This is a genomic window from Priestia megaterium (assembly GCF_023824195.1).
GTDB classification, from domain to species: Bacteria; Bacillota; Bacilli; order Bacillales; family Bacillaceae_H; genus Priestia; species Priestia megaterium_D.
The window spans coordinates 5,028,187-5,085,857 of sequence record NZ_CP085442.1; the positions used below are offsets into that span (position 1 = coordinate 5,028,187).

The following is a 57,671-nucleotide window of genomic DNA, read 5'->3' on the forward strand; positions in this document are numbered from 1 at the left end:
CGCTTTTACCGCTTCACCGTTTGAGAAATCTAAGAAGCATAAAGGAGGAAATAGTACACACCACCAGTTTGCTCCCTCTCCTTTGCCAAGAGTAATAAGCACGGCTTCATACTCACCTGCTGGATATAAAAACTGACCGTACAACTTAGTAGGAAACTCTACTTTTCCGAATTTAACATGAACAGATTCATTTACGCCTTCTTCTTTTAGCACTTCTTTCGCAATTGTTTCAAGCGCCGGCAAATTTTCTTTAATTGTTTTTCGAGCTACAGTTACAGATGTTAAATCTTTTACCCATTCTGTAATTTGTTCGTTCACGCGGTCACGAATCAGACGTTTTACGTACTGATCTTTTTCACCGTCGCTGTTCGCTAAAATGCGCAGTCGAATTGCCTCGTCTGGAATGACTGCAGGCTGATCTGCCTGCACTTGGTTATGTGTATATATAAGTTGAGCATTTGCTCCAATAATTAATAAAATAAAATAAATGATAGCATATTTCTTCATTTCGGCCACCGCCCTTTCATAGGAACAGTATGGCCGAAAGCAAGATATCTTAAACTAGTAATTTAGTAAAAAAATGCATGATTTTCAAAAATCAAAGGGAAAATCATTCCCTCTGATTTTTTTAGTTCTCGCGAAGTTGTGCAAAAACCATTCGATCTTTTCCATTAATATCATATACACATTCTACAAAAGCTGTCGGAAACGTTTTTTGCAGCATCTCAGCTACATCTTTTGTCTGTCCGGCCCCGACTTCAAATCCAATAATACTATTTGACTTCGTCACATATGGCAACTCTTCCATGAAACGTCGATAAAAATCCAGGCCATCTTTTCCACCAAAAAGAGCTCGGTTTGGCTCATGATCTTTTACCACTGTGGACAACTCATCATCTGCTGGAATATAAGGCGGATTAGACACAATTACATCAAATTTCTGATTCGATGATAGAAATGGTTGTAATAGATCTCCCTGTATAAACGTGACAGCAGCGTCCAGGTTTTGAGCATTTTCTTTGGCTACGCTTAAAGATTCTATAGCTATATCGGTTGCTGTAACTTCCACTCTGTCAAGCTCCAAAGCTAAAGTGATAGCAATCGCCCCACTTCCCGTTCCAATATCTACAAGCTCAATAGGCTGGTGTTGAAATTCTTTTTTTATTCGAGAAATCATTCCGTATACCAGCTCTTCTGTTTCGGGTCTTGGAATTAATACATGTTCGTTTACAATAAATGAACGCCCGTAAAATTCTTCTGTCCCGATTAGATATTGTACAGGCATACCTGCTTTATGAGCATGGACATCTTGTTCAAATCTTTTTAGAATTTCTTCTTCTAGTTCTTCCTGCAGAGCTCCTAGCAAATGAGTTCTCGTCATCTGTAAGTGGTGGCGAAGCAAGAGTTCTCCCGCGTTTTCATCTCGCTTTGCCTCTTTCAAAAAAGAAGAAGCCCACTTAAGGGCTTCAAATACTTTCATTAGTTCGAATCTTCCATTCGGCGCGCTTGGTCTTCCATTACTAATGCATCGATGATTTCATCAAGCTTGCCTTCTAAGATTTGATCTAGCTTTTGAATCGTTAGACCAATACGGTGGTCCGTTACGCGATTTTGCGGGAAGTTATACGTACGGATACGCTCAGAGCGATCTCCTGATCCAACTGCTTGTTTGCGCGTTGCATCGTACTCTGCTTGTGCTTCTCGCTGAAACTTATCGTACACGCGAGCACGCAATACTTTCATTGCTTTTTCTTTATTTTTAATCTGAGACTTTTCATCTTGACAGGATACCACTGTATTTGTTGGTAAATGTGTTAAACGAACGGCTGACATCGTCGTATTAACACTTTGGCCTCCAGGTCCACTTGAAGCAAATGTATCTACACGGATGTCTTTTTCATGAATGTCCACTTCAACTTCTTCCGCTTCAGGAAGACATGCTACCGTTGCTGTAGATGTATGAATACGACCTCCTGATTCTGTTTCAGGAACTCGTTGAACACGGTGTGCACCGTTTTCAAATTTCATCTTTGAGTACGCACCTTTACCGTTAATCATAAAGATAATTTCTTTATAACCGCCTACTCCAGTAGTCGTTGCTTCCATTACTTCTGTTTTCCAGCCTTGTGATTCAGCAAAGCGCGAATACATGCGGTACAAATTAGCTGCGAATAATGCTGCTTCATCTCCACCAGCCGCTCCACGAACCTCCATGATTACGTTTTTATCATCGTTTGGATCTTTTGGAATTAATAAAATACGTAGCTTTTCAACTAGCTCTTCTTGCTGCGTTTCTAACTCGGCAATTTCTTCTTTTACCATGTCACGCATATCTGCATCAAGCTTATCTTCAAGCATCGTTTTCGCTTCTGATAACTGCTCTTTTACATCTTTGTATTCCTGATAAGCGGCTACCGTTTGTTGTATATCTGATTGTTCCTTCGAATATTCTCTCAACTTAGAGGGGTTGTTTACGATCTCAGGGTCACTCAGAAGTTCGTTTAACTTCTCATAGCGCGCCTCTACCGCTTCTAAACGATCAAACACGTCATTCACCTCATTCTTTATCCATAACATTGTAATTATAGTATAGCTTTAAAATAGAGTCAAAACCTTGTTAATACACGTATATGAACAAAAAAACAGAACTGCGCGTTCTGTTTTTATCATCATAAAATTCTTGCTTTATTTTTCGACCATTTCGCTTGAGTCCACAGACACAGCTTGTCCTTTAGACTTTTGCACAACGTGGCAATGACGACATCTTGGTTCGTACGATTCAGACGCACCGACTAAAATAATAGGGTCGTCATAAGAAGCAGGCTCACCGTTAATCAAACGCTGCGTACGGCTCGCAGGAGAGCCACATGAAGCGCACACGGCCTGTAGCTTTGTTACCGATTCTGCAATAGCCATTAACTGCGGCATTTGTCCAAAAGGTTCACCTTTGAAGTCTTGGTCTAACCCTGCTACAATCACACGAAAGCCTTGATCTGCTAAAGATTGAACAATTTCTAAAATATCTGTGTCAAAAAACTGTACTTCGTCTATCGCTACTACGTCTGTCTCTTCATTTACTCGCTTTAAAATATCGCGCGATGCCGAGATTGAATAAGCCATAACAGATGTACCATTATGCGAAACGACAGCTTCTTCGCTATATCGATTATCAATTGCAGGCTTGAACACTTGTGCCTTTTGTTTAGCAAACTGCGTACGGCGCACACGTCGAATCAACTCTTCTGATTTCCCTGAAAACATACTGCCACAAATTACTTCTATCCAACCACTTTGTTTCATTACGTACACCACTGCGGGACTCTCCCTTCTTCTCGTTCCGTTTCTGAGCGAACCGCTACTAACTTAATCTACGTCTTCTATGTAGATCTTATTCCTATGATAAAGTACCCACTTTTTTATCAAGCAGACACTGTTTTTCTACTTTTATAAGCAAAAAAACAGGCAAGAAGTTAAGCTACTTGCCTGTTTGTTTCGACAATTTGATTATTTAAGACCGTATTTTTTGTTGAAGCGATCAACACGGCCACCAGCTTCAGCGAATTTTTGACGACCAGTGTAGAATGGGTGACATTCAGAACAAGTCTCAACGCGGATCTCTTCTTTTACAGAACCACTTTCAAATTCGTTTCCGCAAGTACATTTAACCATAACTGTTTTATAGTTTGGATGAATTCCTGTTTTCATTCGTTTCATCTCCTTCCGCCCTGAATCATTCTGAAACAGAGTTTATTGATAAAGATAGTGATGAAATAATAACTATTTCACTGTGTACTTTATCAACACACATGATGAAATTATAACAAGGGTTGTATGCTTTTGCAACCACATGTTTTATAACTTATCGTTTATTTGCTAGAAGTGTTTTTTTCTCTTCCGTTAACATCGAAAAGAACTCTTCATTTGTCTTTGTTTGACGTAAACGTTTTAAGAATTTTTCTGCAAAATCAGGAGCATCTGCCATTGATTTACGAATTGCCCATAAGTGGTCTAAATGCTCTTTTGGAATTAACAGCTCTTCTTTACGTGTGCCTGAGCGACGAATGTCAATCGCAGGGAAGATACGTTTTTCAGCTAGTGAACGATCTAGATGCAGTTCCATGTTACCTGTACCTTTAAATTCTTCATAAATAACATCATCCATACGAGAGCCTGTATCAATTAAGGCTGTTGCTAGAATGGTTAAGCTGCCTCCATCTTCAATGTTACGAGCAGCTCCAAAGAATCGTTTTGGACGGTGAAAAGCAGCCGGGTCAATACCCCCTGATAGTGTACGACCGCTCGGTGGAATAACTAAGTTATAAGCACGAGCAAGTCTTGTGATGCTATCCATCAAAATGACAACATCTTTTTTGTGTTCGACTAATCTCATCGCACGTTCAAGGACAAGTTCCGCTACTTTAATGTGGTTTTCTGGCACTTCGTCAAATGTAGAACTTACAACATCACCGTCAACCGAACGCTCAATGTCCGTCACTTCCTCAGGACGCTCATCAATAAGAAGGACAATCAATTCTGCATCAGGATGATTCGTTGTAATGCTATTGGCAATTTCTTTTAACAGCATCGTTTTACCTGCTTTTGGCGGCGCGACAATTAGTCCCCTTTGCCCAAACCCAATCGGTGAAATCAAGTCAATAATACGCGTAGAGAAACTTCTTGGCTGAGTTTCCAGCAGCATTTGCTCATTTGGATAAATCGGCGTTAGCGCTGGAAAATGCACGCGATCTTTTGACGTTTCTGGATCTTCTCCGTTTACTGCTTCTACATGTAATAATCCGTAGTAGCGCTCATTTTCTTTTGGAGGACGAACTTTCCCCGATACCTTGTCTCCATTACGCAGATCGAAGCGACGAATTTGTGAAGCTGAGATATAAATATCTTCTGAACTCGGTGAATAGTTAATTGGTCGTAAGAAACCGAATCCTTCTGACTGAATAATTTCAAGAACGCCTTCCATAAATAAAAGCCCATCTTGTTCAGCTTGAGCCTTTAAAATAGCAAAGACAAGTTCTTTTTTCGTTAATTTACTATAGTACGAAACTTTATACTCACGAGCATGTTCATATAGCTCTTTTAATTTCATATTTTCTAAACTGGATAATGTTAAGTTCATTAGGACACCACGCTTTATAATGAATAATTTTTAACCGTTCCTCCCATATTAAATTCAAATATAAAATTGAGAGATGATATGGATGGAATAAATCTGTGAAAATGGAGAATATAACCTTTGAAGTATAATAAGTAGAATCAATTGATTAACTATACACTTTTAGAAGAATAATTCCGACATAAAACCATTTATATTATCTTGATAAATTTAACGTAGCAATTTATATTCTAACCTTTTTCTATCTTTTTAATCAATCTTTTTTTACTTTAGAAGATGAATAAAAAAAAGGAAATTTAATAGCTTACGAGAAGCGAGGAAAACCTTTTCATAATTTCACATTAAAGGAAATAAACTGGACGTTAAAATAAGAAGTGAAATTTATCTTTTAGCTTCCCTTTTTATCTATTTACCCTATTCATAAATATATAAGCTACACAGACATAGAAGAACGCTCCTACGCCTGTGTAGCTTATTAAAAAGCTCATTTCTAAACTTTGCTTTCATGACTGTGGCACCGATTTGCCTCTATGAATTTTGAAATTGCTCAATTTCCTCTTGAGTCATCTCTTCACGCCAAATCATTGCCCCTAAATCCGATAGCTTGTCTACTAAATGACTGTAACCTCGGTCAATGTGCTCTAAACCCGTTACCTCTGTAATCCCTTTGGCCATTAAGCCAGCGGTTACGAGAGCTGCTCCTGCTCGTAAGTCCGACGCTTTCACACGTGCACCTTGTAAGTGAATGGGACCATTAATAATAGCAGAACGTCCTTCTACCTTAACAGATGCATTCATTCGTCTCAGCTCGTCAATATGCTTAAACCTTGCACCGTAAATTGTATCCGTCACAACGCTTGTACCAGACGCTCTTGTTAGAAGCGTCGTAAATGGCTGCTGTAAATCAGTGGGAAAACCTGGATATACTAGCGTCTTAATATCTACGGGCTTCAATAGTTGACGAGTCGCTACAAGAATCTGATCTGAGCTTGTTTCGATATGAATACCCATCTCACGCATTTTAGCCGTTAATGACTCCAAATGCTGGGGGATGACGTTGTCAACAATAACTTCTTTCCCCATACTCGCTCCCATGATCATATATGTGCCTGCTTCAATTCGGTCTGGAATGATGGAATGACGGCACCCTTTTAATTGATCTACTCCATCAATTCGAATAACATCCGTACCTGCACCTTTAATACGGGCACCCATACTTGTCAGTAACGTAGCTACATCAATAATTTCAGGCTCTTTAGCAGCATTCTCAATAACGGTACGCCCTTTTGCTCTTACAGCAGCGAGCATAATATTGATTGTTGCTCCTACGCTAACAACGTCTAAATAAATTCGAGCACCAATCAGTTCATCAGCTCGAAGGTAAATAGCTCCTTGCTCATTTGTTACTTTAGCGCCAAGAGCTTCAAAGCCTTTAATGTGCTGATCGATTGGTCTAGGACCAAGGTAACAGCCTCCTGGAAGCCCAACTACCGCTTTTTTAAAGCGTCCCAACATTGCCCCCATTAAATAATAAGAAGCGCGTAATTTTTTTACTTTTCCGTTCGGTAAAGGCATTGCAACCATTCCGGATGGATCTACTGTTAATTCGTCGTTATCAATGGTTACTTTCCCACCAATTTCTTCAACTAAATCCCCTAATAACTGCACGTCTGAAATATCGGGCAGACCTTCAATTGTAACAGGTGACTCGGCTAAAATTGTTGCTGGAATAAGCGCAACGGCACTATTTTTAGCACCACTGACGCGGACGGATCCACTTAAGGTAAAGCCACCTTGTATTTTTAACTTTTCCATTTATAGCTCCCTTCTAGTGAAAGAAAGTTTCTCACCTAGTAATTGAGGAAAATTTTGGTACAAAGAATACCTAAAAGAATGGTTATTTTTCCTATTACCTACTAGTGTACACGAAAATGAAAAAATCATGTATAGTTTCGACAAGATAAAAGAAAAATATGGCATTCACCTGTCAGGATGGTAAATGCCACACAAATTTATACATGTTTAGACATTTCGTTTTTCCCAATCTGCTAAAAATTGGTCAATTCCTGCATTTGTTAACGGATGTTTGAACAATTGCATTAAAACTTTGTAAGGAATTGTCGCAATATGTGCTCCATTTTTTGCAGCTTCTGTTACGTGCATCGGATGACGAATAGATGCTGCAATAATTTCTGATGGAATGTCATGAATCGCAAAAATATCTGCGATATCTGAGATTAAATCGAGGCCATTAAAACCAATATCGTCTAACCTTCCCAAGAAAGGCGATACGTAAGTAGCACCTGCTCTTGCTGCCATTAACGCTTGGTTAGCTGAGAAAATAAGCGTTACGTTTGTCTTAATACCTAAACTAGTAAATTCTTTTACTGCTTTTAAGCCATCTGGAGTCATCGGTACCTTGATTGTAATATTCGGCGCAATCGCAGCAAGCTCTTTTCCTTCGCGAATCATGCCTTCTGCATCAAGCGCAATCACTTCTGCACTTACAGATCCTTCAACGAACTCTGTAATTTCACGAAGACGATCTTCAAACGTGATGTTCTCTTTAGCTACTAAACTAGGATTTGTTGTAACCCCCGCTAACAAACCTAATGAATGCGCTTCCTTAATCTCGTCTAAATTAGCCGTATCAATAAAAAACTTCATGAATGCCATCCCCCTGTGTTATGTATTCAGAATGATAAGAAAATTATAGTAAAAATAAAACCGCCTTACAATAAAAATAAGACGGTTTTATTTTTCAGACTCAACTAACTGCAAACAGGTAATCCAAAGATTTCAAATTATGCTTTGTTAGAAGAACCGAATTCACGCATTTTACCTTGAACCGTTTCTTTGATTGCATCGCGAGCAGGTCCTAAGTATTTACGTGGATCATATTGTTCAGGTTGCGCAGCTAATACTTCACGAACAGTTTTAGCTGAAGCAATTTGGTTTTCAGTGTTTACGTTGATTTTAGCAGTACCTAAAGAAACTGCTTTTTGGATATCTTTTGTTGGGATACCAGTTCCACCGTGTAGAACTAATGGTAAACCTGTACGATCTCCGATTTCTTTCATTTCAGCAAAACCTAGGTTTGGTTCACCTTTGTATGGTCCGTGAACTGATCCTAATGCTGGAGCTAAGCAATCGATACCTGTGCGGTTAACAAGTTCTTCACACTCGTTAGCATCTGCATAGATAACGCCCTCAGCAATAACGTCGTCTTCTTGTCCACCAACAGTTCCTAGTTCTGCTTCTACAGATACTCCGTGGAAGTGAGCTAGTTCAACTACTTTAGAAGTAATTTCAATGTTTTCCTCAAATGGGTGGTGAGAAGCATCGATCATTACAGAAGTGAATCCAGCGTGGATTGCTTTTGCACATGATTCAAAGCTTGAACCGTGGTCTAAGTGAATTGCAACTGGTACTTGAACGTCGTAATCTTCGATTAGAGCTTCAACCATTGCTACAACAGTTTTGAAACCGCCCATGTAGCGCGCTGCACCTTCAGATACACCAAGAATAACTGGAGAGTTTTCTTCTTTTGCTGCTTGAAGAATAGCTTGAGTAAACTCTAAGTTATTTAAGTTAAATTGACCTACTGCATAGCCTTGTTCTTTTGCTGTAATAAGCATTTCTTTCATTGATACTAAAGGCATATTGAAATCCTCCTTAAAATCAACCTTAGATTAGATGCTAACCAAAAGGCACACTCAAATAGTATGCTCTTGAATAGAGTGTTTCATGTAGAAACAACGCGCATCTTTACATAATAGATTGTCGAATTATGAATACAGTAATTAGGATACCAACTAACAATGAAAACAGCAACATTTTTAGGCTGATATTCAAAATTTGTTAGGATGAAAACCCTACCAAAACCTTAATTCGACTTTACTGGTATATATTCCCTAACAACTTTTCGGATTTCATCAATATCAAACGGTCTTGCAAAGTGTGTTAATGCTCCTAAATCTTTTGCTTCTTGAATCATATCCAATTCACCATAAGCGGTCATAATGATGACTTTAATCGTTTCATCGTGCTGCTTTAACCTTTTTAAAATTTCGATTCCATCCATTCCTGGAATTTTCATATCTAATAAGACAAGATCCGGTGCTTGCTCTTTTGTAATATCAATCGCCTGGAAGCCGTTCGCCGCTTGAAATGTCGTATAGCCTTCTTTTTGCAGCACTTCCGTTAATAAAATACGTATACCATACTGATCATCAACAATTAAAATTTTCTCTGCCAATATAATCCCACCTTTTATATTCCTCTTCTACAGACAAAACTAACATATGTATTTCGCCTTTAAAACAAAAATCCCTGCTAATTAGAGAAATTGTTACAAAACATAGCTTTTTTTGTCGTCCATCCAACTTCATTGCACTTTACTTTCATTGTAGCTCATTTCAAGATAGAATACAGATAGCTTTTTTCGTTATAATGTGTAGATAGACGGCTTTAGCCGCTTAAATCGAAGGGAGATTCTATGCTTAAAATTTTCACAACTCAACTTTCAGGCTTTTTTAAACGAATTGAAGAACAAGAAGAATTCCAATTTGAAGATGCTGCGCGTATTTTAGCACAGGCCTCTGTCGGAGAAGGATTTATTTATATTTATGGTGTAGAAGAAATGCACGCCATTACGCTTGAAGCACTAAGCAGTGCAGAACCTTTAAGTCAGGCAAAAGCTTTGCCTTTACATGAATTAGATCAGCTGACTAGCGTTGATCGCGTACTGCTTGTCTCTCGATTTTCAACAGATAATAAAGCAGTGGAAATAGCTGAACGTTTAAAGAAACGGGATATTCCATTCGTTAGCATTGCTGCTGTTCCTAAAGAGATAGTCGAACCTTCTTTAACAGCACTCGCAGATGCTCATATTGATACAAAATTGTTAAAGCCGCTTATTCCTGGAGAAGACGGCTCAAGATTTGGTTTTCCAGCAATGATGGTCGCTTTATACGCGTACTACGGTTTAACTTTCACATTAAAAGAAATCGTAGAAGAATATGAATAAAAAACACGCTGTCTAAAGACAGCGTGTTTTTTATTTCACTTATTTGTTTTGGCTTGACTCCATTGATGCGCGAATAAATTCTCTGAACAATGGTTGCGGTCTTGTTGGACGAGAAGTAAACTCTGGGTGGAATTGTGAAGCCAAGAACCATGGGTGGTCTTTTAGCTCTACAATTTCAATTAAACGGCCGTCTGGGCTTGTACCAGAGAAGATAAAGCCTTTCTCTTCCATTTGTTGACGGTATTCGTTATTAAATTCATAACGGTGACGATGACGCTCATATACCACTTCATCTTGATATGCTTCATATGCAAGCGTATCTTCAGACAATTTACAAGGGTACAGCCCTAAACGTAGTGTACCGCCTAGGTCCTCTACGTCTTTTTGTTCTGGTAATAAGTCGATAATTGGATAATTTGTTTCAGGTGCAATTTCCGCAGAATGTGCGCCTTCTAAACCTAATACATTACGCGCAAACTCAACTGATGCCAGCTGCATACCTAAGCAAATACCTAAGAATGGAACCTTTTGCTCACGTGCATATTGTGTTGCTACAATTTTACCTTCAATTCCACGATCACCAAATCCACCTGGAACTAAGATACCATCTACATCACCAAGTAAATCTTGAACATTTTCTTTTGTTACAAATTCAGAATTTACCCACTTGATGTTTACATCTGCATCGAATGCATATCCAGCATGTTTCATTGCTTCTACTACAGAAATATAAGCATCTTGAAGCTCTACATACTTACCAACCAATGCGATTTTTGTTGTATTTGAAAGTCCTTTTACTTTCTCAACCAGTGCTTTCCACTCAGTCATTTCTGCTTCTTTGCAATCTAATTTTAAGTGATCGCATGTGATTTGATCTAGGTGCTGCTCCTGTAAAGATAGTGGAATTTCATATAATGTTTCAGCGTCTGCACACTCAATAACCGCTTTTGGATCAATGTCGCAGAATAAAGCTAGCTTGTCTTTCATATCTTCAGAAATTGGCATTTCTGTACGAACAACGATAACATTTGGCTGAATACCTAAGCTACGTAACTCTTTTACACTATGCTGTGTTGGTTTTGTTTTCATTTCACCAGCAGCTTTTAAATATGGCACAAGTGTACAGTGGATATACATAACATTGTCACGGCCAATATCACTTTTGATTTGACGAATAGCTTCTAGGAAAGGAAGTGATTCAATATCTCCTACCGTTCCGCCGATTTCAGTAATAACAACGTCCGCATTTGTTTCTTTACCTGCACGGAAAACGCGTTCTTTAATTTCATTTGTGATGTGCGGAATAACCTGAACTGTTCCGCCTAAATAATCACCGCGACGCTCTTTTTTCAATACTGTTGAATATACTTTACCTGTTGTTACGTTGCTGTAGCGATTTAAGTTGATATCGATAAAACGCTCATAGTGACCTAAGTCTAAGTCTGTTTCCGCGCCGTCATCCGTTACGAATACCTCACCGTGTTGGTATGGACTCATTGTTCCTGGGTCTACGTTAATGTATGGATCAAACTTTTGAATCGTTACGTTCAACCCACGGTTTTTTAATAAACGGCCTAAAGAAGCTGCTGTAATCCCTTTTCCTAGAGATGATACAACACCGCCTGTTACGAAAATATACTTTGTCATCTATACTTCCCCCTCTAAATAATTTGAACTGTACAATATTAAAAGTTTTCACATAAACAATCACAATTCATTCATTGTGCATGCGAAATTATAAGAAACCTTATGAATGTGAAACGTTCAAGAACCAAAAGAAAGTTTCTATCAAGGATTTATAAGAACATATCGGGGTGTAAAATATTGATAGATAAAATAAAAAAATTGCTCCCAATACCAAAACTGGATTGGGAGCAATAGTCTATTTTAAATAAAAACTTTTTAAATGCTTGTTTAAAGAGCCCAAAAAAGATTCTACCTACTTCGCTTGAAAAAGTCAAGAAGGATTATTTTTCTTTTTCGTCCTCATAATCTTCTTCTTCGTCTTCCTCATCGTCTAGATCATCTTCTAAATCGTCAAAATCGTCTTCTGCAAGATCATCTTCATCTTCTTCTAGCTCGTCAATGTCTTCAAAATCTTCTTCTTCATCTAGATCATCAACATCTTCATAATCCAAATCTTCTTCTAAATCATCAAAATCTTCAACTTCTTCAACAACAGCTTTTTTCGCTTTTTTCTTTTTAGGTTTTGCAACTGGAATAACTTCTTCTTCAGCTTGGTCAAAAGGATACCATCCACGAAGACCCCAGTGGTTGTCCCCTACTGTTAAAAAGCGACCATCAATATTAATATCTGTATAAAACTGAGCTAATCTCGTTTTTAATTCTTGATCTGACATTTCAGCTGCTGCTTTAATTTCAGCAATAATTTCTTGGAATGACATTGCTTGACGATCTGTTTTTTCTTCTAGAAGCGCATAAGCAATCTCAATCATCGACATTTCTTTTAAATCCGTTTTTGAGTACTGTGCTAAACTCAAATCTGGCACATCCTTTCTATGGCTATGTATATCGAAAATCTATTAAATCAATTCATCATATGTGTAAATGATGGAAACGAATAAATACATACCATTCATTATAAACAAATTCAATACATTTATGCTAGCCTCGTTTCTAAAATTCTCGAGAATTTCGCATAAAACAACGAAAAAATAGACATTTTATCACTATAATACATTCTACTTAATACGCCAACAGCATCCTTTGATCAAAAGGAATTCACCATCGGTTATTCTGACTCCGTTAGGGTTAGGTCTATAAAAGCCGAGGTGACCGTTTTTTGGTCATCTCGGCTTTTAATATATCACTATATACTAACGATACATTATTACATATTTCGTCGATATTGCCCACCGCATTCATATAAAGCTCGCGTAATTTCTCCTAAGCTGGCTACTTTAACGGTCTCCATTAACTCTTTGAAAATGTTTTCTCCTTCTGTTGCAGCTTTCTTTAACCTTCTCAGCGCATCTTCTCTTTTTTCTTCATGCTGCTGTTGAAACTTCTGAAGCTGATTAATTTGATGATTTTTTTCTTCTTTTGATGCGCGGGCTAACTGCATGTCATCAACTGAGGAACTTTCCTCTTCATTTGGATTAATATACGTATTTACTCCTATAATAGGTAAAGCTCCCGTATGTTTTTGCATCTCATATTCCATCGATTCATCTTGAATCTTACCTCGCTGATACTGCATTTCCATCGCACCCAAAACACCGCCTCGATCATTTAAGCGTTGAAATTCAGCCAATACCGCTTCTTCTACCAAGTCTGTTAGTTCATCAATAATAAAAGAGCCCTGTAATGGGTTTTCATTTTTAGTTAATCCATGCTCTTTTGTAATGATTAATTGAATGGCCATCGCTCTACGTACAGATTCTTCCGTCGGTGTTGTAATTGCTTCATCATACGCATTGGTATGAAGGGAGTTGCAGTTGTCATGAAGAGCCATTAAGGCTTGCAGCGTCGTACGTATATCATTAAAATTAATTTCCTGTGCATGAAGCGATCGGCCGGATGTTTGAATATGATACTTAAGCTTTTGACTGCGTTCATTTGCTCCGTATTTATCACGCATCACAATTGCCCAGATTCTTCTCGCTACACGTCCAATAACCGTGTATTCAGGGTCAAGTCCATTACTAAAGAAAAACGATAAATTAGGAGCAAAATCATCAATGTGCATGCCTCGACTCAAGTAATATTCCACGTACGTAAAACCGTTGGCTAATGTAAACGCGAGCTGAGAAATTGGATTCGCTCCTGCTTCAGCAATATGATAGCCTGAAATAGACACAGAATAATAGTTGCGCACTTTCTCGTCAATAAAGTACTGCTGAATATCTCCCATCATTTTTAATGCAAATTCTGTGGAAAAAATACACGTATTTTGGCCTTGATCTTCTTTTAAAATATCCGCTTGAACGGTTCCTCTCACTTGTTTCAACGTACCCGCTTTTACGTCCTCGTATTCCTGTTCCGTTAAAGGACGCTTTAATTCTTCTTCTTTCTTTTCTACCTGCTGGCTGATAGCTGTATTCATAAACATTGCTAGTAATATTGGAGCCGGCCCATTAATCGTCATCGAAACAGAAGTCGAAGGGTGGCAAAGATCAAATCCTTTATATAAGAGTTTCATATCATCAAGCGTACAGACATTTACCCCGCTTTCTCCAATCTTTCCGAAGATGTCTGGCCTTGGATCAGGATTTTCTCCATAAAGCGTTACAGAGTCAAACGCTGTACTTAAACGCTTAGCCTCATCATCCTTTGACAAATAATGAAAGCGGCGATTTGTTCGTTCCGGTGTTCCTTCGCCTGCGAATTGACGTTTAGGATCTTCTCCTTTTCGTTTGAACGGAAAAACACCTGCTGTGTATGGAAATGCACCTGGCACGTTTTCTTTATAAAGAAAACGAAGAACTTCTCCATATTCTTCAACCTTTGGAAGAGCCACGCGCGGAATGCGCAATCCTGACAGCGTATCAACTTGCAGAGAGGTTTTAATTTCTTTATCTCGTATTTTTGTAATAAGTTCTTCTTGCCCATACTGACTTTTTAATTTAGGCCAGTTTTTCAGCTTTTCAATCGAATCAGCCGTTAACTGTTTTTGATATTTTTCCTTTAGCTGAGTAAGCTCTTGCTTGGCTGCTTCTGTTTCCACTTCTTGCAGAGCGCCTTCTAACTGATAAAATTTACGCGCCGTTTTCACTTGAACTTCCGTATTACTGTGATACGAGCGAACGCTGTTTACAATCTCCTGCAAATATTGCTGTTGATCATTAGGGATGATGGTATATTTCTTTTCACTTACTCTTTCTGATGATTTTTCTACGCGCCAAGAGGTACGGAACGTTTGATGCAGGTGATTTATGAGGTCTTCAAATAAAATATTTGTTCCCCCGTCGTTGAACTGGCTCGCAATAGTTCCATAAATCGGCATTGTAGAGAGATTATTTTCAAACAGCTGATGATTGCGTTGATATTGACGCTGCACTTGTTTTTTTGCGTCTTCGGAGCCTTTTTTTTCAAATTTGTTGATTACAATAAAATCTGCGTAATCAATCATTTCAATCTTTTCTAGCTGCGAAGGCGCACCAAATTCGCTCGTCATTACATAAAGAGAGACGTTTGCAATGTCTTTAACTTGTGCATCAGCTTGCCCAATGCCGCTTGTTTCGACAATAATAATGTCGAAACCCGCTTTTTTCACGACAGCAATTCCATCTCGAATGGCCGCCGATAGCTCATGTCCCGATGAACGCGTGGCCAAGCTTCTCATATACACACGAGGAGACGATGCGATGTTCATGCGAATACGATCACCAAGAAGCGCTCCTCCAGTTTTTTGTTTAGTTGGATCGACAGATAAAACAGCTACATGAATATCTGGGATATGTTCAATAAACCTTCTTACTAATTCATCCGTAAGCGAGCTTTTCCCTGCCCCTCCTGTTCCTGTGATTCCAATGACCGGTATTTTTTGATCCGTCTCGCTTTCGATTACACTTTCCCGGATTTCTTCAAGAGCAGCTGCATGCTCTTTTGTATATTCATAGGCCTCATTTTCAGCGCATGTAATAAGCTGGGCAATTAAACGGTCATTAGTCGGCGTTAAGGTTCGATCCTTTGGCAGTGCAGGGGGATTTGTATAATAACAATCATCAATCATGAATTGAATCATGCCATCTAACCCCATTTTTCGTCCATCTTCCGGAGAAAAGATCTTAGAAATACCGTAATCATGAAGCTCTTGGATCTCATTCGGAATAATTACTCCTCCTCCTCCTCCGTAAATTTTAATATGAGAAGCCTGTTGTTCTTGAAGTAAATCGTACATATATTTAAAATATTCTACATGGCCGCCTTGATAAGAAGAAATGGCAATTCCTTGAACATCCTCCTGTATGGAAGCGTTAACAATTTCTTCAACAGATCGGTTATGTCCCAGGTGAATGACTTCTACTCCCTTGGATTGAAGAATTCGCCTCATAATATTAATGGACGCATCATGGCCGTCAAACAGGCTAGAAGCGGTTAAAAAACGAAGCGGTCTTTTGCTTGTATTCAAACTGTTTCCCCCTCACACAGTTGTTGAAATGAAAAATTTTTAAGTAAAAAATCTAACTGCATATTTGTATATTCTTCTAGTGAATAATGCTTTTGCAGCCACCACCTGCGAAATGCCCACATCTGACCTTGAACAAATAAATGATGAGCAAACAGCGAGATTTCTTTATCCGTGAGTGCAAATTGATTGTTTTCTACGCAGCCTTCGATAATAACCTTAAACATTTCAACCATATCTAACTCTTTTTTCAATACGTATGGAAGCGCATCTTTCGACAGCGATTTGGCTTCTTGGTACATGACTAATACTTCATCTTGAAGCTCATCTACAACTTTGAAATAGTGCTGAATCGCTTGTTGAAGCTCAGCTATTGTATAACGATCCACTACCATCTCTTCTAATCGTTCTCTCACTTCATCGTAAATATTGTCACATACAAGATATAAAACATCTTCTTTAGATTGAATATACTCGTAAAGTGTACCGATACTGAACCCGGCGGCTTTGGCAATTTCTCTTGTTGTTGTTCGGTGAAAACCTTTTTCCTTAAATAGCGTGACGGCCCCTTTAATCATTTGATTACGACGCTCTACAATCAGCTTTTCATCTTTAATGGATGTGAGAACTTCTCTCTTTTTCATTTTTTCACCTCTCCTACAACAAGTGTTTTATTTAGCAAGATACCTAGAAATGACGAGACGCTGAATTTCTTGTGTGCCCTCATAAATTTGCGTAATTTTTGCATCTCTCATAAAACGCTCTACCGGATAATCTTTTGTATAACCATATCCCCCAAATACTTGAACAGCTTCTGTCGTTACTTTCATTGCTGTATCACCGGCGTATAATTTTGACATAGCTGACTCTTTTCCGTATGGCAAACCTTGTGACTCCAGCCAAGCAGCTTGATAGGTTAACAGTCTTGCAGCTTCTATACTCGTGGCCATGTCGGCTAACTTAAAAGCAATTCCTTGCTGAGAAATAATTGGTTTACCAAATTGCTGACGTTCCTTGGCATAAGCTACGGCCGCATCTAACGCCCCTTGAGCAATTCCTACAGCCTGTGCTGCAATACCATTTCGGCCGCCATCTAGTGTCATCATCGCAACTTTAAATCCTTCTCCTTCATTTCCCAGCAAATTTTCTTTTGGAACGCGGCAGTCTTCAAAAATAATTTCTGTTGTAGGTGAAGAGCGAATGCCCAGCTTCTTTTCTTTTTTACCAACTGAAAATCCCGGCATGTCTTTTTCAATAATAAAAGCGCTCGTGCGTTTTTCATTGGGGTTGATGCGAGCAAATACGACGTAAATATCCGCTTCTCCGCCGTTTGTAATAAAAATTTTAGAGCCATTTAAAATATAATCTTCTCCGTCCTTTACAGCGAGCGTTCTCATTCCTCCCGCGTCAGAACCAGCACTCGGTTCGGTTAACCCATAAGCGCCTATTTTTTCTCCTGTTGCCATAGGCTTCAAATATTTTTGTTTCTGCTCTTCCGTTCCGAATGTATAAATTGGCCAGCCGGCAAGAGAAGTATGAGCCGACAAAGTAACGCCTGTTGACGCACATACTCTAGACAGTTCTTCAACGGCAATGCAATAAGCTAGATAGTCGCTGCCAATTCCTCCGTATTGCTCCGGCCATGGAATGCCTGTTAATCCCAGATCAGCCATTTGAGTAAAAATCCCTCTGTCAAAACGCTCTTCTTCATCTCGTTCGGCGGCTGTCGGAGCCACTTCGTTTTTGGCAAAGTCTCGCACCATTTTTCGAATCATTTCGTGTTCTTCTGAAAGTTTAAAAAACATGATTATTCCCCCTATAATTGACTGCTAATGACGATACGTTGAATTTCGCTTGTGCCTTCGTAGATTTCGCACACTTTGGCGTCACGAAAATACCTCTCTACTGGATAATCTTTCATATAACCGTATCCCCCCAAAACTTGAATTGCGTCCGTCGCTACATTCATGGCCGTCTGGGAAGCAAATAATTTCGCCATGGATGCTTCTTTTTTACAAGGAAGTTTTTGATCATATAAAAAAGCGGCTCGGTACATTAAAAGCTTCGCTGATTCAACAGAGGTTTCCATATCAGCAAGCTTAAAAGCAATTCCCTGCTGAGATAAAATCGATTTTCCGAATTGATATCGTCCATTTGCATAGTTTTTAGCTGCCGTTAACGCACCTTCAGCAATTCCTACCGCCTGAGCAGCAATACCAATTCTTCCGGCATTTAAATTAGCCATAGCAATTCGAAATCCTTCACCTTCTTCTCCGAGACGATTTTCTACAGGCACCTGCATATTTTCAAAGTGCAGTTGAACCGTTCGAGAACCGTGAAGACCCATCTTATGTTCATCTTTTCCTACTGAAAATCCCTCCATCGTCTTTTCAACGATAAAAGCGCTCATCCCTCTCGACCCGCGTTCGGGATTCGTTTTAGCAAATACAATATATGTATCCGCTTCTCCGCCGTTTGTAATGAAAAGCTTTGATCCATTTAAAAGATAGTGGTCTCCTTTTCGTTCTGCCTTTGTTTTTAAGCTTGCAGCATCAGATCCTGCACTAGGTTCTGTTAAACAAAAAGCACCTAAATATTCACCTGTCGCCAGTTTTTTTACATACTTTTGTTTTTGATCTTCCGTTCCAAATACGACAATAGGATTCGTACCTACAGAAGTATGAACAGACAAAATGACGCCGAGGGCTGGACTTACTTTTGATATTTCGTGGATGGCAATCATGTACGACACAAAGTCCAGTCCGCCCCCTCCGTATGCTTGAGGAACGGGAATGCCCATCAGGCCAAGATCAGCCATCTGCTTTAATAAACCTCGAGGAAATTCACCCTTTTCCATGTTTGGCACAGCCGCAGCGACTTCTTTTTCACTAAAATCAGCTACCATCTTTTTAATCATGTGTTGTTCAGACGTAAAAAAGATCATTTCGCCACTCCTTTATATTTCGTACGTAAAAAATCCTTTTCCTGTTTTTCGACCAAGCCACCCTGCCTTTACATATTTCCTAAGCAATGGACAAGGACGATATTTGTCATCACCAAACCCTTTATGAAGCGTTTCCATAATAAACAAACATGTATCGAGGCCGATGAAATCTGCTAATGTCAAAGGTCCCATTGGATGGTTCATTCCTAGTTTCATCACTTGATCAATATCCTCTTCGTTTGCTACACCTTCATAGAGCGTAAACACAGCTTCGTTAATCATTGGCATTAATATTCGATTTGAAACAAACCCTGGAAAGTCATGAACTTCCACCGGGGTTTTATTTAATTTTTTCGTTGTTTCATGAACTGCTTGATACACTTCATCGGTAGTAGCCAGTCCTCTAATAATTTCAACGAGCTTCATAACTGGAACAGGATTCATAAAGTGCATGCCAATTACTTTTTCAGGTCGAGTGGTCACAGCTGCAATTTCAGTAATAGGAAGCGAAGACGTGTTGGTTGCTAAAATAGTATGACTCGGGGCTAACGAATCCAACTCCGCAAAAATGGCTTGTTTGACTTCCATCTTTTCCACAACCGCTTCGACGATTAAATCTGCTTTTTGTGCTGCTGTTATTTCATTTGCCAGGTGAAGGCGCTCCATAATTTCTTCATATTCCTTAGCTGAGAGAGAACCTTTTCCCACCTGTTTTTTCAGACGTTTATCAATACCTTCTATTCCTTTTTGTGTATTTTTTTGATCAACGTCATACAAAGAAACTTGATATCCGCTCGCAGCAAATACTTGCGCAATGCCTGCTCCCATCTGACCTGCTCCAATAACCATAACTGTTTCAATATTCAAGTTGGTATCCCCCTTTTACACTTCTACCATGATGGCATCACCTTGGCCGCCGCCGCTGCAAATAGAAGCAATGCCTCGTCCGCCGCCTCGTCGTCTTAATTCATGAATGAGCGTTACAACAATACGAGCGCCGCTTGCTCCAATCGGATGTCCAAGTGCTACTGCCCCGCCGTTCACATTTACTTTTTCAGCCGGAAGCCCTGCAATCTCCATACTCATCAACGCTACTGCTGAAAAAGCTTCATTGATTTCAAAAAGCGCAATATCGTCTACTGTCTTATTTGTTTTTTGCAGTAGCTTGTTAATAGCAAACCCAGGCGTTTTCGGAAATTCCCTTGGCTCCATCGCAAGAGAAGTATGGTTTACAATCGTAGCCAACGGCTCATAGCCATTTGCTTTTGCCACATCTTCATCCATTAGCATGAGCGCAGCTGCTCCGTCATTCACGCTAGGTGCATTTCCTGCTGTAATGGTTCCGCTGTGACCAAATACAGGCCGAAGAGACGAGAGTTTTTCTAACGACGTATCTTTTCTTGGTCCTTCATCTTTTTGAACCGTTATCGTTCCTTTTTTAGACGGAATATCAACTGAAATTCTTTCTGCATTCCATCTCCCTTTCTCTTCTGACTCTACCGCCAATTGATGACTGCGAAGGGCCCATTCATCCTGCTTTTCTCGGGAAATATTCATTTCAGAAGCTATTTCATTTCCATACGTACCCATTTGAACCCCTGTAAAGCTGCATGTCAAACCGTCATGAACCATCAAATCCGTCACAACACTATCTCCCATACGGAATCCCCACCTTGCTTTTGGAAGAAGATACGGTGCGTTACTCATCGATTCCATTCCACCTGCAATGATTGTTTTTGCTTCTCCTAATCGAATCAGCTGATCAGCAGTTGTAATGCTGCGCATGCCCGATGCACAAACTTTATTAATGGTTTCCGTCTCTACTTGCCACGGTAAACCTGCATAATGCATGGCTTGCCTAGAAGGCAGCTGTCCTTGGCCCCCTTGCAGCACGCACCCCATAATAACGGAATCAATTTCTGTACGTCCCTTTGATGCTGCTTGAATCGCTTTCCCGCCTAGTTCTGCCGCTTTTAGTCCACTTACACTGCCACCTAATTTTCCAAAAGGTGTTCGAACTGCACTCACAATAACTGTTTTCCCCACTATTGTTTCCTCCTCTTTTTCCTAATCTTTGTCCTTGCTGATTGAACGCTTGCTCAATTTCCTTTCTGTAAAAAGTAGAGATGAATACCATCTCTACTTCTCCTTTATGAAACCTGTTCTTGCACGTCACCATAAATTGACTTTTCAAGCAGTTCTGCTACGTCATACGTATGAACCTTTTCTTCTACTTCTTTTGCTTTTGTTCCGTCACTTAGCATCGTTAAGCAGTATGGGCAACCTGAACTGATAATGCTTGGGTTAACGGCTAAGGCTTGTTCCGTGCGCGCTACATTAATGCGCTGGCCGGTCGTTTCTTCCGTCCACATTAACCCTCCTCCTGCTCCACAGCACATACCATTTTCACGGTTGCGATCCATTTCAATCAAGCTAATACCTGGAATCGCTTTCAAAATTTCTCTTGGTGGACTGTATACTTCGTTATATCTTCCTAAATAACAGGAATCATGGAAGGTAATTTTTTCATTAACCGCATGTTTTGGTGTCAGCTTACCTTCTTTCACCAACATAGCTAATAATTCTGTGTGATGATACACTTCTCCTTCAAAACCGAAATCTGGATATTCATTTTTGAAGATATTGTAAGCATGGGGATCAATCGTAACAATTTTTTTGATTTCGTTTTTTTCAAATTCAGCGATATTTTTAGAAGCTAACTCTTGGAATAAAAATTCATTGCCCAACCTGCGCGGCGTATCACCAGAATTTTTTTCTTTATTTCCTAAAATCGCAAATGAAACACCCGCTTCATTGAGAAGCTTTGCAAACGATAGAGCGATTTTTTGACTGCGGTTATCATAAGATCCCATCGAACCTACCCAGAACAAATACTCAAACGTTTCACCCGCTTTACTTACTTCTTTAACAGTCGGAATGTGAACATCTTCTCTTACATGTCGCCATTCTTCACGCTCTTTTCGGTTTAATCCCCAAGGGTTTCCTTGACGCTCAATATTAGTCATGGCACGCTGAGCATCCGCGTCCATCTTTCCTTCGGTTAATACTAAAAAACGTCGTAAATCGATGATCTTATCTACATGCTCGTTCATTACGGGACATTGATCTTCACAGTTTCGGCACGTTGTACATGCCCAAATTTCTTCTTCCGTAATGACATCTCCAATTAAAGCGGGATTATATTCCGCTGTTGCTGCAGCCTCTGCTCCGCCTTGGCTGGCCGCCATCGTCGCCAGCTGGTTTCCTTTTGTTTTGGAGAATGCATACGTAGGAACCCAAGGAGCCTTAGATGTCACAACCGCTCCTTTTTCCGTTAAGTGATCGCGCATCTTTAAAATTAAATCCATTGGAGATAAAATTTTCCCTGTACCCGTTGCCGGACACATATTCGTACATCGACCGCATTCCACACAGGCATATAAATCAATAAGCTGATGCTGTGTAAATTCTTCAATCTTTCCAACTCCAAACGTCTCCTGCGTCTCGTCTTCAAAATCAATCTTTTCAAGCTTACCTGGCTTAGAAACACGGTTAAAAAATACATTAGCCGGTCCAGCCAGTAAATGAGCATGTTTTGATTGAGGAACATATACTAAAAACGTCAATAACACGGCTAAGTGAATCCACCATGAAACATAAAAAATGGAGATAGCGGCAATATCATTGATTCCCTTAAACAAGATGGCAATCGATGACGCAATCGGTTCTGTCCATGAGGGTTCATGATTATGCCAGATGATTGACATACCGTTTCCAACAAGCACTGACAGCATAAGTGCTCCAATAAAAATCAGTACTAAACCAGATTTAAACCCTCTTTTTAAACGCACAAGCTTTTCTACATAGCGACGGTGAAAAGCCCAGACAACTGCTACTAAAATCAAAAACGTCACAATTTCTTGAAAAAATGTAAAGCCGGGATATAAAGGTCCAAGCGGCAAATGTTTACCTGGAAGCAAACCTTTTATAATGAAGTCTAACGCGCCGAACTGAACTAAAATAAACCCATAAAAAAACATGACGTGCATAATTCCACTTTTTTTATCTTTTAACAGTTTCTTTTGTCCAAACACGTTCACCCAAATTTTTTGCAGCCTTTCTTTTAACCGCTGATCAAATTCAACTTTTTTCCCTAATTGAATATACTCAATGCGTGTGCGAATTAAATATACAAACAAAGAAATAGCGTAAGCGGTTACAATAATAAAAAAGAGAAAATTCACCCACAGCAACCCTGTCATCTCGTCCCCTCCTTGAATAGTTTGTTACCTTTCTTTCCTCCTGACGACTAAATTTTCTGATAATATATCTGTTTTCATTGTATATAATGAATGAGCATTCAGTCAATATCTTTTCGTTCTTTTGTTCATATTCTATTTAAACAAGGTGACACTAAGAACAACATAAAATGTATTTACATCGGGAAAAGAGGTGACATGATGAGCGGCATGGTTGTGATTTTACTTTTTATTATTTTTATTGCTTGGCTTGCAATTGACCTTGGCGTTGGAAAGAAAATATTTTCTCAGGCTGAAAATACATTTCCAAAGCGCCGTGCTTCTCTTTTTTTGTTCGCAGACGGGAATGTCTTGTATAAAGATTTATTTCACGAAATAGAAAATGCCTCTTCATTTATCCATTTATCGTTTTACATCGTACAAAATGATGAAATTAGCCAAGAATTTTTAGATTTACTAGTCCAAAAAGCACAGCAAAATATTGAAGTCAGATTATTGGTAGACCGTGTGGGAAGCTATAAAATCAAGAAAAACAAAATTGCATTCTTAAAGAAGCAAGGTGTTCATTTTGCTTACAGTCGAACGCCTCGGTGGCCTTATTTGTTTTATACACTCAACGCACGCAATCACCGTAAAATAGCCGTTATTGATGGGAAAGTTGGCTACATTGGCGGTTTTAATATCGGAAGAGAATATTTAGGACTCGACGCTAAGCTTGGGGTATGGAAAGATTACCACCTGCGTATGGAAGGTCAAGGCATACAAGATCTTCAAATGCAGCTGTTGAGCGACTGGTATGCTGCTACCGGCTTAGACCTGCGTAAAGTGGAAAGATACTTTCCGCCAACCTCTGAAGGAGACTATGTCATTCAGCTAAAGTCGACTGAAGGTTTTTCACTTGAAGAAAGCTTTTTATCGATTATCAACCAAGCCAATAGGGAATTGTACATAGGTACTCCTTATTTTATTCCAAGTGAACCTTTGATGAATGCTTTACTGCAAGCTCGTGCACGAGGAGTGCAAGTTCATATTTTAATTCCAATGCGTGCAGATCAACCGCTTGTTCATCATGCTGCGTTTGCCTATCTTCCCACATTACTTCAAGCAGGTTGTATGATTTATCAATATTATTACGGTTTTTACCATGCAAAAGTATTAATTGCAGACAATGTTATCTGCGATGTAGGAACGGCTAATTTTGATAAAAGAAGCTTGTTCTTAAATGCTGAAATCAACTGTTTAATCTATGATGCCACATATATTGAAGAGGTAAAGAATAGCTTTAAAGCTTGTATGGGGGAATGCCCGGTTTTGTCTTTAGAAGATGTGAAAAACCGAAAATGGAGTGAAAAACTCAAGCAAGGATTTGCAACCTTTATTTCTCCGTTACTTTAATGAACGAAAAGAGGAAGATTTATAATGAAAATTAGATTTGGCTATGTCTCACATGCCCTGTCGCTTTGGGACTGCTCACCTGCTAAAACCCTCACCTTTACTAGATGGGCAAAAATGAAAAAAGACGAGAGGCTGGATAAGCTTCATCACGTTACAAAACAAAATTTGAATCATACTAAGCGTGCTTTGCATTTTAATATTGCGCATGAAATTATGCTGTATCGATTGTCATCTTCTCTTGTCCCTTTAGCTACTCATCCTGAAGTAGACTGGAATTACATTGATGCGTTCCAAGACGACTGGTCAGAGATAGGAGAATTGATACGGAATCACCAGCTGCGCGTGAGTTTTCACCCCAATCAGTTCACATTATTTACAAGCGATAAAAAACACATTACTGAAAATGCGGTAAAAGATATGGATTATCACTATAGAATGATTGAAGCGATGGGAGTATCAGGTCAAGCTCTTATTAATATTCATGTAGGAGGAGCCTATGGCAATAAAGAAAAGGCGATCGGTCGATTTCATGAAAACATTCAAACGCTGCCACCTGTCATTAAAAAGCGCATGACTCTTGAAAATGATGATAAAACATATACAACTGAAGAAACATTAGCTGTATGCGAAAAAGAGAAAGTCCCTCTCCTCTTTGATTATCACCACCACAAAGCAAATGAAGGAGAGGAACCTCTTGAGCTATTGCTCCCTCGTATCTTTGACACGTGGAAACATATCGGGTTAAAACCAAAAGTACATATCTCTTCTCCTAAATCTGAAAAAGAATTTAGAAGTCACTCTGATTATGTCTCAACTGATTTTATCGCACCTTTTTTGCAAATGGCTAAAGATATCGGACAAGATTTTGACGTAATGATTGAAGCAAAGTTAAAAGATAAAGCGCTGCTAAAATTAGTGGAAGATTTAGCATCAATGAGAGGAGTAAAGCGTACGGAAGGTGCCACACTTGTTTTTTAAATAAAAAAGAGCCAAGAGGCTCTTTTTTTGTTACATTTTTTCAGGTGCTGAAACACCAATTAGTTTTAAGGAGTTTTGAAGCGTTACTTGAACAGCTTTCACTAGTTCAATACGCGCTTTACTTGTTTCTACATTATCGCTGTCTAATACTTTTTCTGCATTATAGAAGCTATGGAACGTAGAAGCGAGATCAAACACATAATTCGTAATGCGGTGCGGAATACGTTTTGTTGCTGCTTCCGCTACGGCCTGAGGGAACTCTCCGATTTTCTTCAGCAGTTCCATTTCTTTTTCTGCACTAATTAATGAAAGGTCAGCGCCAGATGTTGATTGAATCCCCATCTCTTCACCTTGACGAAGAATACTGCAAATACGGGCATGAGCATATTGTGCATAGTATACAGGATTTTCATTAGATTGAGAAACAGCTAAATCTAAATCAAAGTCTAAATGTGTATCCGCACTTCTCATCGCAAAGAAGTAGCGAGTTGCATCAAGGCCTACCTCTTCTACTAGATCACGCATTGTTACAGCTTTGCCTGTACGTTTGCTCATCTTCATTTTTTCGCCGTTTTGATACAGTTGAACCATTTGAATAATTTCTACTTCAAGCGTATCTTTTTCATAACCAAGCGCTTGAATCGCCGCTTTCATACGAGGAATATATCCATGGTGGTCGGCTCCCCAAATGTTAATTAGCTTGTCAAATCCGCGTTGAATTTTGTCTTGGTGATACGCAATATCTGGCGTTAAGTACGTAAATGAACCGTCATTTTTAATTAACACACGGTCTTTATCATCACCAAATGTCGTAGAACGGAACCACGTAGCACCTTCTTCTTCATATACATGGCCTTGTTTTTTCAACGTTTCAAGTGCAACTGGGATTTTATCATTTTTATAAAGAGACGTTTCAGAATACCATACGTCAAATTTCACACGGAACTGTTCAAGATCACGCTTTAATTTAGCTAACTCATAATCTAATCCGTATTGACGGAAGAATTCAAAACGCTCTTCTTCAGATACGTTTACATACTTGTCTCCGTGCTCTTTTGCTAGCTCTTTTCCGATGTTTATAATGTCAGCTCCATGATAGCCGTCTGCAGGCATTTCTTTCTCTAAACCAAGAGCCTGCATGTAGCGTGCTTCTACTGAATAAGCCAGGTTATTAATTTGGTTACCAGCATCATTGATATAGTATTCACGTGACACATCGTAACCTGCTTTTTCAAGAACATTACATAATGAGTCTCCAACTGCAGCACCGCGGGCATGTCCTAAATGTAAATCCCCTGTCGGATTAGCTGAAACAAACTCAACCTGTACTTTTTGTCCGTTCCCTACGTTTGTTTGACCGTACGCTTCACCAGCTTTTACAATCGTTGGGATAAGCTCTGTTAAATAAGAGTTATTCATATAAAAGTTGATGAATCCAGGGCCTGCAATGTCAATTTTCTCGATAGATGCTTTTGATTTATCGAAGTTTGCTACAAGCTCTTCAGCGATAGCACGCGGTGCTTTTTTGGCAATACGAGCTAGCTGCATAGCCATATTGGTAGAATAATCACCATGTGTTTTATCTTTTGGGGTTTCTAATAGAACTTCTGGAAGTTCTGCTTTTTCAGCAAGTCCTGCTTTGACCACAGCATCTTGAATTTCAGCTTTTAATTTTTGCTGCACTTGTTCGACGACGTTCATTTTTTCTCCTCCTTGAATGTAATGGTTAACGCATATTTCCCGGTAGGCTGACCCTGTACTTCCAGATCATACGTTAAAAATAATCGACCCTTTTGAGTCATTTGTTTATATTCAATGTTATGAGCGAATGTTAGTAAATCCATACGTCCATAAGGGCTTATATAAGTTCCTTCGATTTGTACCTTTTTACGAAACGATTGCTTCATTTGAACAGCACCGGTTCGGTTAATTGATACTTCATCTTCGCTAATTTTTACCATTGTTCTAATATCTCCGATTTCCTCTTGGCGCTCTGTGTATGTAAGATAAATTTTCGATCCTTTTTCATAATACATACCTTTTGCATTTACCGATGTTGTCTCTTTTCGGTGACCATCACGGATATCTGTCACAATTTTAACTTCAATGGGTTTCTTGACTTCTGAAGCGTTACTCACAAAAGACACTTCCTTATTAAAATGAATACGTTATAACTTAAATAGTATAAACATTCTAAAGAAAGAATTCAATAATACTTCAAAGGAAATATGCTAGATACGCCGAGAATTCATCTTTTTACGGTACGTGACGCATTCACATATTTCAAACAAAAAAGGCGGCCACAGCGGCCGCCTTTTACTTTATTTATTTCTTTTGCACCCAGCCTAAGATCATTTCGCGAATAAGCTTGCTTGCTGTATTAGCTGTTTGTTCAGACGGATCATAAATTGGAGCTACTTCTACTAAATCTCCTCCGACAATGCGAAGATCTGATTTAGCAATTGCGTGAATAGAAGCTAAAAGCTCTTTTGATGTGATACCGCCTGCATCTACTGTTCCTGTACCAGGAGCGTGCGCTGGATCTAATACATCGATATCAATTGTTACATAAACAGGACGACCTGCAAGAGTTGGTAAAATCTCTTTTAACGGCTCTAGAACTTCGAACTTTGAAATATGCATGCCGTTTTCTTTCGCCCATTGAAATTCTTCTTTCATTCCTGAACGAATACCAAATGAATAAACATTCTCCGGTCCGATTAGTTCTGCAACTTTACGAATTGGAGTGGAGTGAGAAAGTGGTTCTCCTTCATACTCTTCACGAAGGTCTGTGTGAGCATCCATATGGATAATTGCCAAATCCGGATACTTTTTATACATAGCTTTCATAACAGGCCAAGAAACCAAATGCTCTCCGCCCATACCTAACGGGAACTTGTCCGCTGCTAAAAGCTGATCAATATACTCTTCAATCATATTTAAGCTGCGCTGAGGATTCCCAAATGGAAGTGGAATATCTCCTGCATCAAAATATTTTACTTCCTCTAGCTCTCGATCTAAATACGGGCTGTATTCTTCTAATCCAATTGATACTTCACGAATACGAGTAGGGCCAAATCGTGAACCTGGACGATAGCTAACTGTCCAGTCCATTGGCATTCCGTAAAGAACCGCTTCACTTTCTTCAAAAACAGGGTGACTGCCGATAAATACATTACCTGAATAAGCTTCATCAAAACGCATATTTTGTTCCTCCTTCATTACTCATAGAAAAGATGCCAGCCTTAAACCTCTGGCATCTCACTTGTACGTGATAACTTATTTAATAAGGTCTTGCACAAATTTAGGTAAAGCAAATGCCGCTTTGTGCAATTCTTTTGTGTAATACTTTGTATCAATATCGAAGAAACGATCTTCGCTTACTTCTAATGGATCATGTTTCTTTGAGCCCATTGTAAATGTCCATAAACCGCTTGGGTATGTTGGAATATTTGCTACGTATAGGCGTGTAATCGGGAAGATTTCTCTTACATCACGCTGAACATTTGAGATAAGCTCTGGCGTGAACCAAGGGTTGTCCGATTGGGCAACAAAGATACCATCTTCTTTAAGTGCTTTTGAGATACCTGCATAGAACCCTTTTGTAAATAAATTTACAGCTGGACCTACTGGCTCTGTTGAATCTACTAAAATGACATCGTATTCGTTCTCACTTTTAGCGATGTGCATAAATCCGTCGTCTACTTGTACATCGACACGAGGATCTTCTAGTTTGCCCGCAATTGAAGGTAAGAATTTTTTTGAGTACTCAATAACTTTTCCATCGATATCAACTAACGTCGCTTTTTTTACGCTTGGGTGTTTTAAGATTTCACGGATTACGCCTCCGTCTCCTCCACCTACAACTAGTACATTTTCTGGATTTGGATGCGTAAATAACGGTACATGTGCAACCATTTCATGATAAACAAACTCATCTTTTTCTGTTGTCATAACCATACCGTCAAGCAGGAGCATGTTACCAAACTCTTCTGTTTCAACCATATCTAATTTTTGAAACTCCGTTTGCTCTGTATGTAAAGTGCGATTAATTTTAGCTGTAATACCAAAGTTCTTTGTTTGCTTTTCTGTGAACCATAATTCCATTTCAAACTCTTCCCTTCTATTTTGAGAATTAACCTATGCATAGATTACCCTAACATAATTTATACAAACATGAAAAAAGTATAGATGAATTCAGCAAAAAAGCAAGTAAAATTTTTAACAATGGAGGTTTAAAACCACCTTTTCTATTTCATACTGATGATAGATACAAGCTTTAGAATCTACTTGCACCGCTCTTTTAATAGAATTTTGTTGTTTTGAAAACAACATGCACGGTGCATAGTGACACATATTGGTGGTGAATGGAAATGGAAACGGTATTAACCGAACATTTAAAAAAGGCAAGACGCGTCTTCCGAATTCTTCTCGTCCTTGGTATATTAGCGGGGGCTTTATTGTTGTTTGCCTACATAAGTATCTTTCTCTACGCCAAAATCGCTGGCCCCCCTCCGCTAAACGTTTCTCAAACAGCTGTTTTCTACTCAGCAAACGGTAAAGTTCTTGATGAAGTTCACAATGGACAAAAGCGCTACTGGGTCTCACTTAATCAAATTTCACCTTACGTCAAAGATGCGACTTTAGCCGTTGAAGATAAGCGCTTTTATGAGCATCACGGCTTTGATATGCATCGAATCGCTGGAGCAATTGTAGCTGATATAAAAGCTATGGGCAAAGTACAAGGTGCGAGTACCATTACTCAGCAATATGCACGCAACTTGTTTCTAGAGCACGACAAAACGTGGGCTCGAAAGCTTCAAGAAGCTCTGTACACAATCCGGTTAGAAATGAATTATAGCAAAGACCAAATCCTAGAAGGCTACATGAATACGATCTACTACGGCCATGGAGCTTACGGAATTGAAGCGGCAGCGAGGCTGTATTTTGATAAGCACGCCAAAAATTTGACGTTAAGTGAAGCGAGTATGTTAGCCGGTATTCCAAAAGGCCCTAGCTACTACTCTCCTCTTATTCATCAGGAAAATGCAAAAAAACGACAAAATATCATTTTATCTCTCATGAAAGAGGATGGAATTATTACAGCCAAGCAAGCAACAAAAGCACTTGTAACTCCTCTAGCATTTTCAAAGCCTGCTGAAAAAGATCCTAACAAAGAAGACGCTTCTTACTTTATGGATGCAGCGCTAGCAGAATTAAAGCAAGATTTAGGAATCGATGAAACGATGATTTATACCAATGGACTTCGCGTTTATACAACTCTGGATGAAAAGATGCAGCGAACGGCAGAAGAAAAAATGAAGGATGTTATCAGCAGCTCTTCAGACGTACAAAGTGCCTTTGTCGCCATGAATCCTAAAAACGGACAGGTGAAAGCTCTTATTGGTGGAAGAGATTATGAAAAGAGCCCGTTTAATCGCGCTACTCAAGCAATAAGGCAGCCTGGCTCAACGATGAAGCCATTTTTATACTATGCGGCATTAAAAGACGGTTTTACTGAATCCACTCCAATGAAAAGTGAAGAAACGACGTTCAAATTAGAAGATGGAGTTTCAACATACACGCCTAGTAATTATCACAATTATTATGCAGACGCTCCTATTACAATGGCTCAAGCCATTGCGCTTTCAGACAATATTTATGCAGTAAAAACGCATTTGTTCATTGGGGAAAACCGCTTGATTGAAACCGCTAAAACACTTGGAATATCATCACCTTTAAAGAAAGTTCCATCTTTAGCTCTTGGAACTTCACCTGTCAAAGTCATTGATATGGTTAATGCATACGGCATCTTTGCTAATGGCGGAAAAGAAATTCGTCCAACATTTATTAAACGAATTGAAACCCATGACGGAGAAGTTGTTTATCAAGCTCCTTCCGAACGGAAACAAGTCATTGATAAACGCTATGCTTTTCTTACTACCCATTTAATGACAGGCATGTTTAATCAAAAGCTAAATGGCTATACAAGCGTCACAGGGAAGCCTATTTCTAAATATGTGTCTCGTCCTTATGCAGGAAAATCCGGTACAACCTCAACGGACAGCTGGATGATTGGCTACTCTCCTCAGCTCGTTTCAGGGGTTTGGGTTGGCTATGATCAAGGGAGAACCATGGATGATGTAGCTGAAAAAGGATACGCCAAAAAGATGTGGGCATTATTCATGGAAGATGCTTTAAAAGGGAAGAAAAAAGAAAAGTTTAAAGCACCAAACGGATTAATAAGTGTGAACATTAATCCTCAAAACGGAAAATTAGCCTCGAAATCATGCCCTGTTCAATATAAAGCTTATTATTTAACGGGAACACAGCCAAAAACATATTGTACCGACCACGTCGATCACGCAGCAAAAAAGAAGAAAAAAGAGCATGAAGAAGAGGATAAAGAGTTTCATTGGTTACCAAAATGGTTTGATTAAAAAAAGCTTAAGGCCTTTGGCCTTAAGCTTTTTTAGCATTACGATGTTTGAAGCGCTTCTTTTAAGTCATCATTAGATAACGCCCAGATTTCTTCATTATGAGACTTCAAAAACTCACGAAGCAAAGCCTTAGACTTGTTATCCATTTCTTCTACCATAATGCGTCGTTTTAAGGATTTATCCATTTTGTTTACATGTTCAGGAAGTGACTTATATCCGCGGCGAATTTCACGATCAACGGTCATTTCACATGCCGTCATACCTGCGTAGTAAGGTCCTTCTTGCTTGCGATCAATCGTTACCCACACAAGCCAATATAACTTGCCGTTTGGCACCTCGTCTTTATTTGGTAAGAATTTAATTCCTTTTTCTACTACACTTCTTGCATGCATGGCACCGATATCCACAAATACTTCTTCATCGCTCGGACAAACAAAAACGGGTGAAATGTTTTCTAAACTTAACGCTCCAACCCCGTAACCGCCGTGGCCGTCGGTTGAATCGTCTTTTATGATATTAAATCCTATACTTTTCTTTTTTGGCTGAGTCATAGTAAGCCTCCTCTATTCATTAAATCAGTGGTGCTAATATCTGCTGAAAGATATTCATAACAAACGTTGCTGCTCCGTTTAGAAGCGGCCAGATCACAATTCGATCCAGAGGTGTAATCACAAGAATCAAAAATACAAAAATGCCCCAAGACTCATACTGCGTCATTTTGGCTCGCGTGGACGGCGGAACGAGGTCTTCAATCACGCGGTAGCCGTCTAAAGGCGGAAAAGGCAACAAGTTAAATACACCTAGCGTTAGGTTTATTTGAATAAATAATGTAAAAAAACGATAAAGCGCATCGTTGTCCACTGCGGCGTTATTCATCAAATAATAAATAAGCAAGCCGATAAATGCCAGCACCAAGTTGCTAAACGGTCCCGCTATCGATACTAGAATACCAGCTAAACGAGGCTTTTTAAAGAAATAGCGATTAACAGGAACCGGCTTCGCCCACCCAAAACCTGCGATAATTAACAAAAGCGTTCCAAATGGATCTAAATGAGCCAGCGGAGAAAGCGTTAGCCTTCCTTGCTTTTTAGCCGTGTGGTCTCCAAATAAATAAGCTACATACGCATGTGCAAACTCATGCAGCGTGAATGCAACAATAAGCGTCATTACCACGTAAGGAAGGTCCTGCAATGAAAAAGCTAAAAAATGTTCCACTCTTTATCTCCTTTATTTTAAAATAATTTTTACATATCACATCTACTAGATGAATCTTTTTTTGCGGTAAGAAGGATACAAGGTTTCTTCAAATATGCCCTAAAAATTCTCAAAAACCAGCGATGGGCTTCCTTTGGCCACACCTGTTTTTTTATATCGATGTTATTATAAAAGTATACTACAGATTATGTCCTCCATCACTATCTCATACTGTCATTTTATTCAGAAAACGGGTACACTAATCATATAATGATCAAAAAGGAGTGTACACATTATGCCAGTTGTAACTGTTAAAATGCTTGAGGGCCGTACAGATGATCAAAAAAGAGCTCTTGTTGAAAAAGTAACGGATGCTGTTGTGGAAACAACAGGTGCAGCACCTGAAAAAGTATCCATTATCATCGAAGAAATGTCTAAAAACCATTACGCTGTAGCGGGCAAGCGCATGAGCGATCAATAACGCCTACATAAAAAAGATGCCATAGGAGTGGACCTATGGCATTTTTTTAATGGACAGACAGCGTTGCCTGAAGTTTTTCAATATATTTGTATGCTTCTGAAATGTCTTCTTCTGTATAGTTTTGCTTACGCTTTAGCGTAAATACTTTTTCTTTTACTTCTTCTTTCGGTAAATTATCGAAATATAAAATCGTAGAGACAAGCTCCAAAAATTTAGAGCTTTGTTCGTTCATATCGCTCATACATTCCTGCAAGTGAGGAAGTTCTAAGTCATAGTGACTTAGAAATCCTTCCCCCGCTTCAGTTAATACGTAGCGATACTGCATATACCCGCCTTTTTTCTCTTTAATTTCACTTAAAAAGCCTAAGTTACACAGCTCTTCAATTCGAAGCGTTAATTCCTCAGAATAAGGTCCAAAAAAGTGAAAATTATACTTTTCATAAAAAGGAAACTTCAGCTTTTTTCCGATAAATATCATCTTTTGTAACTTTTTTCTGCCAACAACTTCTCCCGCCGCGGAAAATACTTTCACAATCTTTGCGTGATCGTTTAACACAGCCCCTTCAACTCCTATACTATTTAACTCTGATCTCCTTTTAGTAAGTTTATAATCTGATCTTTAACTTTTCGCTTAGACGACAATTGATCAATGAGATCTTGTGGAAAATATAATTTATGATCGGTTCTTTTTTTCCCTGAAATTGCTTCAACAATCTCCGACTGACGTGATAATTCACGCACTTCATTATTTGGCATCAACAGATGAATCGGCAAACGTTCTTCCTCTTCACCCGGTCGATAAAAATCGTATGGTAAGTCGCTTGAAGAATCGACGACTAAATAATAATCTGGGTTAATGCCCGCTTTTTTAAACAATGTTGTAAGCTCCATCCACATCTTCATTTGTGAATTCGGATTAAACTCAATGTATTTAAAAAGCTGACGATTCATAAATCTTCGGCATAGATCAGATAAAATTTCATCCTCTTCTTCTTCCCACGCTTGAAAATAAAATAAAATAACAGATTCATCTAATTTCAAATACTCTTTTAGCGATATTTCTTCTTCAAAAATCGAATAAAAATGAGTTGGCTCCTGCTTGAACTCATAGTAATGATGATGGAGCTCTTTCGCACGATGTAAAATTTTTGTCAAAATAACTTCAGCACTTCTCGTAACAGGATGAAAATACACTTGCCAGTACATTTGATAGCGACTCATAATATAATCTTCAACCGCATGCATACCGCTGTGTTTAATCACGGCTTGGTCTTCCCGAGGGCGCATAACACGCAGAATTCGTTCCATATCAAAGTGACCGTAGCTTACTCCTGTGTAATACGCATCACGCTGCAAATAATCCATGCGATCTGCATCAATTTGACTGGAAATTAAACTAACGACAAGCTTATTTTCATATGTTTTCGCGATTACTTCAGCCACTTTTTTAGGAAAATCCTTCCCTACTTTCGTTAACACTTGATTTACCTCTGTGTCACCTACGATAATGGCTTGTGTAAATTCTTCATGGTCTAAGTGGAAAACCTTCTCAAACGAATGTGAAAACGGACCGTGACCTAAATCGTGCAGTAAAGCAGCACAAAGACAAAGAAGACGCTCATCTTCATTCCATTCAGGGCGTCCTTGAAAACCGTCATCAATAATACGGCGCACAATTTCATAAACACCTAAGGAATGACTAAAACGGCTGTGCTCAGCCCCATGAAACGTTAAGTATGTCGTTCCTAGCTGTCTAATACGACGCAGCCTTTGAAATTCGGCTGTCCCAATTAGCTCCCAAATAACACGATCTCTTACATGGATATAGCGGTGAACAGGATCTTTAAATACTTTTTCTTCACTGAGTTTTTCATTAGGATATGTCATTTACATACCTCTCTATCTTCACTTTGTTGTTGCTATAATTTTTCGACACTCACTTCCTATTTTCCTATTCAGAATAAAAAATCACCTTGTCAAGCAACCAAGGTGATTTACCTAACAAACAAGGCGATTCTGTTTGTAAGAAGCTCGTTCGACAAATAAGTAGCAGAAAAGCAGCTATTTATTGTTTCACTATCTATTTTTTTACTTTTTTCTCAATCTTCTCGATTAATTCATCCTCTGTTGGCGCTGCTACAGGACGGTTGTTTACAAATGCAAATGACTTTTTACGTCCGGGTCCACAGTAAGACTGGCAACCGATTTGTACTTCAGCTTGTTCATCTATTTTTTTAAGTCGAGGTAACAACGTTTTGACGTTTGTTGCCTGACAATCATCACAAATTCTAAATTCATTTGCCATGTTGACACAATCCTTTCAAAATTGGTTCATCATTTTGTCTAAGGGGTATTTTACCCCTATTTGAAGTCCGATGCAAGTTAAAGAAGGAAGCAAAATCTATCATACTCCTAGAAGAAATGGTATAAAGTATGGATTTTTTGTACATGATGATACTACAAAACATGATTACTATGAGTCATGGAAAATAGAGGAGTGAACAAAGTGAAAGATAGACAAGATGCTTGGACAGAAGAAAACGACTTATTATTAGCTGAAACAGTATTGCGCCATGTCCGCGAAGGAAGTACGCAGCTGAATGCGTTTGAAGAAGTTGGAGATGAATTAAATCGCACTTCAGCAGCATGTGGATTCAGATGGAATGCTGTGGTACGCCATCAGTATGAAAAAGCACTTCAGCTAGCCAAAAAACAGCGAAAACAGCGCATGCGTGCACTTGGACAAGAGCAAGGCAAAAAGAAATTATTATATACGCCACCAGCATCTGTAGAGCATGTGGAACAAATGATGTCTGCACCTACAGCAACATATAGCTTATCTGAAACACAAGTAGAAAAAAGCAGCAGTGAGGAGCTTTCAATGGCTGACGTTATTCGCTTTTTGCAAACAATGCCAAATCAAGCGAGCAATTTACAGGCATTGCAAAGCGAAAACAAACGCTTGATGCAAGAAAATACAGAATTAGCTAAGAAAAACACAGAGTTGGAAAAACAAATCAAACATCTCGAGGCAAATGCTACTACTATTCAAGAAGACTATGAAACATTAATGCAAATCATGAACCGTGCGCGAAAGTTAGCTCTATTCGATGAAGAAGAACGTTCTTCTACTACATTTAAAATGGATCGTAACGGAAATCTTGAGAAAATGGCTGAATAAGCTACATGAACGAAGAAAGAGGGATGTCAAACTTGGCTCTTCTTTCTTCTTTTTCTATTTTACAGCCAATGACACGACGCCTTTATGCTATAATATGTTCGTTTACTGTTTATAAAGGGGTTTGAGATATGCAGCAGAATAGTTTAAAGCTTTTAGCACAGCCCGCTTGGCGTATTATTGATCAATCCAGTCTAGGTCCTCATTTTGATGCCCGTCATTCTTTTGCCATCGATGACACGCTTTGTACAACCGTTGGAAGAGGTGAATCTCCAGCTGTCATGCGCTCCTGGGTGCATCACGATACGATTGTATTAGGCATCCAAGATACAAAGCTACCTCATTTAGCTGAAGGTGCAGCTTATTTACATGAACAAGGATATAAAACAATCGTCCGCAATTCAGGCGGCCTCGCTGTCGTACTTGATCAGGATGTTCTAAACATTTCTTTAATTTTTCCTGATGCAGAAAAAGGAATTGATATTGATCGTGGATATGAAGCCATGTTTGATTTGATTAAGGCCATGTTTGCATCTTACGGGCCAGCAATTGAAGCGAAGGAAATCGTAGGCTCTTATTGTCCCGGCAGCTTTGATTTAAGCATTCGTAATCAAAAGTTTGCAGGCATTTCACAACGACGCGTTCGCGGCGGAGTGGCTGTACAAATTTACTTATGCGTTAAAGGAAGCGGTTCTAAACGTGCTTCTCTCATTCAAGAGTTTTACAAAAAAGGTCTCCAAAACACGGAAACTAAATTTTCATACCCAGATATCGAGCCTCATACAATGGCTTCTCTATCTGAGCTGTTACAGATTGATTTAACCGTTTCTGATGTCATGCTGCTTTTACTGCAAACACTGAATAGTATGAGCTCTTCTCTTGTAAATATGCCTTTAAATGCTACCGAACAAGAGCTGTTTGAGACGCAGCTGCAGCGCATGTATGACCGCAACGAAAAAGCATTGGGTTCATTAGCCGAATAAAAAAACTCCGCCCTAGGACGGAGTTTTTTTATTACAGTGCTTGAGCAGCTGTGATTAAAGCAAGCTTGTACACATCTTCTTCGTTACAACCGCGAGATAGATCGTTTACCGGTTTGTTTAGACCTTGTAAGATTGGACCTACTGCTTCGAAGTTTCCTAAGCGCTGTGCAATTTTGTAACCAATGTTACCTGCTTCAAGGCTTGGGAATACAAATACATTTGCATCTCCTTTGATCACTGAACCTGGTGCTTTCTTTTCAGCTACAGAAGGAACAAATGCTGCGTCGAATTGGAATTCGCCGTCTAATGTTACGCTTGGTGCTAATTCTTTTGCAATTTCTACTGCGTTTGCTACTTTTTCTGTTTCCGGAGATTTTGCTGATCCTTTTGTTGAGAAGCTTAGCATAGCAACACGAGGATCAATATCGAACATTTCAGCTGTACGAGCACTTTCGATAGCAATTTCAGCTAAATCTTGGCTGTCAGGTGAAATATTGATTGCACAATCAGCAAATACGTATTTTTGATCGCCGCGAACCATGATAAATACGCCAGATGTTTTCTTAACACCTTGTCTTGTTTTGATAATTTGTAGAGCAGGTCGCACTGTGTCTGCTGTAGAATGAGCAGCTCCGCTTACAAGACCATCAGCTTTGTTCATATGAACAAGCATTGTGCCAAAATAATTTTCATCTAATAAAATTTTGCGAGCATCTTCTTCTGTTGCCTTACCTTTACGACGCTCAACAAATGCTGCCACCATTTCATCAAATTCAGAGTAGCTTTGAGGATCTAAAACCTCAACACCGTCTAATTTTACGTTTAGTTCTGCTGCTTTTGATGCTACAGCGTCTTTATTTCCAACAACGATAGGCTTTAAGATATTGTCGGCAGCTAAACGAGAAACAGCACCTAATACGCGCTCATCTAATCCCTCTGGGAATACGATTGATACATCGCTAGCTGATACTTTTTGTTTTAAACCTGTAAATAAATCACTCAAAGTAAATCCTCCTCGATATGTAAAAAACTTTTCTCATAATAGGATACTCCACTTTTTTTAAAAATCAAAGGCATGTCCTTCAAGAATCCATGATTACGAAAAAGTCTTTTAATTCTTAATTTTCCGCTAACACCTAAAATAAAACCTGTTTTTACTTTGCGACAATTGTTTAAAGTTTAGTCACAAAATCACAGGTTTTTCATTCCAGGTCTTCGGACAAACTATGATATAGTAGAATTGGAATTTATCATAATCGGACAATAGGAGTGAAACGAAATGGCAGAAGCAGCACAAACATTAGACGGTTGGTATGCACTTCATGATTTCCGTTCAATCGATTGGGGCGCTTGGAAGCAGTTATCAAGCGATGATCGTCAAGCGGCTATCCATGAATTTTTAGGTTTGATTGAGAAATGGAAAGGAACTGAAGCTGAGCAGCAAGGCAGTCATGCTTTATATACCATTGTCGGCCAAAAAGCAGATTTTATGCTAATGCTTGTTCGTCCTACTATGGAAGAACTAAATGAAATTGAAACAGAATTTAATAAAACAAAGCTTGCTGAGTTTACCATTCCTACTTATTCATACGTATCAGTAGTTGAATTAAGCAACTACTTACCTGCCGGTGAGGATCCTTATGAAAATCCTCAAATCCAAGCTAGACTATATCCAACTTTACCAAAAGCTAGTCATGTTTGCTTTTATCCAATGGATAAACGTCGTCAAGGAAATGACAATTGGTACATGCTTCCTATGGAAGAACGACGCAGCTTAATGCGCAGTCATGGAATGATTGGACGTCAATACGCTGGAAAAGTAAAGCAAATCATTACGGGTTCTGTTGGTTTTGATGATTACGAGTGGGGCGTTACTCTTTTTGCAGATGACGTACTTCAATTTAAAAAATTAGTATACGAAATGCGTTTTGACGAAGTAAGTGCTCGCTACGGGGAATTTGGCAGCTTCTTTGTTGGAAATTTATTAAAAGAAGAAGCTATTGCACGCTTTTTACACGTTTAAACTAAGCCGCAAAAGCGTTCATCGCTTTTGTAATGCCTAGAGCAATAAATATCAATGAGCTTTATCTAAAAAAACCTGTTTCCAAGTGGAAACAGGTTTTTTATTTTCTAGCCATGGCATATTCGCACTTACAGGACCATATATATACAACAGTGTCACAAGTAAGCGAGGTGGGATAATGGCAGTCGTTGCACACAACGAAGAAGATGTTAAGCTCCTAGCCAGACTCATTCGAGCTGAAGCTGAAAGTGAAGGAAAACAAGGGATGTTACTGGTAGGAAATGTAGGCGTGAATCGCGCTAAAGCTCCCTGTTTAGATTTTAGAAATATAAGAACCATTCGTCAGATGGTGTTTCAAAACCCAGGCGGATTTGAAGCAACTCAAAAAGGCTACTTTTATCAGCGTGCCCGCCAGTCTGAAATTACACTTGCACGACGTGTATTAAGAGGGGAACGTTTTAACCCCGCGGAAAACTCACTGTGGTTTTTCAAGCCCAGCGGCGACTGTCCTGCTCAATGGTATAACCAAAATAACACAGGACGATTTAAATCTCACTGTTTCTTTGCACCAACTCAAGCTGATTGTCCAGGAGTTTACTAATTTCTTTTTGTTTGAAGGAGGTTCCTATGAAAAAACCAAAGTCTAATCAACCGCAACAGCAATATATGCAAAATCCGTATATGAGTCCAAACTACCCTTATTATATGCCTCAGCCGCAGCAGCCCCAGCCAGGCGGCCAGCAGGTTCAAGGGCAAAGCCAAGGAGGTCCGCCCCCTACCTCTTCTGGAGGCAGTGGTGCCCCCCAAGACCCAAATCAACTGCCCATTGAAGAATCATATATTGAAAATATTTTACGTTTAAATCGAGGAAAAATAGCGACTGTATATATGACGTTTGAAAATAATACGCAGTGGAACGCTAAGGTCTTTAGAGGGGAAATTGAAGCAGCCGGACGCGATCATATCATTTTAAGTGATCCACAAACTGGCACTCGTTATTTACTGCTTATGGTTTATCTCGATTACATCACTTTTGAGGGTCCAATCAAATATAATTATCCGTTTAGCGGTGGAGGCCAGCAGTTGAGCAATTATTCTCCGCGTTAAAAAAACCCCTTTTCAGGGGTTTTTTTATAGCCATTTTACAGCTGCAACAACAATAAAAATCCAAGCCACAATAAATGCAACTCCACCTAGCGGAGTAATCGCGCCGAGAACTTTAATACCGGACGTACTTAATACATAGAGACTGCCCGAAAACAGCACAATCCCCGCGAACATAATCCAGCCCGAAGCTGTTAACAAAGAAGATTGAGGAAATTTGCTTAATAGAAACGCAATGACAAACAGCCCCATTGCATGGAACATTTGGTACTGCACTCCCGTTTTCCATACCTCTAAATACTTCTCTGAGATTTTCCCTTCTAACCCATGCGCTCCAAAAGCACCAAGAGCAACCGCTAACATCGCATTGATTGCACCGATCATTAAAAATAGTTTCATGTTTTTCTCCTCACTTTAGAAATCAAACAGACTATCGCCGTTTGCATCATCTGATTTCAATTTCGTTCCCTCAAAATTAGGTTTGGATGACTGAATAATCTGTTGCTGCATAATCTCAGGCGATTGCATAATTTCCGGTGAAGACATTACAACAGGTTTTGAAACCGAGACAGGTTTCGATACTGAAACCTCTCCATTTTGATCTAATGCAAGCTCACACAGTGCTTTTATGGCAACCAATTGATCTCGAACGTTCGCACTATTCGAATGGTGCTTTGCTTTTTGTACTTCTGCACTAATTTTATCAAGGAGCTGCGCCATTTTTATATCCATGTAGACACCTCATCTTACATTCAATATGACTTTATACAGCTATTTTATCAAAAGATGAAATAGGAGGCTATGTCTGAAGCTAATCTTCATGAAATGCTCACTTTTACACATCGTCAATTTGCCAATCAATGGATTGACGTCCGTGTTGGAGCAAAAACTCATTTGCTCGTTGAAAGTGATTATTGCCAAAAAAGCCTCGATTAGCCGAAAATGGGCTAGGGTGCGGGCTTTCCAAAATTAAATGGTGCGAATGATGAATAAGCTCTTTTTTAGCTTGTGCATGCTTGCCCCACAGCAAAAACACAACTGGCTCCTCTTTTTGTGCCACTAATTCAATAATACGGTCCGTCAGCTGCTCCCACCCTTTTCCTTTGTGAGAGTTCGCTTCTCCTCTTCTAACCGTTAAAACAGTGTTAAGCAAAAGAACACCTTGTTCTGCCCATTTGACTAAATAACCGTTATTCGGAATGTGATAATCCATTTCATTTTTCAGCTCTTTGTAAATATTCACTAAAGAAGGCGGTGTTTTTACTCCTGGTTGAACAGAGAAGCTCAGTCCATGCGCTTGATTTGGTCCATGATAAGGATCCTGTCCCAATATGACCACTTTTACATTTTTATAATCCGTATAGTGTAAAGCGTTAAAAACATCATATTTATCAGGGTAAATGGTGTGGTGATTATATTCATCCACTAAAAATTCTCGAAGCTGTATGTAATAGTCTTTTTGAAATTCTTCTTCTAATAAAGGAGCCCAGTCATTTTTTAAAATACTCATTGCTTATCACCTCATAATAATCTTTTTTGTTATTTTATCGTAAACTCTGCCCCCTGCTCAAACGTTGCCTGCTTTAAATATGCTGAGAGCCTGGGCATATTTTAATATTGTCATGTTCAATGAAACTTTGTATACACTTATAAAGAGTGTATTTTTATATTAAAGGAGGGATTCCATATGATCATCAGCAATCCCCACCAAATAGACGTAACCTACAGCCTGGGTGTTACACCCGTTGAACCGATGATACCAAGAAAATACACCGTTTTCCCAGGTCAACACACTTCTGTTCCTTCCATTCAAATCGGCATTGAATTTGCCTACGATCATATGCAAAAAGAGCGGAACGAATATTTAGCATCCTTCGTCTTTGATAAAGGTTTTTATTCCCTTACTGTGTATTATTACATCGGTGCGCATACATCAACAGATGAAACCATTACACGCTACCTTCACTTTTTAGAACAGCTCCCTGTTATTCTATCGTCCATCTATCACGCTGATGCTTCTTTTTTCGAAAAACATCCACTTTTAATGCACTGTCCTATTTTTGTCATCGCCGATAGCCCTGACTTGCCATTTTCAACAAAAAAATCTATCGGTTCCCTGTATCAATATAAATAAATGAGAAAAGCTACTGTTAAAATAACGGTAGCTTTTTCTCAGTATTCGAAACAAAATACTTTTAAACTTGTTAAAAACATGGAATAATAACTACAAATTGTTTTAATCTATTTGCGTTAACTCTTTAAAATCGTTACAATTTATTAGTAGTTCTATACATAAAGGAAAAGGTAAACAAGCAATCATTCGTTTGTTTATAAAGGCCGAGTTTAACGGGCAATGAATCCCCAGATTTCATTTAAGTGTTGTCTGTTAAAGCGGAAAAAAATTGAACGTAACTACGACAAAGTGAGGTCCTAGAAGTAATGACAAATGTACAACCAAAATCCATTATCGTAATTTTTGGCGCTACAGGTGATTTAGCAAAACGTAAGTTATTCCCCTCTATTTTCCGCTTATATAAAGCGAACAAACTATCGGAAGATTTCGCTGTTGTTGGTGTCGCAAGAAGACCTTGGACTAATGACGAATTACGCGAAAATGTAAAAAAATCAGTGAGCAGTTTCAAAAACAGTGACGCTGACATTGAAAAGTTTGCTTCACATTTTTATTACCAACCGTTTGACGTAACAGATGTCGCTTCTTATCAAGAATTAAAAAGCCTAACAGAAAGCCTTGATGAGCAATACAACGTGCCTGGAAATCGTATTTTCTATCTAGCAATGGCACCTGAATTTTTCGGAACAATTGCTTCGAATTTAAAAAATGAAGGTTTAACACAAACAGAAGGTTGGAGTCGCCTAGTCATTGAAAAGCCGTTCGGCCATGATTATCCTTCTGCTAAAGAATTAAATGAACAAATTCGCCATGCATTTAAGGAAGATCAAATTTATCGTATCGACCACTACCTCGGTAAAGAAATGGTGCAAAATATCGAAGTTATCCGTTTTGCAAATGCTCTATTTGAACCGATGTGGAACAACCAATACATTTCAAACATCCAAATTACGTCTAGCGAAACGCTTGGTGTAGAAGACCGTGGCCGTTACTATGAATCTTCAGGTGCCCTTCGAGATATGGTACAAAACCATATGCTTCAAATGGTTGCCCTGCTTGCAATGGAACCGCCGATTAAATTAACACCGGAAGAAATTCGCAGTGAAAAAGTAAAAGTATTACGTGCTCTTCGCTCTTTATCAGTAGATGAAGTAGATGATTATTTTGTACGAGGCCAATACGGCAAAGGTGTACTTGAAGGAGAAGAAGTTATCGGCTATCGCGAAGGAAACTCGGTTGATCCTGAGTCTAATACCGCTACATTTGTATCTGGTAAGCTTATGATTGATAACTTTAGATGGGCTGGCGTACCGATTTATATCCGTACAGGTAAACGCATGAAAGAAAAAGCAACGACAATTGTTGTACAGTTCAAAGACTTACCAATGAACCTGTACTTCAATAAAGATAAAGAAATTCATCCAAACTTGCTTGTTATTCATATCCAACCGGAAGAAGGCATTACGCTTCACTTAAACGCGCGTAAAACGCCAGGTGCAACATCATCCACACCGATTAACTTGAACTATTGCAATAACTGTGGAGATAAAATGAATACACCGGAAGCTTATGAACGCCTTATTTATGATTGCATGCTTGGGGATGCAACGAACTTTACTCACTGGGATGAAGTAGCCCTTTCTTGGAAATTTGTTGATACTATTTCAGAAGCATGGGAAAGCAAAAAAGCACAAAACTTCCCGAACTACGAATCAGGTTCAATGGGACCAAAAGAATCAGACGCATTGCTTGCTGAAGACGGTTTCCACTGGTGGCCGGTCGGAGAAGACAACTTCTCACCTAAAGAATAAATAAAAAAAGCAGCTGTAGTATACAGCTGCTTTTTTTGTTTTTTATTTTAACCACTCAGTATGGAATACGCCCTCTTTATCAACACGTTGATATGTGTGAGCTCCGAAGTAGTCACGTTGCGCTTGTAAAAGGTTCGCTGGTAGCGTTTCTGTACGATAGCTGTCATAGTAAGCTAATGCACTTGAGAAACTTGGTACAGGAATACCTTGTTTAACCGCAATTGAAATAACTTCACGAAGAGCCGACTGATAGCCTTCTACGATATCCTTGAAGTATGGGTCCAACAATAAGTTTGTTAGATCTGCATCGCGATCGTAAGCTTCTTTAATTTTTTGTAAGAATTGTGCACGGATGATACAACCACCACGGAAGATCATTGCAATATCACCGTACTGTAAATTCCAGTCATATTCTTCAGAAGCTGCTTTCATTTGAGCAAACCCTTGCGCATATGAACAAATTTTACTCATGTACAATGCTTTACGAATTGCTTCTACTAATTCAGTTTTATCGCCTTCAAATGCAGCTGCATTTGGACCGCTCAATACTTTGCTTGCTTTTACACGTTCTTCTTTCATAGCTGAAATAAAGCGCGCAAATACAGATTCCGTAATGATTGGTAGTGGTACACCTAAATCAAGCGCACTTTGGCTTGTCCATTTACCTGTACCTTTTTGACCTGCAGTATCTAAAATAACGTCTACAAGTGCTTTACCTGTTTCTTCATCTTTTTTCGTAAAGATATCAGCTGTGATTTCAATTAAGTAGCTATCTAGCTCGCCTTTATTCCATTCAGCAAATACTTCATGTAATTCATCTGTTTCTAAGCCTAATACGTTTTTCATAATGAAGTATGCTTCACAAATTAACTGCATATCGCCATATTCAATGCCGTTATGAACCATTTTTACGTAGTGACCTGCACCATTTGGTCCAATGTATGTGCAGCAATCATCGCCTTCAACTTTCGCTGAAATAGCTGTTAAGATTGGTTTTACAAGTTCATATGCTTCTTTTTGTCCGCCAGGCATGATTGAAGGTCCTTTTAATGCGCCTTCTTCTCCGCCGGATACGCCTGTACCGATGAAATGGATCCCTAATTCTTCTAGCTCTTTGTTACGACGAATTGTATCCTGGAAGAATGTATTTCCGCCATCGATTAAAATGTCGCCTTTTTCTAAGTATGGTTTTAACGAATCAATTGTTGCATCTGTAGCAGCACCAGCTTTAACCATTAATAAAATTTTACGCGGTTTTTCAAGAGAATTAATAAACTCTTCCACACTGTATGTACCTGCAAAATTTTTACCTTCTGCTTCTGTTTTTAGGAACTCTTCTGTCTTTTCAGGAGAGCGGTTATAAACTGAAACAGAATAGCCTCTGCTCTCAATGTTTAGCGCCAAGTTTTTCCCCATAACCGCTAAACCGATAACACCGATTTGTTGTTTTGCCATGTTAAATTCTTCCCTTCATGTGTAATATGAATTGGTCAACCTAATCGTAACTGAACATATCATAAAGAAAGTTACAGATTCAAGTTTGATATAACCATAATCATACGTTTTATTATACACATTTGAAAAGAATCATGCTCACCGAACATTGATTATTTTGAAGAAAATTTCGATAAAATAAGTGAAATGAACGTAGTTACTAATCATCCGTACATTCTTAACTACCTTTAGACGCATTTTAACATTTTCTTAAACAATTACTTTTGTTAAAATATTAAGCAGTTAATCATTTCAATGAATTGATGATCAACACGGTTGTTACCGTTTTACTATATTTACTGCAGCTAAAAAGCTGCACTAGTACTTATTTTGTTTTATGAAGAGGGATTTTATATATGACGAAACCAATCAAAGATCCGTTCAAAGAAAATTTTGATACGCTTGAAGAATTCGCTGATCGCATTAGCGAGGTATTGAACTGCCCTATTACAATTGAAGATGCTAATCATCGCTTATTAGCTTATAGCACCCATGACGAAAGAACGGACCAGGCGCGTATTGCCACGATTATTGGAAGAAGAGTTCCGGAAAAAGTCATCAACAACTTATGGAAAGAAGGCATTATTCCTAAACTGCTTGAGACAAATGAACCTGTGCGTGTGAAAAATATAAATGAAATTGGGCTTGGAGATCGTATAGCTATTTCTATCTGGAAAAATGAAGAAGTTCTAGGATTCATCTGGGCTGTTGAAATTGAGAAAGCCTTAGGCGATGAAGAAGTAGAACTATTAAAAAAAGCTGCGAATGTATTAAAAAACAAATTGCTACAGCTTCAAATTCGAAAATATAAACGAGAGGAACGTTCACAGGAATTTTTCTGGAAATTATTAACTGGTCACATTAAGTCTCGCCAAGAAATTTCAGAAGCGTTTTATGAAGCTCAAATTACGGCTCCATCAACGTTTTCCATTGCTATCTTCCGCTTCCAAGAAGATATTACGCCTGAAGCTGAACGCCAAATCTCATATATGTTAAAAACAATGCATCGCTTAAAAATCGTTCTTTATACGATTGATTGCAATGATTTAATCTTACTGCTTTCTTTGGATGCGGTTGAAAACCCTCTTGATGAACAGCGAGATTTTGTAGACTATTTTAGAGGTAACATGTATGAACGCTTTGATGTTACTCAAATTAAAGCCAGCTGCAGCAGTATTTATTCATCCCACGATCATATCGAAAAAAGTTATAAAGAAGCCTTGAACGTATTAGATATGAAAAGTAAGTTTCCAGAAGAAACGAAAGAGATTATTAACTATCAAGAATTAGGTATTTATCAATTTCTTGATGTTATTTTAGAAAAGCGCGTGCAAGATCAATTTGAAAACCATTCTTTAAAGAAGCTAACTGATTACGATCTTCGTCATAATAGCAACTTGGTGGAGACTCTCGAAGTATTTTTAAATAATGATAATAACATTAACGAAGCAGCAAAAGAATTAAATGTGCATATGAATACACTTAGCTATCGGTTAAAGCGAATTTCAGAGATTGGTGATATTAACTTAAAGGACGTTAATCAAAAAATGGCTCTTTATATTGATATTAAGTTAATGAAATATAAAAAATAACATATGATGTAACTTCTTTTAACATTGAGCTATTCATTTATTTTCTAATAAACGAATAGCTCTTTTTTTACTTTTTATTTCCTTATGATGTTAGATGATCTTACATAAAAATTAAAAATTCTGATAAGTAAGCGTTTACATTTGTGTGTTTAAACAAAAACCACTTCTTCAATTCTTCTTTCTAGACAAAGAAATTTCATAAAACTTTCTTTATACTAAAGGTACACAAACGACCAAGGGGGAAATTAATCATGATTATTGGCGTACCAAAAGAAATCAAAAACAACGAAAACCGAGTAGCGATTACACCAGCAGGCGTAGCATCATTTGTTGGTACAGGTCATCGTGTATTAATTGAAAATGAAGCGGGTATTGGAAGTAACTTCACAAACGAAGATTATGTAAAAGCTGGAGCTGAAATTGTTGAGACAGCAGCTGACGTTTGGGCCCAAGCTGAAATGGTTATGAAAGTAAAAGAACCACTAGCAAGTGAATACGGCTATTTTAGACCAGGTCTTATCTTATTCACATACCTTCACTTAGCAGCTGAACCAGCACTAGCAAAAGCATTAAAAGATAGCGGCGTAACAGCCATTGCTTATGAAACAGTAGCCGTAAATCGTACATTGCCTCTATTAACACCTATGAGTGAAGTAGCAGGACGTATGGCTGCTCAAATCGGTGCACAATTCCTTCAAAAATCAAACGGTGGAAAAGGAATTTTATTAGCGGGTGTTCCTGGAGTTAGCCGCGGAAAAGTAACGATTATCGGAGGCGGCGGTGTTGGTACAAATGCTGCAAAAATCGCAATCGGCCTCGGTGCTGATGTAACAATTATTGATTTAAGTCCTGAACGTCTACGTCAATTAGACGATATCTTTGGCAACCAAATCAATACGCTAGTGTCAAATCCTTACAATATTGCGGATGCAGTAGCGGAGTCAGATTTAGTGATTGGCGCAGTATTAATCCCAGGTGCAAAAGCTCCAAAACTAGTAACAGAAGAAATGGTGAAAACAATGAAGCCAGGTTCTGTTATTGTTGACGTAGCAATCGACCAAGGTGGTATTGTTGAAACAATCGACCACATTACAACACACGATCAGCCGACTTATGAAAAGCACGGTGTTGTACACTATGCAGTTGCAAACATGCCGGGAGCAGTTCCTCGCACATCAACGATTGCTTTAACAAATGTAACAGTACCTTACGCACTTCAAATTGCTTCTAAAGGTGTTCACAAAGCAATCGCTCAAAACGAAGCGTTAAAATTAGGAGTGAACGTTGCAAACGGAGCCATTACGTACGAAGCAGTTGCACATGATTTAGGTTACGATTATGTATCAGTAGACGTAGCTCTTGAAAAAGAATTAGCTTCTATCTAATAGACAGTGAAAAACGTCCTTAACCCTCTGTTAAGGACGTTTTTATTTTGAATGAACAACAATTAGCTGTAAAAAACACGACTATTTAAAGCTTTGTGTATCTGTTCACCGGTAATCTCCGGTACTATTGGCCAGAATTCAGGAGTAGGAAACATAAGGTTACTAGGCATTCTATTATGATTTCCATCTAGTTCATGAAAAGGTTCTGGATCATCTGTCTCGTTAAACCGATTCGTAATAAACATAAAATGACCTAATTCATGGGCGAGAAGATACTCATCTGTACTTGCATTTGTCATAATAATAAGCGGAAAAGAGTTATAAGTTACAGCAAGAGTAGATGAATAGTCAAAATTAATAGGCCCAAATCTATTTCCATTCATATAAAATACATATACATCAGCGTTTTGACAAACTTTTTGGCCAGTTTTAAGCATTGCTTGTACCATTGTAAGATGACTAGCCCCTCCAATTGGAAAATTTTCCGCATTACTAACAATGCCACTGATGTTTTCCAAAAAAACAAATGAACGTGTAATAGTAAATGTAACACCTCGGATTAATTGGTTTTTCTCATATTGTTTCCATATTCTATTAGCAGCCGCTATGTCTCTTTTTACGCGATTAGGAACTGTAGACTGATTATCTTTGGAGTTTCTATCAACTTTAGCTCCTGGTAATACGATTATACAAACATTTAAAGTACCTGTCTTAACAGTTTTGAAGTTATCGTTTATTAAATTCGATTTCATATAACAATCTTTGTGATTTCTCTTTTGAAGTTGTGATTTATCGAAAGAATAAGGACCGTCTTTATAACTGTCATGATTGTAATGTTTTTTTATGTGAATCACCCTTTCTTAAGTTTCTCTTTATTTTATTCATGAAAAGAAAGAGTGCTTGTACCATAAGGTAAAAGAGGCTAAGACAAAAGTATACACTTAGGATTCATACAGCTTTTAGAAATTGAATATCTACATTAAAAGCGATAAAATAGAAGAAAAAGTGAATGGAAGAAATTCATCTAAAACACATGGGGCAGCTAAAAGCCACCCGGTAGAAGTTTTACTCTATTTTCTCTATGAACTTAAAATACGGGAGGATTTTTTATGACAATGAATAAAGCATTAACCATTGCTGGTTCTGATAGCAGCGGCGGAGCTGGTATCCAAGCGGATTTAAAAACATTCCAAGAACTTGGTGTTTACGGAATGACAGCTTTAACAACAATTGTAACAATGGATCCCGATAACAGCTGGTCTCATAACGTATTTCCACAAGAAGTTTCAACTGTTGAACAGCAGTTGAAAACAATTGTAAAAGGCGTAGGCGTACAAGCTCTAAAAACTGGTATGCTTGGCTCAGTGGAAATTATTGAACTAGCCGCAAAAACAATTGAAGAATATGGTTTAAAAAATGTCGTAGTAGATCCTGTGATGGTATGTAAAGGAGAAGACGAAGCGCTTCACCCTGAAACAACTGTCAGCTTGCGTGATGTACTAGTTCCAAAAGCAACAGTCGTAACGCCTAACTTATTTGAAGCTAGTCAATTAAGCGGACTTGGTCCTATCAAAACGGTGGATAAAATGAAAGAAGCAGCCGTCAAAATTTTTGACCTCGGTGCCGAATATGTATTGATTAAAGGCGGAAGTAAATTGGCGCACGAAAAAGCAATCGATTTGCTTTATGATGGAAAGATGTTTGAGATCTTAGAGTCTGAACGTATTGAAACGACATTTACGCACGGTGCTGGATGCACATACTCAGCTGCGATTGCTGCTGAATTGGCAAAAGGCAGTGACGTCAAACAAGCTATTTATACAGCAAAAGAATTTATTACAGAAGCAATTCGTCATTCATTTGCTTTAAATCAATATGTTGGACCAACAAACCACGGTGCATACCGTCGTAACAAGGAGAAAGTAACAAACTAAAAGAGGCTGGGACAAAAGTATTTTAGCCGAAGTGAAAAACGAACCATTGATCAAAATGTTTGATTAGTGGTTCGTTTTTTTTGTTATGGTGAACGTAGCTTTCATCTATTTCGTTGCTTTTAGCTGTTGATTGGAGGGCAAGGCGAAGACTCCTGCGGGAAAAACGGACCAGGTGAGACCCCGCAGGAGCGCAAGCGACGAGGAGGCTCACCGGCCGCCCGCGGAAAGCGAAGTCTTGCACGAAAATCAACTGCGGTTTCATAAGCGGTCCATACGAGCTCATGTATCCCATTTGTTCATCTTTAGGTTGGATTAATTTAGTTATGTCTCAACCTCTTTTTAATATTGCTTATTGTTTAACTGTTTCAAGCGCATTTAAAATAGCTTGAGCTACGCCGTGCTCGTCATTTGTTCCTGTTACGATATGGGCAAACTCTTTAATTTCTTGAGGGGCATTCCCCATCGCTACAGCACGTCCAACTCGCTGAAACATCGATACGTCGTTATAATTGTCTCCAATGGCCATCGTTTCTTCTAAAGAAATATGGCGTTCTTGAACAAATGATGTAACCGCAATTCCTTTTTGAGCATTTTCATCATTTATTTCAATATTTTCTTTACCAGATGCACTGACTGCAATAGAATCTAACTTCACAAGTTCTATTTTTGCCTGTTCTAACTTTTCTTCGTCAAAAGAGAAAGCAAGCAGCTTATAAATGTCCTTGTTTGGATCTTGAAACAACGCTTCATACTCTTCAATAAGCTTTACTCTGCCACTATTGAAACGCTCTTTTGCCGCTTCTAACGATTTTTCATAATTATCTTTTAAGCTAGCGCTTAAATAAATATCCATTAATACCGACAAAGCTTTTTCATAGTCATTTGAATACGTACCTTCACTTGTATAGACTTCAAAGTACAATTGAAACTTCTTAAAAATTTCCTCTACTTCGCGAATAGATTCCATCGTCATGCCTACTGAATATTGTTTTTCCCCTTGTGGATTCCGAAGCTCTGCTCCGTTTGCACAAATTAAATATGTATGAAGTCCTGCTTCTTCTAAAACATAACGGGCCTCTTCATAAGAACGTCCCGTAGCAACAACAACTTCCACCCCTGCCTTTTGAGCTGTCTTAATTGCTTGGGCATTTTCTTTACTTACAACTTGTTCACTATTTACTAAAGTTCCATCCATATCGATCGCAATACATTTAATCATGATGTACCCCTTCCTATGTATCTTTGCTCTCTTATTTTATTCTAGCATATGTTTTTTTGCGCTTTGCTACTTGCATGTAAAAGATTTACTAATTTTTTGTATACGCGCTGTTATAATCTGTTCCTTTTCTTGCTTTTTCGAAAACCTCTTTGATCGTCTTTAAATGCAAATCAGCTGTTGAATATACGTGAAAATTCACATCCCCTTCTTTCAGATGCTTACCAACGCCGATAGAAACCATATCTGTTTGATTAATAGCTTTTATACCGGCCTCTCCATCTTCTATGGCCACACATGCATAGGGTTTTACTTTTAATTGATCGGCAGCTGTCAAAAATATTTCTGGATCTGGTTTTCCCTTCTTTATTTTTCTCACATCCACAATGCAATCAAAAAAAGAGCGTATTCCTAGCGAATCTATTACAGTATTTGCATTTGAACTAGAAGAAGCAATTCCCATTTTAATGCCTTGTTTTTTGCAATCCTCTAACAACAATTGTATTCCTGGAAGTAGATGATCCTTTGTCATTTCCCTTATTAATGCTTGATAATGCTTATTCTTTTCATAAGAAAGCTGTTCTTTTTTTTCCACTGTCAGATGTACATTGCCTTGTGCAGCAATGAGCTCTACAGTTTTCACTCGGCTGATTCCCTGCAGCTGCTGATTCAGTTCTGCAGAAAACGAAACGTTAAGTTGATCTGCTACTTTTTTATTTGCTCTATAATATAAATGTACCGTATCTGCAATAACACCGTCTAAATCAAAAATAATCGCTTGTAGCTCTTCTTTTTTCATATTATCCTCCTCTGTACTTGTCTTTATGCCATTACTTGAATGCTTTTATTATATTCCATCATGTTAAAATACCGTTGATATTGTTCACTTTATCATAAAAATTTTTTCATCATTTATAATTCATGAATAAATTTTTCAAAAAAGAGAAATTACAGTATTGCATTATGAAAGCCCTTTTATTACAATAAGGTTATGCAAACGGTTGCACTATCTTGAAAATATAGTTTATCAAAAAATAAAATGAAAACCCATACATAGGGGAAGGGGAAAAACTATGAAGAAGTTCTTTTCATTTGATTTTTGGCAGAAGTTTGGTAAGGCTTTATTAGTAGTAGTAGCGGTTATGCCCGCAGCTGGTATTATGATTTCACTTGGAAAACTAGTTGCAATGACTGGGGGAGACATCACTGCTGTACAAACAATTGCACGCGTGATGGAAGATATAGGCTGGGGTATCATTACAAATCTTCACATCTTGTTCGCTGTTGCCATCGGGGGATCTTGGGCAAAAGAACGTGCTGGCGGTGCATTTGCTGCACTCATTGCATTCATTCTTATTAATCGAATTACAGGAGCCATTTTCGGAGTTAAAGCAGAAATGCTCTCAGATTCAAAAGCAACGGTTCAATCACTGTTTGGACAAGAATTAGTTGTAAAAGACTACTTCACATCTATTTTAGGATCTCCCGCTCTTAACATGGGAGTGTTCGTAGGAATTATCGCTGGTTTTTTAGGCGCGAATTTATTCAACAAATATTACAACTATGATAAATTGCCTGAAGCCCTTTCGTTTTTTAACGGCAAGCGCTTCGTACCATTTGTGGTCATCGGTGGTTCAGTTGTAACGGCACTGCTTTTATCCATTGTATGGCCGTTTATCCAAGGTTCGCTAAACAGCTTCGGACAGTGGATTGCAACATCTAGAGACACAGCTCCTATTCTAGCACCATTTATTTTCGGAGCATTAGAGCGTCTGCTTCTTCCGTTTGGTCTTCATCATATGCTGACAGTTCCTATGAACTACACGGAGCTAGGTGGTACGTACAAAATTTTAACGGGTTCTGGAGCAGGTTCCACTGTTGCCGGTCAAGATCCTTTGTGGCTTGCTTGGATTGCAGATTTAAATAACTTCCGCGCTGCAGGAGATATGGATAGCTACAAGCAGCTCTTACATGACGTTACACCTGCACGATTTAAAGTAGGACAGATGATTTTATCTTGTGCGTCATTAATTGGAATCGCTTTAGCAATGTATCGTAACGTAGATCCTGACAAACGTTCGAAATATCGTTCAATGTTCTTTTCAGCTGGACTAGCTGTTTTCTTAACAGGCGTAACAGAACCGATTGAATTTATGTTCATGTTCGCGGCACCTCTCCTATACGTCGTATACGCCATTATGACGGGACTGGCTTTTGCCATTGTTGATATTGTTCATGTTCGCGTACACTCATTTGGCGTAATTGAACTATTAACACGTACACCAATGATTATCAAAGCCGGACTATGGGCTGACTTAATGAACTTTGTCATCGCCTGCCTTGTATTCTTTGGCTTAAATTTCGGAGTGGCAAACTTCTTAATCAAACGTTTTAACTTCCCAACGCCGGGACGTAACGGAAACTATATCGATGAAGAAACAACTGCAACAAGCAGCAAGCAGGTGAAAAATGATTCGCTTGCCCCAGTCATTATTGGACTGCTTGGCGGAGAAAATAATATTGAAGACGTTGATGCTTGTATGACTCGCTTACGTGTGACGGTAAAAGATATACATGCCGTTGCAGGAGAAAGTGAGTGGAAACAAAACGGAGCCCTTGGTTTAATCTTGAAAGATAAAGGGGTACAAGCTATTTATGGACCTAAAGCGGATGTTTTGAAATCCGACATTCAAGATTTGTTAGGAGCTTAACATAATGAAGCTATTAACGTTAAATTGCCACTCTTGGCAAGAGGAAAATCAGCTAGACAAGTTATCTTGTCTAGCTGAAGTAATTAAAAAAGAAAAATATGATGTCATTGCTTTACAGGAAGTAAGCCAAAAAATAGACGCACCTTATGTACATGACTACATTCGTAGCGATAATTACGCTTGGCTTTTAGCAAAAGAACTGGGTAAGCAAGGTGAAGACTATCAATTGGTATGGGATTTATCTCATATAGGTTATGAAGTGTATGAAGAAGGAATTTCCATTTTAACGAAACACCCGATTATTGAAGAGCATTCATTTTTTGTTTCACAAACGTCAAATATTGACTATTGGAAAACGAGAAGAATTGTTGGAGCAACAATCGAATATGAAAAAGAACTCCTTACGTTTTATTCTTGTCATCTTGGCTGGTGGGATGACGAGGAAGAGCCATTCAAGCAGCAAGTTGATACGCTGCTAGCTCATGTACACAAAGATAACCCATTTTTTCTACTTGGAGACTTTAATAATGACGCTCATAGACGAAATGAAGGTTACGACTACCTGTTGAGCCAAGGCCTCTATGATACGTATACTCTATCGAATAAAAAAGATAGCGGTATTACAGTTAAAGGTAACATTGCTGGATGGGATGATAATGAACGGGCACTGCGCCTTGATCTAATTCTATCAAGTCATGCGCAGGATATTCAGTCATCGACTGTGATTTTTAACGGCATACATTATCCCGTTGTTTCCGACCATTTTGGGGTAAGCGTTGAAGTGAAATAAGTGACATAAAGCGAACGAATAGCGTTCGCTTTTTTCGTGTGATTATGATTATGTGAAAATCATCTTCTTTGCTGCTTTATCTATCGTTTTAGAAGTGTCCGATAAACTTTCGCATTTTAAAAAGTAGGTGTGCTATAATATTGTGATGTTGGCGATATGCAACCCATTTTTGCATGTTTATCAATGAAATCGCTCAACTTAATAGTAAGATGATACATGTAAGCTCTATTTAAATGAACACCCGTTGTCATTATCATAAACTAATAAAGAAAAATAGGTGTGAAACAATCATGAAAATTTTGTTGATTTCAAATATGTATCCTTCTGAACAATTCCCGAGCTATGGTGTATTTGTTCAAAACACTGAAAAAATTTTAGTTCAACATGATATTCAAGTTGATAAAATTGTCATGCAAAAAAAGACAAGCAAATTAAGCAAGCTTTTTAGCTATGCTTCTCATTATGTTAATGTCATTGTGACGGGCTTAACAAAAAACTACGACTATCTTTACGTACATTATGCATCTCATAATGCTCTTCCGCTGCTAATTCTCAAAAAGCTAAAGAAGAATGTGAAGATTGTGACAAACGTGCATGGTTCAGATGTTGTACCTGAAGTAGCTTCACAGGAAAAATATCAGCCTAGAGTAAATGACTTATTGCACCATTCCACTAAAATTATTACTCCTTCTCCCTACTATAAAGGGCTCGTTGAAGAGAAATATAAGGTTCATAACCCAATCTATATTTTTCCAAGCGGAGGAGTGAATAAAGATCTGTTTCACCCTTATGCAGATAAAAGCAAAGCTTATCAAGAACTAAACTTGGATCCTACTACCCGTTATCTTGGATGTGTAAGCCGCATTGATGTGGGTAAAGGATGGGAATACTACCTGCAAGCAATTGCAAAAGCTGAACAACAAACGCCCACTTCTTACAAATACCTATACGTTGGAAGCGGAAAAGACGAAGCTGCATTTAAGGAAATGATCAAGACTCTGGGCCTAGAGGAAAAAGTCATCCATTTCCCTCTGCTTCCTCAGTCCTCTCTTGCTTACGTATATAATGCGATTGAAGCATTCGTGTTTCCGACCGTAAGAAAAGGAGAAAGTTTGGGCTTAGTCGGCCTCGAAGCTATGGCTTGCGGAGCACCCGTAATTGGGAGTCAGATTGGTGGTCTAAAAGATTACATTATAGACGGAAAGAATGGTCTATTCTTTGAGCCTAAAAATGTAGACGAACTAGCTTCACAGCTACAGGCTTTTATTAATCTTCCTGAAGATGTGAAACAGCAAATGTCTCAACAGGCGTTACAAACAGCAAACCGCTACACAGTAGATGTAATTGCTGAACAACTCCCAACAATTTTTTTTGATG

At 38.7% G+C, this 57,671-nt stretch carries 55 protein-coding genes (2 of these 55 only partly in view); 19 read left to right on the top strand and 36 right to left on the bottom strand.

Translation table 11 applies throughout. The features are described 5' to 3' along the window. From spoIIR to LIS78_RS26215, 10 genes are all read right to left on the bottom strand, one after another. Nucleotides 1-507 carry the 5' portion of a stage II sporulation protein R gene (gene spoIIR, locus LIS78_RS26170; protein ID WP_209150780.1) on the bottom strand. It extends 387 nt beyond the left edge of the window, so 507 of the gene's 894 nt are visible here — the first part of the coding sequence; its start codon is at nucleotides 505-507; its stop codon lies beyond the left edge, outside the window. 121 nt (nucleotides 508-628) lie between these two features. After that, complete coding sequence (gene prmC / locus LIS78_RS26175) at nucleotides 629-1,480, bottom strand: peptide chain release factor N(5)-glutamine methyltransferase (protein ID WP_195781560.1); 852 nt, start codon at nucleotides 1,478-1,480, stop codon at nucleotides 629-631. Beyond that, nucleotides 1,480-2,547 carry a peptide chain release factor 1 gene (gene prfA, locus LIS78_RS26180; RefSeq protein ID WP_013059820.1) on the bottom strand — a complete coding sequence of 356 codons (1,068 nt, stop codon included), beginning with the start codon at nucleotides 2,545-2,547 and terminating at the stop codon, nucleotides 1,480-1,482. The genes prmC and prfA overlap by 1 nt, the downstream gene beginning before the upstream one ends. Before the next feature lie 138 nt (nucleotides 2,548-2,685). Beyond that, nucleotides 2,686-3,300, bottom strand: coding sequence for a thymidine kinase (locus LIS78_RS26185; protein WP_153252841.1), 615 nt, complete (start codon nucleotides 3,298-3,300; stop codon nucleotides 2,686-2,688). A 204-nt stretch (nucleotides 3,301-3,504) separates the two neighbouring features. Then, entirely contained in the window at nucleotides 3,505-3,705 is a 201-nt protein-coding gene (gene rpmE, locus LIS78_RS26190; protein ID WP_013085477.1) for a 50S ribosomal protein L31, read from the bottom strand. Nucleotides 3,706-3,859: 154 nt separating this feature from the next. Next, the gene (rho, locus tag LIS78_RS26195) at nucleotides 3,860-5,134 is read right to left on the bottom strand and encodes a transcription termination factor Rho (RefSeq protein ID WP_013059823.1); all 1,275 of its coding nucleotides are present in this window, start codon (nucleotides 5,132-5,134) and stop codon (nucleotides 3,860-3,862) included. Nucleotides 5,135-5,659: 525 nt separating this feature from the next. Next, complete coding sequence (gene murA, locus LIS78_RS26200; protein WP_195781559.1) at nucleotides 5,660-6,946, bottom strand: UDP-N-acetylglucosamine 1-carboxyvinyltransferase; 1,287 nt, start codon at nucleotides 6,944-6,946, stop codon at nucleotides 5,660-5,662. 207 nt (nucleotides 6,947-7,153) lie between these two features. Next, on the bottom strand, nucleotides 7,154-7,798 hold the full coding sequence (gene fsa / locus LIS78_RS26205) for a fructose-6-phosphate aldolase (protein WP_013059825.1): 645 nt from the start codon (nucleotides 7,796-7,798) through the stop codon (nucleotides 7,154-7,156). A gap of 137 nt (nucleotides 7,799-7,935) precedes the next feature. Continuing rightward, nucleotides 7,936-8,793: a class II fructose-bisphosphate aldolase gene (locus LIS78_RS26210; RefSeq protein WP_195781557.1), complete on the bottom strand. Its 858-nt coding sequence runs from the start codon at nucleotides 8,791-8,793 to the stop codon at nucleotides 7,936-7,938. 224 nt (nucleotides 8,794-9,017) lie between these two features. Beyond that, on the bottom strand, nucleotides 9,018-9,392 hold the full coding sequence (locus LIS78_RS26215; RefSeq protein ID WP_252285370.1) for a response regulator: 375 nt from the start codon (nucleotides 9,390-9,392) through the stop codon (nucleotides 9,018-9,020). A 237-nt stretch (nucleotides 9,393-9,629) separates the two neighbouring features. On the opposite strand from LIS78_RS26215, the gene LIS78_RS26220 reads away from it, so the two are divergent. Beyond that, entirely contained in the window at nucleotides 9,630-10,160 is a 531-nt protein-coding gene (locus tag LIS78_RS26220; RefSeq protein WP_195781556.1) for a DUF2529 family protein, read from the top strand. A gap of 39 nt (nucleotides 10,161-10,199) precedes the next feature. Here the strand turns inward: LIS78_RS26220 and pyrG are convergent, their stop codons facing one another. From pyrG to LIS78_RS26265, 9 genes are all read right to left on the bottom strand, one after another. Next, nucleotides 10,200-11,807, bottom strand: coding sequence for a CTP synthase (gene pyrG, locus LIS78_RS26225; RefSeq protein ID WP_013059829.1), 1,608 nt, complete (start codon nucleotides 11,805-11,807; stop codon nucleotides 10,200-10,202). Nucleotides 11,808-12,127: 320 nt separating this feature from the next. Beyond that, a complete protein-coding gene (gene rpoE, locus LIS78_RS26230; RefSeq protein WP_195781555.1) occupies nucleotides 12,128-12,661 on the bottom strand; it encodes a DNA-directed RNA polymerase subunit delta in 534 nt (177 codons plus the stop codon). 350 nt (nucleotides 12,662-13,011) lie between these two features. Beyond that, the gene (icmF, locus tag LIS78_RS26235) at nucleotides 13,012-16,254 is read right to left on the bottom strand and encodes a fused isobutyryl-CoA mutase/GTPase IcmF (RefSeq protein WP_209150782.1); all 3,243 of its coding nucleotides are present in this window, start codon (nucleotides 16,252-16,254) and stop codon (nucleotides 13,012-13,014) included. Further along, a complete protein-coding gene (locus LIS78_RS26240) occupies nucleotides 16,251-16,895 on the bottom strand; it encodes a TetR/AcrR family transcriptional regulator (RefSeq protein ID WP_014457745.1) in 645 nt (214 codons plus the stop codon). The genes icmF and LIS78_RS26240 overlap by 4 nt, the downstream gene beginning before the upstream one ends. 27 nt (nucleotides 16,896-16,922) lie before the next feature. Further along, nucleotides 16,923-18,056, bottom strand: coding sequence for an acyl-CoA dehydrogenase (locus LIS78_RS26245; RefSeq protein WP_252284505.1), 1,134 nt, complete (start codon nucleotides 18,054-18,056; stop codon nucleotides 16,923-16,925). An 11-nt stretch (nucleotides 18,057-18,067) separates the two neighbouring features. Next, complete coding sequence (locus LIS78_RS26250) at nucleotides 18,068-19,195, bottom strand: acyl-CoA dehydrogenase (protein ID WP_252284506.1); 1,128 nt, start codon at nucleotides 19,193-19,195, stop codon at nucleotides 18,068-18,070. Nucleotides 19,196-19,207: 12 nt separating this feature from the next. After that, nucleotides 19,208-20,062 carry a 3-hydroxybutyryl-CoA dehydrogenase gene (locus tag LIS78_RS26255; RefSeq protein WP_195781552.1) on the bottom strand — a complete coding sequence of 285 codons (855 nt, stop codon included), beginning with the start codon at nucleotides 20,060-20,062 and terminating at the stop codon, nucleotides 19,208-19,210. Nucleotides 20,063-20,077: 15 nt separating this feature from the next. Further along, entirely contained in the window at nucleotides 20,078-21,241 is a 1,164-nt protein-coding gene (locus LIS78_RS26260) for an acetyl-CoA C-acetyltransferase (protein WP_195781551.1), read from the bottom strand. 104 nt (nucleotides 21,242-21,345) lie between these two features. After that, nucleotides 21,346-23,457, bottom strand: coding sequence for a (Fe-S)-binding protein (locus LIS78_RS26265; protein ID WP_252284507.1), 2,112 nt, complete (start codon nucleotides 23,455-23,457; stop codon nucleotides 21,346-21,348). A gap of 198 nt (nucleotides 23,458-23,655) precedes the next feature. On the opposite strand from LIS78_RS26265, the gene cls reads away from it, so the two are divergent. Together cls and uvsE are read left to right on the top strand one after the other, a co-directional pair. Then, complete coding sequence (gene cls / locus LIS78_RS26270; protein ID WP_195781549.1) at nucleotides 23,656-24,849, top strand: cardiolipin synthase; 1,194 nt, start codon at nucleotides 23,656-23,658, stop codon at nucleotides 24,847-24,849. A 24-nt stretch (nucleotides 24,850-24,873) separates the two neighbouring features. Next, the gene (gene uvsE / locus LIS78_RS26275; RefSeq protein ID WP_057275272.1) at nucleotides 24,874-25,827 is read left to right on the top strand and encodes a UV DNA damage repair endonuclease UvsE; all 954 of its coding nucleotides are present in this window, start codon (nucleotides 24,874-24,876) and stop codon (nucleotides 25,825-25,827) included. Between the two features lie 30 nt (nucleotides 25,828-25,857). Here the strand turns inward: uvsE and argS are convergent, their stop codons facing one another. The 4 genes from argS to speE all read right to left on the bottom strand — a co-directional run bounded on the left by argS (nucleotide 25,858) and on the right by speE (nucleotide 29,934). Next, nucleotides 25,858-27,528, bottom strand: a complete 1,671-nt coding sequence (argS, locus tag LIS78_RS26280) for an arginine--tRNA ligase (protein WP_195781548.1) — start codon at nucleotides 27,526-27,528, stop codon at nucleotides 25,858-25,860. Then, entirely contained in the window at nucleotides 27,525-27,965 is a 441-nt protein-coding gene (locus LIS78_RS26285; RefSeq protein ID WP_014457736.1) for a YwiB family protein, read from the bottom strand. Before LIS78_RS26285 ends, argS begins: the two co-directional genes overlap by 4 nt. A gap of 187 nt (nucleotides 27,966-28,152) precedes the next feature. Then, entirely contained in the window at nucleotides 28,153-29,031 is an 879-nt protein-coding gene (gene speB / locus LIS78_RS26290; RefSeq protein WP_013059842.1) for an agmatinase, read from the bottom strand. 75 nt (nucleotides 29,032-29,106) lie between these two features. Further along, nucleotides 29,107-29,934, bottom strand: coding sequence for a spermidine synthase (speE, locus tag LIS78_RS26295; RefSeq protein ID WP_013059843.1), 828 nt, complete (start codon nucleotides 29,932-29,934; stop codon nucleotides 29,107-29,109). 266 nt (nucleotides 29,935-30,200) lie between these two features. Between speE and LIS78_RS26300 the strand changes: the two genes are divergently transcribed. Continuing rightward, a complete protein-coding gene (locus LIS78_RS26300) occupies nucleotides 30,201-32,267 on the top strand; it encodes a transglycosylase domain-containing protein (RefSeq protein WP_209150786.1) in 2,067 nt (688 codons plus the stop codon). 38 nt (nucleotides 32,268-32,305) lie between these two features. On the opposite strand, the gene LIS78_RS26305 is transcribed toward LIS78_RS26300, so the two are convergent. Together LIS78_RS26305 and LIS78_RS26310 are read right to left on the bottom strand one after the other, a co-directional pair. Continuing rightward, nucleotides 32,306-32,818: a YwhD family protein gene (locus LIS78_RS26305; RefSeq protein WP_209150787.1), complete on the bottom strand. Its 513-nt coding sequence runs from the start codon at nucleotides 32,816-32,818 to the stop codon at nucleotides 32,306-32,308. A 19-nt stretch (nucleotides 32,819-32,837) separates the two neighbouring features. Next, the gene (locus LIS78_RS26310) at nucleotides 32,838-33,482 is read right to left on the bottom strand and encodes a site-2 protease family protein (protein WP_116074867.1); all 645 of its coding nucleotides are present in this window, start codon (nucleotides 33,480-33,482) and stop codon (nucleotides 32,838-32,840) included. Between the two features lie 274 nt (nucleotides 33,483-33,756). Between LIS78_RS26310 and thmT the strand changes: the two genes are divergently transcribed. Then, entirely contained in the window at nucleotides 33,757-33,942 is a 186-nt protein-coding gene (gene thmT / locus LIS78_RS26315; protein ID WP_013059847.1) for a 2-hydroxymuconate tautomerase, read from the top strand. A gap of 46 nt (nucleotides 33,943-33,988) precedes the next feature. Here thmT and LIS78_RS26320 read toward each other — a convergent pair whose 3' ends face one another. The 3 genes from LIS78_RS26320 to LIS78_RS26330 all read right to left on the bottom strand — a co-directional run bounded on the left by LIS78_RS26320 (nucleotide 33,989) and on the right by LIS78_RS26330 (nucleotide 36,247). After that, on the bottom strand, nucleotides 33,989-34,498 hold the full coding sequence (locus tag LIS78_RS26320; RefSeq protein WP_116074869.1) for a YwgA family protein: 510 nt from the start codon (nucleotides 34,496-34,498) through the stop codon (nucleotides 33,989-33,991). Nucleotides 34,499-34,521: 23 nt separating this feature from the next. After that, nucleotides 34,522-35,829, bottom strand: coding sequence for an HD domain-containing protein (locus LIS78_RS26325; protein WP_013059849.1), 1,308 nt, complete (start codon nucleotides 35,827-35,829; stop codon nucleotides 34,522-34,524). A 193-nt stretch (nucleotides 35,830-36,022) separates the two neighbouring features. Beyond that, nucleotides 36,023-36,247: a YuzB family protein gene (locus LIS78_RS26330; protein ID WP_013059850.1), complete on the bottom strand. Its 225-nt coding sequence runs from the start codon at nucleotides 36,245-36,247 to the stop codon at nucleotides 36,023-36,025. A 201-nt stretch (nucleotides 36,248-36,448) separates the two neighbouring features. On the opposite strand from LIS78_RS26330, the gene LIS78_RS26335 reads away from it, so the two are divergent. Both LIS78_RS26335 and lipL read left to right on the top strand, forming a co-directional pair. Then, the gene (locus tag LIS78_RS26335; protein WP_029319426.1) at nucleotides 36,449-37,123 is read left to right on the top strand and encodes an RsfA family transcriptional regulator; all 675 of its coding nucleotides are present in this window, start codon (nucleotides 36,449-36,451) and stop codon (nucleotides 37,121-37,123) included. A gap of 128 nt (nucleotides 37,124-37,251) precedes the next feature. Continuing rightward, nucleotides 37,252-38,103 (top strand): octanoyl-[GcvH]:protein N-octanoyltransferase, encoded by an 852-nt coding sequence (gene lipL, locus LIS78_RS26340; protein ID WP_209150788.1) that lies wholly within the window; start codon nucleotides 37,252-37,254, stop codon nucleotides 38,101-38,103. A gap of 31 nt (nucleotides 38,104-38,134) precedes the next feature. Here the strand turns inward: lipL and pta are convergent, their stop codons facing one another. Beyond that, nucleotides 38,135-39,106, bottom strand: coding sequence for a phosphate acetyltransferase (gene pta, locus LIS78_RS26345; protein WP_013059853.1), 972 nt, complete (start codon nucleotides 39,104-39,106; stop codon nucleotides 38,135-38,137). A gap of 276 nt (nucleotides 39,107-39,382) precedes the next feature. Between pta and hemQ the strand changes: the two genes are divergently transcribed. The 3 genes from hemQ (at nucleotide 39,383) to gerQ (ending at nucleotide 41,233) form a co-directional block, all read left to right on the top strand. Beyond that, on the top strand, nucleotides 39,383-40,126 hold the full coding sequence (hemQ, locus tag LIS78_RS26350) for a hydrogen peroxide-dependent heme synthase (RefSeq protein ID WP_071270019.1): 744 nt from the start codon (nucleotides 39,383-39,385) through the stop codon (nucleotides 40,124-40,126). Between the two features lie 178 nt (nucleotides 40,127-40,304). After that, a complete protein-coding gene (locus LIS78_RS26355) occupies nucleotides 40,305-40,727 on the top strand; it encodes a cell wall hydrolase (RefSeq protein ID WP_016765947.1) in 423 nt (140 codons plus the stop codon). A gap of 26 nt (nucleotides 40,728-40,753) precedes the next feature. Next, entirely contained in the window at nucleotides 40,754-41,233 is a 480-nt protein-coding gene (gene gerQ, locus LIS78_RS26360) for a spore coat protein GerQ (RefSeq protein WP_013059855.1), read from the top strand. Nucleotides 41,234-41,257: 24 nt separating this feature from the next. On the opposite strand, the gene LIS78_RS26365 is transcribed toward gerQ, so the two are convergent. The 3 genes from LIS78_RS26365 to LIS78_RS26375 form a co-directional block, all read right to left on the bottom strand. Then, complete coding sequence (locus tag LIS78_RS26365; protein WP_209150789.1) at nucleotides 41,258-41,629, bottom strand: DUF423 domain-containing protein; 372 nt, start codon at nucleotides 41,627-41,629, stop codon at nucleotides 41,258-41,260. A gap of 15 nt (nucleotides 41,630-41,644) precedes the next feature. Further along, nucleotides 41,645-41,950: a YwdI family protein gene (locus tag LIS78_RS26370; protein WP_245210640.1), complete on the bottom strand. Its 306-nt coding sequence runs from the start codon at nucleotides 41,948-41,950 to the stop codon at nucleotides 41,645-41,647. 115 nt (nucleotides 41,951-42,065) lie between these two features. Further along, nucleotides 42,066-42,740, bottom strand: a complete 675-nt coding sequence (locus LIS78_RS26375; RefSeq protein WP_209150790.1) for a uracil-DNA glycosylase — start codon at nucleotides 42,738-42,740, stop codon at nucleotides 42,066-42,068. Nucleotides 42,741-42,917: 177 nt separating this feature from the next. Here LIS78_RS26375 and LIS78_RS26380 point away from each other — a divergent pair, with 177 nt between their 5' ends. Both LIS78_RS26380 and zwf read left to right on the top strand, forming a co-directional pair. Further along, nucleotides 42,918-43,364, top strand: a complete 447-nt coding sequence (locus tag LIS78_RS26380; RefSeq protein WP_209150791.1) for a staygreen family protein — start codon at nucleotides 42,918-42,920, stop codon at nucleotides 43,362-43,364. Between the two features lie 305 nt (nucleotides 43,365-43,669). Then, nucleotides 43,670-45,172, top strand: coding sequence for a glucose-6-phosphate dehydrogenase (gene zwf, locus LIS78_RS26385; protein WP_209150792.1), 1,503 nt, complete (start codon nucleotides 43,670-43,672; stop codon nucleotides 45,170-45,172). 42 nt (nucleotides 45,173-45,214) lie between these two features. Here the strand turns inward: zwf and gnd are convergent, their stop codons facing one another. Next, complete coding sequence (gnd, locus tag LIS78_RS26390) at nucleotides 45,215-46,627, bottom strand: NADP-dependent phosphogluconate dehydrogenase (RefSeq protein ID WP_013059861.1); 1,413 nt, start codon at nucleotides 46,625-46,627, stop codon at nucleotides 45,215-45,217. A gap of 395 nt (nucleotides 46,628-47,022) precedes the next feature. On the opposite strand from gnd, the gene LIS78_RS26395 reads away from it, so the two are divergent. Both LIS78_RS26395 and ald read left to right on the top strand, forming a co-directional pair. Next, nucleotides 47,023-48,258: a PucR family transcriptional regulator gene (locus tag LIS78_RS26395; protein ID WP_252284508.1), complete on the top strand. Its 1,236-nt coding sequence runs from the start codon at nucleotides 47,023-47,025 to the stop codon at nucleotides 48,256-48,258. A 251-nt stretch (nucleotides 48,259-48,509) separates the two neighbouring features. Continuing rightward, on the top strand, nucleotides 48,510-49,643 hold the full coding sequence (gene ald / locus LIS78_RS26400) for an alanine dehydrogenase (RefSeq protein ID WP_013059863.1): 1,134 nt from the start codon (nucleotides 48,510-48,512) through the stop codon (nucleotides 49,641-49,643). Nucleotides 49,644-49,705: 62 nt separating this feature from the next. Here the strand turns inward: ald and LIS78_RS26405 are convergent, their stop codons facing one another. Continuing rightward, complete coding sequence (locus LIS78_RS26405; protein WP_252284509.1) at nucleotides 49,706-50,395, bottom strand: hypothetical protein; 690 nt, start codon at nucleotides 50,393-50,395, stop codon at nucleotides 49,706-49,708. 357 nt (nucleotides 50,396-50,752) lie between these two features. On the opposite strand from LIS78_RS26405, the gene pdxK reads away from it, so the two are divergent. Together pdxK and LIS78_RS26415 are read left to right on the top strand one after the other, a co-directional pair. Next, nucleotides 50,753-51,577 carry a pyridoxine/pyridoxal/pyridoxamine kinase gene (gene pdxK, locus LIS78_RS26410; RefSeq protein WP_098547075.1) on the top strand — a complete coding sequence of 275 codons (825 nt, stop codon included), beginning with the start codon at nucleotides 50,753-50,755 and terminating at the stop codon, nucleotides 51,575-51,577. Between the two features lie 126 nt (nucleotides 51,578-51,703). Then, complete coding sequence (locus LIS78_RS26415) at nucleotides 51,704-51,841, top strand: hypothetical protein (protein ID WP_252284510.1); 138 nt, start codon at nucleotides 51,704-51,706, stop codon at nucleotides 51,839-51,841. Between the two features lie 85 nt (nucleotides 51,842-51,926). Here the strand turns inward: LIS78_RS26415 and LIS78_RS26420 are convergent, their stop codons facing one another. Continuing rightward, on the bottom strand, nucleotides 51,927-52,796 hold the full coding sequence (locus LIS78_RS26420) for a Cof-type HAD-IIB family hydrolase (protein ID WP_195781532.1): 870 nt from the start codon (nucleotides 52,794-52,796) through the stop codon (nucleotides 51,927-51,929). 88 nt (nucleotides 52,797-52,884) lie between these two features. Then, nucleotides 52,885-53,592 (bottom strand): beta-phosphoglucomutase, encoded by a 708-nt coding sequence (pgmB, locus tag LIS78_RS26425; RefSeq protein ID WP_209150797.1) that lies wholly within the window; start codon nucleotides 53,590-53,592, stop codon nucleotides 52,885-52,887. Between the two features lie 274 nt (nucleotides 53,593-53,866). On the opposite strand from pgmB, the gene LIS78_RS26430 reads away from it, so the two are divergent. The 3 genes from LIS78_RS26430 to LIS78_RS26440 form a co-directional block, all read left to right on the top strand. After that, nucleotides 53,867-55,504 carry a PTS transporter subunit IIBC gene (locus LIS78_RS26430; protein WP_025752447.1) on the top strand — a complete coding sequence of 546 codons (1,638 nt, stop codon included), beginning with the start codon at nucleotides 53,867-53,869 and terminating at the stop codon, nucleotides 55,502-55,504. A 4-nt stretch (nucleotides 55,505-55,508) separates the two neighbouring features. Further along, nucleotides 55,509-56,294, top strand: coding sequence for an endonuclease/exonuclease/phosphatase family protein (locus LIS78_RS26435; protein WP_195781530.1), 786 nt, complete (start codon nucleotides 55,509-55,511; stop codon nucleotides 56,292-56,294). A 290-nt stretch (nucleotides 56,295-56,584) separates the two neighbouring features. Beyond that, nucleotides 56,585-57,671 carry the 5' portion of a glycosyltransferase family 4 protein gene (locus LIS78_RS26440; RefSeq protein ID WP_195781529.1) on the top strand. The gene runs 14 nt beyond the window's last position, so only the first 1,087 of its 1,101 coding nucleotides appear in the window; the start codon lies at nucleotides 56,585-56,587; its stop codon lies beyond the right edge, outside the window.

Bases quoted from the DNA above. Each gene is read 5' to 3' on its own strand.
- gnd (WP_013059861.1), bottom strand. From the start codon at position 46,627: ATGGCAAAACAACAAATCGGTGTTATCGGTTTAGCGGTTATGGGGAAA.
- LIS78_RS26380 (WP_209150791.1), top strand. From the start codon at position 42,918: ATGATCATCAGCAATCCCCACCAAATAGACGTAACCTACAGCCTGGGT.
- hemQ (WP_071270019.1), top strand. From the start codon at position 39,383: ATGGCAGAAGCAGCACAAACATTAGACGGTTGGTATGCACTTCATGAT.
- LIS78_RS26435 (WP_195781530.1), top strand. From the start codon at position 55,509: ATGAAGCTATTAACGTTAAATTGCCACTCTTGGCAAGAGGAAAATCAG.
- LIS78_RS26220 (WP_195781556.1), top strand. From the start codon at position 9,630: ATGCTTAAAATTTTCACAACTCAACTTTCAGGCTTTTTTAAACGAATT.
- pyrG (WP_013059829.1), bottom strand. From the start codon at position 11,807: ATGACAAAGTATATTTTCGTAACAGGCGGTGTTGTATCATCTCTAGGA.
- lipL (WP_209150788.1), top strand. From the start codon at position 37,252: ATGCAGCAGAATAGTTTAAAGCTTTTAGCACAGCCCGCTTGGCGTATT.
- LIS78_RS26375 (WP_209150790.1), bottom strand. From the start codon at position 42,740: ATGAGTATTTTAAAAAATGACTGGGCTCCTTTATTAGAAGAAGAATTT.
- LIS78_RS26250 (WP_252284506.1), bottom strand. From the start codon at position 19,195: ATGATCTTTTTTACGTCTGAACAACACATGATTAAAAAGATGGTAGCT.
- rho (WP_013059823.1), bottom strand. From the start codon at position 5,134: ATGAACTTAACATTATCCAGTTTAGAAAATATGAAATTAAAAGAGCTA.
- thmT (WP_013059847.1), top strand. From the start codon at position 33,757: ATGCCAGTTGTAACTGTTAAAATGCTTGAGGGCCGTACAGATGATCAA.
- LIS78_RS26265 (WP_252284507.1), bottom strand. From the start codon at position 23,457: ATGACAGGGTTGCTGTGGGTGAATTTTCTCTTTTTTATTATTGTAACC.
- uvsE (WP_057275272.1), top strand. From the start codon at position 24,874: ATGAAAATTAGATTTGGCTATGTCTCACATGCCCTGTCGCTTTGGGAC.
- LIS78_RS26420 (WP_195781532.1), bottom strand. From the start codon at position 52,796: ATGATTAAATGTATTGCGATCGATATGGATGGAACTTTAGTAAATAGT.
- LIS78_RS26365 (WP_209150789.1), bottom strand. From the start codon at position 41,629: ATGAAACTATTTTTAATGATCGGTGCAATCAATGCGATGTTAGCGGTT.
- murA (WP_195781559.1), bottom strand. From the start codon at position 6,946: ATGGAAAAGTTAAAAATACAAGGTGGCTTTACCTTAAGTGGATCCGTC.
- cls (WP_195781549.1), top strand. From the start codon at position 23,656: ATGAGCGGCATGGTTGTGATTTTACTTTTTATTATTTTTATTGCTTGG.
- prmC (WP_195781560.1), bottom strand. From the start codon at position 1,480: ATGAAAGTATTTGAAGCCCTTAAGTGGGCTTCTTCTTTTTTGAAAGAG.
- rpmE (WP_013085477.1), bottom strand. From the start codon at position 3,705: ATGAAAACAGGAATTCATCCAAACTATAAAACAGTTATGGTTAAATGT.
- LIS78_RS26305 (WP_209150787.1), bottom strand. From the start codon at position 32,818: ATGACTCAGCCAAAAAAGAAAAGTATAGGATTTAATATCATAAAAGAC.
- LIS78_RS26300 (WP_209150786.1), top strand. From the start codon at position 30,201: ATGGAAACGGTATTAACCGAACATTTAAAAAAGGCAAGACGCGTCTTC.
- LIS78_RS26240 (WP_014457745.1), bottom strand. From the start codon at position 16,895: ATGAAAAAGAGAGAAGTTCTCACATCCATTAAAGATGAAAAGCTGATT.
- ald (WP_013059863.1), top strand. From the start codon at position 48,510: ATGATTATTGGCGTACCAAAAGAAATCAAAAACAACGAAAACCGAGTA.
- LIS78_RS26430 (WP_025752447.1), top strand. From the start codon at position 53,867: ATGAAGAAGTTCTTTTCATTTGATTTTTGGCAGAAGTTTGGTAAGGCT.
- LIS78_RS26185 (WP_153252841.1), bottom strand. From the start codon at position 3,300: ATGAAACAAAGTGGTTGGATAGAAGTAATTTGTGGCAGTATGTTTTCA.
- LIS78_RS26355 (WP_016765947.1), top strand. From the start codon at position 40,305: ATGGCAGTCGTTGCACACAACGAAGAAGATGTTAAGCTCCTAGCCAGA.
- LIS78_RS26370 (WP_245210640.1), bottom strand. From the start codon at position 41,950: ATGGCGCAGCTCCTTGATAAAATTAGTGCAGAAGTACAAAAAGCAAAG.
- speB (WP_013059842.1), bottom strand. From the start codon at position 29,031: ATGCGTTTTGATGAAGCTTATTCAGGTAATGTATTTATCGGCAGTCAC.
- LIS78_RS26210 (WP_195781557.1), bottom strand. From the start codon at position 8,793: ATGCCTTTAGTATCAATGAAAGAAATGCTTATTACAGCAAAAGAACAA.
- pdxK (WP_098547075.1), top strand. From the start codon at position 50,753: ATGACAATGAATAAAGCATTAACCATTGCTGGTTCTGATAGCAGCGGC.
- speE (WP_013059843.1), bottom strand. From the start codon at position 29,934: ATGGAATTATGGTTCACAGAAAAGCAAACAAAGAACTTTGGTATTACA.
- LIS78_RS26245 (WP_252284505.1), bottom strand. From the start codon at position 18,056: ATGTTTTTTAAACTTTCAGAAGAACACGAAATGATTCGAAAAATGGTG.
- gerQ (WP_013059855.1), top strand. From the start codon at position 40,754: ATGAAAAAACCAAAGTCTAATCAACCGCAACAGCAATATATGCAAAAT.
- zwf (WP_209150792.1), top strand. From the start codon at position 43,670: ATGACAAATGTACAACCAAAATCCATTATCGTAATTTTTGGCGCTACA.
- LIS78_RS26330 (WP_013059850.1), bottom strand. From the start codon at position 36,247: ATGGCAAATGAATTTAGAATTTGTGATGATTGTCAGGCAACAAACGTC.
- argS (WP_195781548.1), bottom strand. From the start codon at position 27,528: ATGAACGTCGTCGAACAAGTGCAGCAAAAATTAAAAGCTGAAATTCAA.
- LIS78_RS26325 (WP_013059849.1), bottom strand. From the start codon at position 35,829: ATGACATATCCTAATGAAAAACTCAGTGAAGAAAAAGTATTTAAAGAT.
- LIS78_RS26395 (WP_252284508.1), top strand. From the start codon at position 47,023: ATGACGAAACCAATCAAAGATCCGTTCAAAGAAAATTTTGATACGCTT.
- LIS78_RS26405 (WP_252284509.1), bottom strand. From the start codon at position 50,395: ATGAAATCGAATTTAATAAACGATAACTTCAAAACTGTTAAGACAGGT.
- fsa (WP_013059825.1), bottom strand. From the start codon at position 7,798: ATGAAGTTTTTTATTGATACGGCTAATTTAGACGAGATTAAGGAAGCG.
- pgmB (WP_209150797.1), bottom strand. From the start codon at position 53,592: ATGAAAAAAGAAGAGCTACAAGCGATTATTTTTGATTTAGACGGTGTT.